The sequence below is a fragment of the Microcoleus sp. N9_A1 genome, assembly GCF_036701795.1.
Lineage (GTDB): Bacteria > Cyanobacteriota > Cyanobacteriia > Cyanobacteriales > Microcoleaceae > Microcoleus.
Genome location: NZ_JAUBRI010000044.1, coordinates 1 through 57,671, shown reverse-complemented (window position 1 = coordinate 57,671; position 57,671 = coordinate 1). Strand labels below are relative to the sequence as shown.

Genomic DNA, 57,671 nt, shown 5'->3' with positions numbered 1-57,671 from the left:
TAAAGACAGTGGCAGTTTCTCTCTTGCCAATCTGCGCCACTCTAAGCTCAAAACCCGATCGAACTGGCGGCGATTGGCAATGCCAGTCAGTCCGTCAGTAGTTGCCAGTTGCTGCAATTTTTGATTCGCTATTGCTAGCTTGCGGTAAAGTTGAGATTGTTCGATCGCGATCGCCACTTGATTTGCCAAGTGCTGTAAAAAATCTATTTCCCACTGCTGCCATTCTCTGACACCGCTGCAATTGTATGCTGTCAGCATTCCCCACAAACTATTGCCATTTTCTGCGATCGAATTCGGCAAACTTTTCCCCTGCGCCTGCGGTTTGCCACTCGCCTGCTGCCAGATATAATTTTCGTCTGCATCTTGATTTTTTTCGGCTTCCCAAACAAAAGCTTCTTGTGTTTCTTTTGCCGTTTCCCAGTCGCCAGATTGCCAAATTGGCACGCTGATAACTGCTGCAATTTCACAATCTGCTAACAATTCTTTACAACTGCCCGCCAATGGGGCAGTGCTGACATCTGCTATTGCTTGAACCGACTGGGATTCGACTAAAACAAAGCATGACACCGCCAAAGCAGCACTAATATTTTGGTTTTCAATATAACCCAATGGCAAACCATCACCTGCGACGATCGCACCTTTTTGCTCTTCCCCGTCCAATTGAGACACCCAATCCTGACACCGATAAATTAAAACCCGGTCTGTTTGGAGAAATTGGCGCACTTCTGCAACGGTACTTTGGAGAATGCTTGCCGGATCTATTGACGATCGAATATGTTCGATCATTTTGCCCAACAGTCGCTGTCGGAGAGCCTGCTGCCGCAATTGTTCTTCGATTTGCTGGCGTTCGATCGCGTAATGGATTGCCCGCACCAGCAGAGTTCTGTGAAATCTTCCCTTTACCAAACAATCTTGAGCGCCGCAGCGCAATACAGACCGCGCCATGTTTTCATCGTTGATATCTGTCAGCACCACAATTGGCAATGTGGGCCATCGCCCTTTCAAAACTGCGATCGCCTCGCTTCCCCTCAAGCTGTCTGACAGTGACAAATCTAATAGTACGGCGTCAAACTTTTCTAATTCCAGACACCCGGCTCCTATCTCCAGAGACTTAACAGTTTGGAGAAGAAATAGAGACTCGCTGAATGACCCTAGAAGGTCTTCGATCATTGTCGGATCTCCGAGGTCATCCTCAACCAACAAAATTTTCAGACATTGGTTACGTGTTAACACAACTATAGCGTTCGGAGCGGGTCTAAGGCAACTTTTTTGTTTTGAGAGCGATACTTGCGATCGGCCAATATTGCTGCTTATCAAATTCACTATACACTCAAACTATCAATTTAGCCCTCCATTAAAGTTTACATATCCGGCGGGAGTGAAACGATTTCAAACCAATACTCACATAAAGTCTTCATTACTTCAAGCAATCCTTCAAAAGTCACTGGTTTGGATATGAAAGAATTGGCTCCCAAGCGGTAGCAAAGCAAGATATCTCCTCTGCGGTGGGAAGTTGTGAGCATTACAACCGGAATTTGTTGCAAATGAGGGTCTGATCTGATCAAAGTTAGTGTTTCTCGCCCGTCCAGCCTCGGCATATTCAGATCCAAAAGTATCAAGTCTGGCTGGTGCCAATTGCTGCTACCAAGATATTGACCACGACGGTACAAGTAGTCTAGCACTTGTTCTCCATTTTCCACAAATTCGCTCGTAATTGCTAATCGAACTTCTCGCAGTGCTTCCCCCATCAAAAAGCGCGTATCCTCGTCATCGTTTGCTATTAAAAGAGTAAATTTTTTCTTTTGATAATTCACCGCTTTGCCTCAGTGCGAGCGTCTTTTGTGAGGTTGCGGGACTTTAAACCGTGTCTGAGTACCTGCACAGCATCTCTTGCCATCATCCGGTAAATCTGGCTGAGAACACTGAAAGTGTGTTGCAGCAATTTACCGTTTTTCTCGATTTGCAAAGGTTTGCGAATCATGCTTGTTTCACTTGGCCGTCTGTCCCAGAACCGACAAACTGCAAACACATCACAAATTCTTCTCCGCGAACTACTAGGGAAACTATTGCATCCCAAAGCAAGATGCTCTGGATACAGTTGAAAAAAATTAACAAGTCTTGCACGCACCGCTGATTTATAAGTTGTATAAGGATAGAGCTAATAGATTTATATTGATAGATTTTTACCTCAATGTCATCAGTGAATATGCTACACTTTATAAGCATTTTTGTAAAGAACAGATAAAGATGTTTAAAGCTTAAGTAAATGACGGGTGACTGCTTCAAGCCCACTTATGACTTCACTTTGGTAGAGGAATAGAAAAATAAAAAGTCGAGCCTCGATTGGGTTCTGATTCTACCCACAGGCTGCCGCCGTGCCGATCGACAATTCTTTGACAAATCGCTAAACCGATACCAGTTCCCGAATACTGTTTTTGGGTGTGCAAGCGCTGAAAAATCTGAAAAATTCGCGGATGGTACTGTGAGGCAATCCCAATACCGTTATCCTGCACTGAAAACACCCAGCTATCCCCCTGACGCGAAGCGTCCACCTGCACCACCGGCGCCTCACTGCTGCGGTACTTAATCGCGTTACCAATTAAATTTTGAAACAGTTGCAGCAGTTGAAAACAGTCACCTTTTACCCTTGGCAAATTCCCCCTAGTAACTGAAGCTTGATTCTCGCGGATTGCCAAATGCAAATTAGCACAAGCATCCTCAAAAACCCGATCGCAATCTATCACGTCAAAAGGTTTCTGACTGCGACCAACCCGCGAATACTCCAGCAAGTCATCAATCAGCGCCTGCATCCGCTCGCAAGAATTAACAATATTGCGGATAAATTTATTCCCTTGGGCATCAAGTTGGTTGGGAAAGCGTTTTTCTAATAGTTGAGCGTAGCCAGCAATCGTGCTCAAAGGCGCTTGCAAATCGTGAGAAGCCACGTAAGCAAACTGTTCTAGTTCGGCATTAGAACGAGTTAATTCTTGAGCGTAGCGGGTTTGAGTGTCTAAACTCTCTTGCAGCAATTCTTGTACCAGCTTGCGTTCGGAAATATCTTCGATCGCACAAATCAAATACTGCGCCGTCCCCTCGGCGTCGCGCATTGCCGAAACAGTAACATTCCCCCAGCGCACTGCCTGATCTTTGCAGATCAAACGCTTTTCCAGAGAAAAAGTTTGCATCTCCCCGGACAACAGCGAGCGCACATATTCTCTGTCCGCTTGTCTGTCATCCGGGTGAGTAATTTCCTGCCAATTTTGCTGTAACAATTCCGATTCTGCATAGCGGACAATTTGACAAAAGCCGGGATTCACCCGTATAAATTGACCGCAGAGCGCGGTTTTCGCTATGCCGACTGCCGCTTGCTCGAAGATCGCGCGGAAGCGTTCTTCGCTGTCTCGCAGGGCAATTTCTGCTCGTTTGCGATCGGTAATGTTGCGAAAGGTTACTGCCAGACCATCGTTTAATTTGACCGCCACAATGTGCAGCCAAACAATTGTATCTTGCTCCTGTTCGTAATAAAATTCTTGGTCTACAGTTTCTCCTGTTTCTACTACAGAAACATACAAATCAAATAACCCATTATTGCTAACTTGGGAAATTTTGGCTAACAAATTCTTGCCAACAATCTCATTTAATAGCAGACCATAAAATTTTTCGGCAGCAGGGTTGATTAAGAGCCACTGGAAATCTACAATATTTCCCTCACTGTTGCGGACGGCAGAATAAGCCACCACACAGTCTAAGGAACTATTTAATATGCTAGCAAGCAGCGACTGTGACTGTTGCAGTTGATAATTTTGTTCTTTTAATTGCTGTTGCAGTTTTTGCAAGTGGACTTGCTTGTCGATGCGTGCTAAAACTTCTTCTACTTGAAATGGTTTAGTAATATAGTCAGCGCCTCCTACTCGAAAAGCTTGTAATTTATCGTTCATTTCATCTAATACACTTAAAAATATCACCGGAATTTGTTCGGTTTCCGGTGTCGCTTTCAGTTTCCGACAAACTTCATAACCGTTCATTTCCGGCATTCTAATGTCGAGTAAAATTAAATCCGGGCCATGGGTGATCGCAACATTTAATGCCAGTTGACCGCAAATAGCTCGGTAAACTTGATACCCTTGGGATGTTAGCAGTTTGGATAAGAACCGCAGATTGCTCGGTTGGTCATCAACCACCAATACTTTAATTTCGCTATTATCCATTTATTTTAAACTCGATTGAGTTAAATCCATTATCCTGTCGAGTCGGTAATCGACCAGCAAATCTTTTAAAGCATCAGCTAAGGTTGGATTACTTTCAGAAATGCGATCGACAAGTTGAATCGCCAGCTCTTCATTAACATCATTAGCTGCGTCGTAGAGTTCATGCACCCAGCTTTGAGGCATCTGAGCCAGCAGCCCTCCGAAAAATGAATCGGGTTTTTCGTTCACACAATAACGTCGTAAAGCCCCGACTGGGGGGCGGGGCAACTCTTGATAAAGATAGCGCACTCCCAAGTAGCAAGCCATCTTGTCAAAGAGGATTTGTTCTTGAAAAGGTTTTCGCACAAAATCGTCGCAACCTGCGGCGATAATTTCGCCTTTTTTTTCCTCAAAAGTGCTAGCAGTCAGAGCAATAATTACAGTTCGCCACTGAGTTTGTTTCTCTTTCGCTCTAATTTGTCGGACAGCTTCAAAACCGTCCATTACTGGCATTCGCGTATCCAGCCAAATTAAATGAGGCTGCCAACTTTCCCAAAGTTGAACCGCTTGGTAGCCATTTTCCGCTTCTCGGACTTCAAAACCAATTGGTTGCAACATTTTAACCAGCAGCAGCCGATTTTCTTGATTGTCGTCAACTGCTAAAATCCGATAAACCGGTTGATCTGCTTCTAGTCCGATCGCCCGCTGCAATGTCGCCACTGTTATTTCAGACGAAATAGCGGCAAATACTTGGATATTAAATTTAAAACTTGTTCCCTCACCTAAAACACTTTTTACCCAAATATCCCCACCCATAATCTGCACGTATTTTTTAGTAATTGTCAAACCCAATCCCGTACCGTCAGCCGCTTTTCTGCCTGCTTCTGTTTGCATAAAAGCATCAAATAAAGTGTCTATTTCTGCGGCTGCTATGCCAATTCCCGTGTCTTCAACTTCAAACAAAATTAAAAATGGCTCGACGACCGAGGTAGAGTTAGGATAAATTTCCGATTCTGCGAGCTGCTGCTTGCTTTCTGCGCTCACGCGCAGCCAAATACTGCCGCCCTCGCGAGTAAATTTCATGGCATTTCCCAGCAGGTTAATTAAGCAGACGCGCAGCTTTTTTTCGTCAGTTTTTATATATTGGGGAACATTCGCCTGCACGGAAAATCTCAGTTGCAAATTTTTGGTTTCAGCTTTGATTTGAAACATCTCTTCGAGAGTGTCGAGGAGTTGATAAAGGTCAAAGCTGCGTTCATCTAAGCCAATTATCCCTGCTTCTATTTTCGACAAGTCTAAAACATCGTTAATTAGTTCCAGCAAATGTTGACCGCTGCGGTTAATAATTCGGAGATTTTCGATATTTTCGTGGCTGAGTAAAGAGTCGCGACTCATGACTTGGGTGAAACCCAGGATGGCGTTCAGAGGAGTCCGCAATTCGTGGCTCATGTTGGCAACGAATTGACTTTTTGCTAGGGATGCAGCGGCAGCGGCTTCTTCGGCTTTTTTGCGTTCTATTATTTCTTGTTGCAGTTCGGTATTGCGATCGATTAATTGTTTTTTCAGTCTTTGGATAGTCAGTTGGTGTTCAATTCGCGCTAAAACTTCTGCGACATGAAACGGTTTTGTGATATAATCTACCCCTCCAACTTGAAATGCGCTTACTTTGTCCAATACTTCATCTAAAGCGCTGATAAAAATAACGGGAATTTCTGCTGTCTTCGGATCGGCTTTGAGCTGGGTGCAGACTTCGTAGCCGTCCACTTCCGGCATTTTGATGTCGAGCAAAATCAAATCGGGAGAACCAGAGCGCGCAGCTCTGATTGCCATTTTGCCGTTAATTACGCCGCGGACTTTGTAGCCCCGATCGGACAGCGTTGCTGATAAAACTTGCAAATTTTCTGGAGTATCGTCAACAATTAATATGTTGCCTTTATTTTCTTCTATTTGATTTTTGGTCATCGATCGCTATTTTTTGTTAATTTAAGAATTGTTGAAATTATGAAAACTGCTTAAATACTCATTATAGCACTCCCTCTTCACTCAACTGCTTTGATATTTACAGAACTTATCGTAGTGAAGATTTGAGATTTGAGATTAAAAAATTGGGAATGACTGATGATTACTAGGGTGTGGAGCTTGGCTACAAGTAAATTAGCCGATCGCCCGCAGGCGAGTTTACAAATAGGCGATCGACCTACATCATCCATAATCCTGAACCTGCCCCTATCCCTTCTTCTTTCATCCTTCAACAATTTCTAAACTCCTCAATCAAATCGATAATCCGATCACATCGGAAGTTATTCGCCAAATCGGCGATCGCCCTGCGGAAACTAGCATTAATAGGAGGAATCGACAACAACAGCCGAAAAATCTCCTCGTTATCAACCGCATCCGCCGCAGAATACAATTCATCAATCCATTCAGCAGGCATAGCTTGCAAAAATGAAGTATTGAGCGTAAAAGCCAAATCAGCCGTTTCAGTTGCCGTGGAAACCTCGGCGGACACCGCAGCATCAGAACTTAGCGAAGCTTCTCGATCATAAACATAGCGGACTCCCAGATACTTAGCCATCTTTTCCAGAATCACTTGCTCCCGAAAAGGCTTCGCTACAAAATCATCGCAACCAGCAGACAAAATCAGCGATCGCTCCTCATCAAAAGCACTTGCAGTCAGAGCAATAATCACCGTTGCTTGACCTTTCAAATGCGCTTTAATCTGTTTAGTAGCTTCGTAACCGTCCATCACCGGCATCCGCATATCCATCCAAATCAAATGAGGTTCCCAACTCGACCACATTTCCACAGCTTCAACGCCATTCTCAGCTTCCTGCACAGCAAAGCCAAGGGATGTCAGCATTCTGACCAACAGCAAGCGGCTTTCCAGGCGATCGTCAACAGCTAAAATCCGATATTCGGGCTGTCCGGGTTCAATACCCACCACTCGGCGAGCTGTTTGAGCCACCTGAATTTCCACTGCATTAGGGAGCGAAACTTTAACATCAAATCTAAAAATGCTGCCGCGACCGAAGGTGCTTGTTACCGTCATCTTCCCTCCCATTAACTGAACGAACTGCTTGCTGATTGGCAAGCCCAAACCGGTTCCTTCTTGAGCTTTTTTCCCGCTTTCTGTTTGCGCGAAAGGTTTAAACAAATTGTCCATTTCTTCCGCAGAAATTCCTGAACCAGTGTCTTCCACTTCAAATAGCAAAGAGCAAGTCTCACTTGGCGAAATTTCTGGGTTATTTTTATTTTTTAGCAGCTCATGTTTAATTCTCAAATTAACACCACCTTCCGCAGTAAATTTAATAGCATTTCCGACGACATTTATCAATACTTGTCGCAACTTACTTTCATCAGTTTCTATATAGTGAGGCAGATCGGGTGGGCAATCAAAAATTAACTGCAACCCTTTTTTTTTGGCTTGCAGCTTCAGCATATTTTCAGTATTTTTTAGCATTTTGTGCAAGTTGAAGGTGCTGTTATTAAGTGTCACCAGCCCGACTTCAATTTTTGACATTTGCAGAATATTGTTGATTAGAACCAGCAAATGTTCCCCGCTCTGGGTAATAATTCCTAAGTATTGCTGTTGGTCGGCACCGAGGTCTGGGTCGCGGGCTAGCAGTTGGCTGAAACCGAGAATTGCGTTGAGGGGAGTTCGCAATTCGTGGCTCATATTCGAGAGGAATTCGCTTTTTGCCCTGTTGGCTCTGTCGGCTTCTTCTTTGGCTTTTTGCAGGGCTATTTCAGCTTGTTTGCGTTCGGTAATATCGCTAGCAGTGCCTGTTGTGCCGATGATGTTTCCTCCAGGGTCCATGCGCGCGATCGCCTTGGTATTTATATCAATCTTTCTGCCGTCTTTTCCTAATACTATATTTTCGTACTGAAACACAGTTTTTCCAGTCAGCAAGCGCTGCTGAAGTTCCCATTTCCAGTCTATTTCTCCTGGGGCTAAGAAATCGCTAAAAGTACAGCCTAGCATTTCTTCAGGCTCATAACCATAGATTTGTTTAACTGCTTGGTTCACAAAACTAATATGCCCTTCAGCATTGCAAGACCAGATAATATCTTGGGAAGTTTCAACTAAATGACGGTATTTTTCTTCGCTCTCTGCAAGGGCTATTTCTGCTAGCTTGCGTGGGGTAATGTCCATCAAAGTTGTGAATAGTTTTGTCACTTGCCCTTGTTGGTTGACAACTACTTCTCCTCTGGCTTCGATGTAGCGGATGAAGCCGGCTTCACTTATTTGTGACGGGCAATTATCCGCAGCAATTTTCGGTTCCGGCCGCAGAATTCGATATTCCAAAGTGTAAGATTGCCCGCTAGCAATAGCAGTGTCGATCGTTGTTTGCCACTTTTGTTGATCGTCCGGATGCACGTATTGCGAAAACTCAGTTAGTGTTGGCGCAGGTTGGGTTGGATCGAGACCAAAAATCCGAGATAACTCTTCTGACCAAGTAGTTGTGTTGGCAGAAAAATCGCATTCCCAATTACCGACACGGGCGATTCTTTGCGCTGCTGCTAAAGAAGCCGCTACAGCTCGGAGTTTTTCTTCGGCTAATTTGCGATCGCTAATATCTTGAATCACAGAAATCATGCAGGTTTCGCCATGAATGTCAATGATTTCTGCTGACAGCAGCCCGGTTCTGAGCTCCCCGGTTTTAGTGCGAAAATCAAATTCGTAGTTAAGAATAATTTGTTTTTCATCTAACATTTTAAACAACTCGGCGCGGGCTTGTATATTTTCCCAAAGATTCAAATCAATCGCCGTGCGACCGAGAATTTCTGCCGCCGAGTAACCGATTATCTGGCAAAAAGCCTCATTAATTTCTAAATAACGACCGTCATTAAATCTGGTAATAGTAATCGGGTTGGGAGAAGAACGAAAAGCTTTAGCAAACTTTTCCTCAGACAACCGCAGTTGTGCAGTTCTATCCTCGACTAAAGTTTCCAATTCTTGATTCAGCTTTTGGAGTTGAGCATTTTGTTCCGCTAATTGCTTCTCCCTAAAATAGCTGTTAATCGCTTCTTTTACCGTCAACTTCAAATCTTCTGACTGCCAAGGTTTCGATATGTATCGGTACAATTTAGCATATTTAATAGTATTCGCCACTGCTTCTAGGTCTGCTTGCCCCGTCAGCATAATTTTGATAGTTTTTGGCGAAATTCTGTGAATCTGCTTCAGCAATTCGTCCCCTTTGATATTCGGCATCAGATAGTCGGAAATCACTGCTACGATTTCGCAGTCCTCTGCCAGTAATTCCTCGATTAACTCTAAAGCATCTTCGCCGCCTTCAGCGGTTTCTAATAAGTGTTCTTCCCCCAGGGTTTTTTTTAACTCAATTTTCAAACTTTCAAGAATTATCGGTTCGTCATCCACACAAATAATCACAGGTTTATTATTCATATTTTTGTCAAACCAGATTTTATAGTTTCTACTAATTCTTTGCGATCCCACGGCTTGTACAAACAACGGTGCAAGTTTGCTTGCTCTTTAACCCGTGTTATTGCTACTTCGTCGGCTTGCCCGGTGAGCATGACTTTCACAATTTTAGGATATTTTTGGTGAACCATAATCAAAAAATCATCTCCTTTAATCCCTGGCATTAACCAGTCAGATACTATGACCAAAATATCACTTTCATCTTCTTTTTGAATTTCCTCCATAATTTCCAGAGCTTCATCTGCATTTTCTGCTACTTCATAGAGGTAAGCATCCCCAAATTCTTTTTTAAGTTGAATTTTTAAACTATTTAAGACCACAACTTCATCGTCAACGCACAAAATTACTGGTTTAGGCATAAAACTTTACTTGTATTGAATTTTAAAACTTGGGCTTTCCCCTCTTTTTTAAATTGCTCTCAAGGGATTCCGACGGGCAAGGATATAGTAAATTTTGTTTGACCAGGCACGCTTTCTACTTGCAGTTCACCTTGGTGTTTTTCCAGAATTTTTTGAACTATATCTAATCCCAAACCACTGCCTTCCCCTGGAGGTTTAGTTGTGAAAAACGGCTCAAAAATTCTCGGCATAATCTCTGGGGGAATCCCTGAACCACTGTCGGTAATACTGACTGATATTGCGTTCGGTTGGTGTTTGACATCAATTTTTAACACTCCTTTGTTGCCCATCGCTTGTAAAGCATTGTGAACCAAATTTGTCCAAACTTGATTGAGTTCATCAGGATAGCATAGCACAGAGGGCAAATTAGTACCATAGTTTCTGACCACTTCCACACCGTGTTTGATTTGGTAGTGGTAAAGCGTTAAAACAGTATCGATACCGTCGGTAATATTAGCGATTACTTTGGAACCCGACTGGTCGTAACGAGAGTAGCTTTTCAAAGCAAAAACTATTTTAGCTGCCCTATCTGTGGCAGTAGCAATATTTTTAGTGCTTTTTTGTACCGTAGCAAATTGGTAGGCAGTTTGTACAATATTTCGACTTTGGCTGTCTTTCAACAAAGGTAAAAAAGGTTCTACATTATTGCCGATGCCGATATCTAATAAGGTACAGGCAAGACTGTCGGCGTCGTCAATATTTTCTGATTCTAATTGCCCCTGCAAAAGTTTTTTCAACTGTCGTTTTTCTTTACTAGATAATGTGTCTATTTCTTGGCTGGAATTGTCCAGCAAAGCAAAGAAATCCTGTCGCTGTTCCGGGGATAGCTGTTGAAAAAATATCGGCAACTGCTGCAATTGTTCCGTCCAGAAGTCGGCGATGTTCTGCACAGAAGAGCGAATCGCCCCTAAAGGAGAATTGATTTCATGAGCAACTCCGGCAATTAACTGTCCGAGGGCTGCCATTTTTTCTGATTGAATGAGTTCTTTTTGAGTCCGCTTCAGTTCTTCTAAGGTATGAGATAATTCTGCATTTTTTTGGGACAGCGCTGACTCGGCTATTTTGTGGGCGTTGATGTTGCGGGCAACCCAAATGACTGCATCTTTTGAGAACAGAGAAATACAGGCAGAAAACCAAATTTCGCGACCAGAAACTGTTAAGCTGTAGTCAAAATTGATAGTTTGTTGTGTTTCTAACACTTGCTGAATTAACACCCACCAATCATCCGGGTTGTCGTCGTCAAAAAAATGTTCTATGGTCAAGCTGACTATATCACAATCAGGCTCAGAAGCCGCTGCCAAATTCGTTGGCAAAACTTCTATGTTCCTCTGACTGTCTAGCACGAGAACGATGTCGGTCATCGCTTCAAAAACGGCGCGGACTTTCCTTTCAGAAAAGTGCAATTTTTCTTCGAGCAATTTTGTGTCACTAATTTGTTGCTGCAATTCTTCGTTACTGGCTGCTAGTTGAACCGTGCGGTCTAGAACTCGCTGTTCGAGTTCGGTGTTGAGGCGGCGAACTTCAGCTTCAGCGGTAGTGCGGTCTTGTATTTCCTTTTTTAACTGACTGTTGGCATTAATTAATTCTAAAGTTCGCTGTTTGATTTTTTCTTCCAAATTATCATTTAAAATTCGCAACTTTTCCTCTACTTCTGTTCTCCGCAACGCTTCTTTTTGCAATTCTTCGTTCATTTTGTTCAACTCCTGAATTTTGTCGGCAACTGTTTCCTGCAAAAGCTCGACATTTGCGTGCATTTCTACCGGATCTAAGGCCTGCAGCAGGCTAATTTTAGTCACAATTCCGGCTAAATATCCTTCCTCGTCCACCACCACCAAGCGCCGGATGCCGTGCTGCTGCATTAATTGGTGAGCCTGCCACAAGATGGCTTTTACCTGCAACGGTATCAGCGGAAAACTCATGGCGGCGGTGACGGGAGTACGTGCGAAATCTAGTCCAGAAGCTTGGAATTTAACAATGTCGGGTTCTGTAATTATGCCCACAGGTTTCTGATTTTTGTTGTCGCTGTCAGTGCAAATGACTATGGAGCTTTTCCGCTGGGTTCTCATCTGTTTTGCGACTTCTAAAACTGAGGCGCTGCTTGAGGTAACTATTAATTGTGTAGTCATAATTTCTTCGGCGCGCCACATTTTCAGCAAGTCTGCCGATTGGAAGATTTGACGGATGCTTTCGCAGGTGATAGCGCCTAGCAAGTTGCCACTTTCGTCTAGGAGGGGTAAATGACGGATTCTTTTCGTTAGCGCAGCCCTCGAAGAGGATCGCAATATGCTCAATACCTTGAAGATATTTCCCGCTTGATAGAGGGAAATGGCGATCGGATTTTCAGTCATTACCTCAGAAATTGCCACCCCTGCTAGCGGTATTTCGCTAGCAGTTATTTTCACAACATCGCGTTCTGTAAAAATTCCGAGCAATTGCTGCTCAAACGCGATTAAAATGCAACTGGCACTCGCCTGAGTCATGGCAGCAATTGCTACTTTCAAGGGTGTGTCTGGAGGCAGCACCGGCGGTTTGGGGTCGGGAGCCTGTTCTAGCAAGCTTTGGGTATCAGAAACTGTTGTTGACATTGGCAAATCAAGGGGGATAGATGCAGGCGGAACCGGCACTTAATACCATTTTAGATTTCCGATTTTACAGTTGCGGTACGCTAACCGCAATCCAGGTTTGACATCGGTCTAGAGTTGCATTTTTAGTCGCGCATTGGTATGATTTTTAGTGCGATCGCGCTAAACGGCGATCGGAATTAACACCATACACGTCCTTTGACCGATAACTGATGTTACTTCTATTTTACCCGAATGTTTTTCCACACTTTTTTTAACAATCTCCGTCCCCACACGCTGCCTTCGTCGGCGGGTTTGGTGGTAAAGAACGGATCAAATATTCGTGGCAAAATTCCCGGGTAATTCAGTTGCCACTGACGAGCAGGCTCTGATTTTATGCTCTCACCTCTACTTTTAAAACTCGGCAATTCTCTATCGCTTGTAAACCATTGTGCATCATATTTATGGAAACTTGTTTGAGATCGTCTGGATTACACAACAATTTAGGCAGTGGAGCTTGACAATTCCTGACAACTTCTACTCTGTGTTTTAGTTTTTTTAATCAAAAGTCAATAGAGTTTTAATGGGTCAGTAATATTGGAAATTACTTTTATACCATACAGTTAGATCGAGAATATTTTTTAAATTAAAATTTTTATTTGTGGCTCTCTCTCGCCAATTTTCTTCTTGGGAATATGTGAATAAATGGCAGAAAATATCTGACTGAATCCGCCATTTAAGCAGCCTTTGATGAAATCTTTGATTGCCGTGCAAGTTTATGGATTCCTTCAGTTGAGCAAGCTGGTTGCTAGATTCATAAATTTCGCGTTTTATTTCTGTAAGTTCTTGCCCTACAAAATAGGAATATGGAGATTCTGGGCACAATAACCGACAACTTCAAACTCAGCGTTTTTGAGAGCACTTTAATAGCTTTCTCGGAATATTAACCTGGTTTCCCTGAGATGAAACTTGCTGTGAGCGATACAAGCTGCTACTAAATATAATATCCTGCCTCAGAGGCTGTTGGCATTGAACATCTATAACTGTAGCTATGTGTTGCATTAACTAGCAGCCCAGAAAATCACGGTGCCCGCAATTGTAAATAATAACCCTGCCTTTGCGCGCAAGCATTCCAGGCAGGGTTATTATTGAGTATTCCCAATTCTCAACGGTGAAGCGAGGGCGCTGCTGCCGACTTCGGCTGCCCAGCAGTGCACTACTCGCCCAATCGAGTGATTTTAGCGCTGCGTTCGGCCAACATCAGCAGTACATAAATAGTCATTACATAGCCGGCGGCGAGAATGGGAATAATTAGAGGAATATCGCGATAAATCATAATTAGAACCAAAAGTCAAGGACGAGGAGGAGCAGGACAAGTTCAAGACCTACTACATTAAGTCAGCACGCAAGACCATGCCTTGGTGTTCTGAAGGCTGTTTTTCCATATCAAGCCTGCGGGAACATTTAGGCGTTCCCGGTCATCAATAATGATTTACTGCTTTACAGATGCTTAAACAGCCTAAAACCATCCACTTTAGCTGCTTTGAGCTACCGTGCACATAAGATGCGCTACTCTTAACTTCTGAAAACTTTTAGCCGCGAGGAACTAAAAATCTGTCCCAGAAATTTTGGCTGCGATCGACTAACAAGGCTGGCTCTACGAAACTTTTACAGGCACCTAAGAGCTACCTGCCAGTCTGACTGTACTTAATGTATAGAATTGTTTAAATCCTTAATACCCATAATAACACAGGGTTTCTGGGATTTAGAGATTTTTGGGCAGTGTCCTTAACAATTCGATACAATAGGGGCAACCCCTCTGGCAGCCGGCTACTCACCTCTGGCAGGCGGGTGACTCCCATCGGGTGGCAGATGACAAATAACTGCCGATCGCCTAGATTTTTCTTTTCTATTGCAGAGAATTACCTTAAAATAAAGATATGATATGTAAAATTTTGTTACTTTACGGCTTGAGTCGGCGTATCCATGATCTCTAGCACTCTCCTATTTTCCTCGGTTGAAGAAGACCTGCGACTGTTGACAGAAAACTTAAAACAGTTAGTGGGTGCCCGTCATCCCATCTTGTACGCGGCTGCAGAATACTTATTCGGCACAAAGGGAAAACGAGTGAGACCCGCAATCGTTCTGTTGATGGCCAAGGCGACTATGCCCGATCGGGAAATCACGGAAAAACACCGCCGCCTCGCTGAAATCACGGAAATGATCCACACAGCTAGTCTCGTGCACGACGACGTGGTGGACGAGTCGGATCTGCGGCGGGGAGTGCCGACGGTTCACAGTCGGTTTAACAACCGAGTGGCAGTATTGGCGGGAGACTTTCTGTTTGCTCAATCTTCCTGGCATTTGGCAAATCTCGACAACCTGCCAGTAGTCAAACTGCTTTCAGAAGTGATTATGGATTTAGCTGAGGGGGAAATTCAACAGGGACTAAATGGATTTGACACCAGCTTGTCGATCGAAGCGTACCTCGAAAAAAGTTATTACAAAACAGCGTCTTTAATTGCCAACAGTTCCAAAGCAGCGGGCTGTTTGAGCGAGGTTTCAGCGGAAATAGCAGACGATTTGTACAACTACGGTCGGAACATTGGTTTGGCATTCCAAATAGTAGATGATATATTAGATTTCACCGCTTCAACGGAAACTTTGGGGAAACCTGCAGGCTCGGATCTCAGAAGCGGTAATCTGACAGCACCCGCACTATTCGCCCTAGAAGAAAAACCTTACTTGGAAGTTCTCATAGAACGCGAATTTGCCCAAGAAGGAGATCTAGAGCAGGCCCTGGCACTGGTAGAAGATTCTAGAGGCATAGAAAGATCGCGAGAACTAGCCACAAATCACGCACAAAAAGCCGTCGAATACTTAGCGGCGCTGCCCCATTCAGAGTCTCGTCAAGCTTTGATTGATTTGGCTGAATACGTTTTGAGTAGACTTTATTAGAGGTGAAAAATTAGAGGTTAAAAAGTTACACTTAATTGTTAACGGGGAATTGGTAATGGGTAATTCCCAATACCTAATTCCCTGTTACCAATTAATAGAAAATTGACTTGTTTAGGCTAGGCAATATCCGGCGGTGGAACAGATCGATACTGTTGCAAGTAAACGTTAATTAAACTCTGTACTTGTTCGCGAGGGATTTCCGTCCCGACTTCCTGATTGCCGGGACTTTCAAAAAAAACAATGCTGTCAAGACCTTCAAGAGCTATCATCTGAAATAAAATGTGAGTGACAGGCAAAAGGACCGGTCTGAGGCGATCGCCCCCAGCAGCCGACGCCTGCGACGCATCTTTAAGACTGCTCCAAGCATAAATCACTTTCTTCTCCCGTCCCGGTTGCTTGAGATTGCTCAAAACCACGAGCGCCCAACTTTGGTCTACCGCTTGCAGGATCGAGTATTCGAGGTGCTGTAGCTGTTGGGCAATTAACACCAGTGCCGGGGCGATCGCCTTTAAGATTTGTGGCGTCGAACCGTCGGGCGGAGCTTTTTCGATCAATGCTTGAATCTGTTGGTCTAAATCCATCAGTCAGTTCTTTGATATCTAAAATTAAAAATTTCAGGTTAGCAGGTCCGCATCCAAGTATATATTACCCAGCACTGCCCTATTAAAGATAAGCTGACACCGATTTAAATTTAATATTTTGCAGCCTAGAGTCCTTGTCGCGAGCATTTGGGCAAAAAAATTAAGTGCGTAACAGCTTACACAATGTCATCCCAAAAGTCTCACCGTAGGGTGCTGAGCGCTAGCGCTGTCAAGGTGTGTTAAATCTGAGCCAGATGAAAAGCCGAAAACGGTTATTTCACGTTCGGATTTTTCAAACTTAAAGCTATAAAAACTGTTTGGGGGAGTTTGGTTTCAAAATAAAAACGCCCAAAGTTAGGGACTTCCAAAAAATAAATCGTCCCGGACTGAATGAACTAAACTGAAGCCATGTTGAAACTTACAGACTCACTCAAAGTGTTATTTAAAGAGACAGCCGAGCACCTGCAAGGTGCTGCCCGTCGCCGGTTTATGGCCCAAACCGTAGCGGAGCTAGGGCGGGGCGGACAGCGCCTTGCCGAGCGCGAATTAGGTTGGCACCGTGACCTGATTCGCAAAGGGCAATGCGAAGTCGCACACAACCTGATTTGTGTCGATGCGTTTAAATTGCGGGGTAGAAAGCGCACCGAAAGCCGTTTACCGAACTTGCTGAGCGACATTCAAGCCATTGTAGACAGTCAAAGCCAGACCGACCCGAAGTTCACCACGAATCGTTTGTATACCCGCCTCAGTGCCGCCGAAGTCCGTCGTCAACTGATTGGGCAAAACGGTTACAGTAGTGAAGCCTTGCCGAGTACCGAAACGATTCGGACGCGGCTCAATCAATTGGGCTACTATCCCAGCAAAGTCGGGAAAACGAAACCTCAAAAAAAATTGCCTTGACCGATGCCATTTTTGACCAACTGGCTATCGTTAACGTCGCTGCCGCTGCCGACCCCACTGTATTACGGCTCTCGTTGGATGCCAAAGCCGGAGTGAAAGTCGGACGGTTCTCGCGCAAGGGCAAAAATCGGGTCGAGACCGAAGCTTGTGACCATGACTTTGGCCCTAAACATACGGTCATCCCTTACGGGATTTTTCTCCCCGAGTGGGACGAGTTATTTCTCTACTGCACCACTTCAAAAGTCACCAGTGACTTCATGGTCGATGTTTTGGAGGCTTGGTGGTTGGCGCATCGCGGACGGTTCCCAGCAGTCGAGACTTTATTGCTCAACCAGGATAATGGATCAGAAAATCATTCCCGGCGCACCCAGTTTATGAAACGGCTGGTGGACTTTGCTTTCTCGGCATCAGGTGAATCTCCGATTGGCTTATTATCCGCCTTATCACAGTAAATACAATCCCATTGAGCGGACTTGGGGCGTTCTGGAAAATCATTGGAATGGCAGCATTCTTGATGAGATTGACACGGTTTTGCAATTCGCCCACTCCATGACTTGGAACGGTCACCATCCCGTGGTGAAACTCGTCACCCAAACCTACCAAACTGGGGTCAAACTCACCAAACTCGCGATGGCTGAGGTTGAAACGCAGATTCAGCGTCTGGGCGAATTCGAGGTCAACGACAAACCCTTGAATCTCGGTAAATGGTTTATCGATATTTTTTATCGCCCTGAGCCAGTATTGGCATGATTATTTATTTGGAAGTCCCTTAGTAACCTCGTTGCTTACTGACTCATGAGCGGGCTGGGTGCTGATGGCGCACCTTACCCCAGATGGCCACTCAAAGGATTTGTTGGCCTTAGTCCTATATATCTATTGTTCATATTTATAGTTGGTCGATCGTCCTTGACGCTACCCCTACCTGCCGCTGCACCTCGGCCTCATCAGCTACACCCCCAACTTTTTCGTTGTTAACAGCCCCAGAGCTACCTCAAATGTAACAAAATATTACAAGATGACGCTAAAGCAGCATAGAGGCTTGACAGCAAAGAAGTAAGCGGCTAATCTGATATACATACCCGGGTAAGTCAATTCACTGTCATATGCAAGAAAAGCAAAAAGTTACATTGTATCTTCCACCAGAACTGCATCGCCAGCTCAAAATCCGAGCCGCAGTCGAAACTGAACCGATGTCATCAATTGCAGAAAGGGCAATTGTCTTCTACCTAGGAAATCCCGAACTGGTTGACGAAGTAGAAGCCTCTTACGGACAAACCCATCGGGTATACAACTGTCCAGAATGCACGGGTTCAGTAGTAATGCGAGATGGAGAACTGGCATCCGTAACAAGTCAGCCGAGCGTATTGGCTGAACAGGATCTTCCAGTAAAGCAGGTGTCGGGCGTCGGCGCGATCACGGCCAAACCGGGAGAGGAAGAATTGGTTCCCTGCTAAGAATGCCTTGCTTCCCCAAACAGCTAAAACTGAAATTTTCAGTAAGAGGGCGAAGGGCAGCATTGAGATTCAGCAAAGATAGCACCGTCTCTAGTGGGTCGAGGACTATGCAAGAAGAGATCAGTATTCTAATCCAAGCTCAATATCCTCTGATCTACCTCGTGACATCCGAGGAAGAGCGGTGTGAGCAAGCAATTTCGACAATAGCTCAAGCCAAACCACAGCGACGAGTATTCGTCTGGACTGTAACCCAAGGCATGATTGAGCGCACGGATAACGGTCAACCTCGTACCACTCAGCAAAGCACCCTCTCGCCACAGGCAGCCCTTGAATGGGCGATCAGGCAGCGGGAACCAAGCAACAACCCCAGTGGAATCTATATATTCAAAGACCTTCATCCTTTTAAAGATGATGCAACTGTAACAAGGTTATTGCGGGATGCGATCGCCAACTTCAAAGGAACGCAAAAGACAATTATACTGATGTCTCCTTTGCAGCAAATTCCGATCGAGCTAGAAAAGGAAGTAGTGGTATTAGACTTCGCGCTCCCAGACATGAAGGAACTAAACCAAGTATTGTCTAGCCAGTTGGAGCAAACAAAATCGAAACGCATTACCACAGAAGCGCGAGAAAAACTTTTAAAAGCAGCCTTGGGATTGACTAAGGACGAAGCTGAAAAAGTTTATCGCAAAGCCCACGTTTCCACAGGGCGGTTAACTGAAGAAGAAGTAGACATAGTTCTGTCGGAGAAAAAGCAATTAATTCGGCGCAACGGCATTCTAGAGTTCATCGAAGAAGACGAAACCCTGGATGCAGTAGGCGGTTTAGAAGAGCTGAAACGGTGGCTCAAGCAGCGTTCCAACGCCTTTACAGAAAGGGCGAGAGAATACGGCCTGCCCCAACCAAAAGGGATGTTAATTCTCGGCGTACCCGGATGCGGAAAATCGCTGATTGCTAAGACTACCTCCCGCCTCTGGGGACTGCCCCTGCTGAGGCTAGATATGGGTAGAGTCTACGACGGCTCGATGGTAGGTCGATCGGAAGCCAACCTCCGCAACGCCCTAAAAACAGCAGAATCCATCTCACCAGCCATCCTCTTCATCGACGAACTAGACAAAGCCTTTGCAGGAGGCACAGGTTCTGCCGACTCAGACGGAGGCACATCCAGCCGGATTTTCGGTTCCTTCCTCACTTGGATGCAAGAAAAGACTTCCCCAGTCTTCGTAATGGCAACAGCCAACCGCATCGAGCGGTTGCCGGGGGAATTCTTGAGGAAAGGTCGGTTCGACGAACTCTTCTTTGTTGACCTGCCGACAAAAGAAGAACGCCAAGATATATTCAAGATTCACCTGTCAAAGCGCCGTCAGGACATCTCTCGCTTCGATTTAGAGCAACTGTCCAACGTTTCCGAGGGCTTTTCAGGAGCAGAAATTGAGCAAGGGTTAGTAGCAGCAATGTACGAAGCCTTCGCTCAAGATAGAGAGTTTACGCAGCTAGACATCATCGCGGCCATTAAATCTACAATGCCACTGTCTAAAACCATGACCGAACAGGTCAGCGCCCTCCGAGATTGGGCTAGACAGCGCGCACGGCCCGCTGCGTCTTCCGTCGCTGAATATCAGCGAATGGAATTCTAAAAGCTTTCTCCTGGTCCAAACAGGAGCAAAGGCTAGCAACAGCTAGCAGTTCGATTGAAAAGCCGCCTAGCGGCACCGTTAAATCCAGACCGTTGTTGTTTCTCTCTCAGTTTTATTAGGAGGAAATCCAATGTCTCACTTTAGCACTCTGCGTACCAAAATCACCGATGCCGAAATCCTGAAAGCTTCCCTGCGCGACTTGGGCATTTCAGTCAAGTCAGAAGCTGATGTTCGCGGTTATAACGGTCAGCGCGTTCGCTCCGACATCGTAGCGACTCTGGAAGGCGAATATGACCTGGGTTGGTCTCGCAATAGCGATGGTTCCTTTGACCTGATTGCCGACCTCTGGGGCGTGGCCAAAAAGCACAATCAAACTGAGTTAATTAACTCCATCAACCAGAAGTACGCAGTCAACAAGACCTTGGCAGCAGTCAAGCAGCGTGGTTTGCAAAATGCCAACGTTAAGCTGGTAGTGCAAAACTAATTGATCTGCAGGTTTCCAAGCTCGCGGGTTAACCAAATACGGGTTAACCCGTTTTTTGCTGGGATGTAGAGTGGGGTTGTCAGCCCGTCAGCAAAGTTACAGTTATAGGACTTACGCACGCACTTGGTAGGGCGACGCACACCGCACCTTACTGCTTCCTAGAGGCAGCGTCTAAACAGCTAATTTGCGTAAGTAAGTCCTGGGTTACATGAGCCAAGCGACTTTAGATTAAATGTTTTCGCTCGCTTTTAAGTCAGGCGGATTAGTTTTTGCAAGTTTTTCCAAGCACTGAGCTAAAGTTTCTGCACTGCGACTATGGCTAAATTTGGCGATGATTTTTTTCCGGGATTCCTGACTGATGCTCAAAGCAAGTTCTGGATTTTGGAGGAGATTGGCGATCGCCTCTGCCATTTCTTCGGGTTTTTCTGATTGGACCAATACAGCATCCGCGCCGTCATCTACTAGCTCAGAAGTTCCACCTACATTAGTAACTACCGCCGGCACCTCCATCGCCATTGCTTCCATCACAGCAACCGGAACTCCTTCATTCAAACTTGCCAAAGCGAAAACATGAGCTGCTTCTAGACCTTGGCGAATTGCCTGTTCCGAAACAGCCCCAAGTAGCTCCACGCATTCGGACATCGATTTATATTCAATCATTTTTTGTAGCTCTTGGTGATATCCGCTGCCCCCTTGTTCATCCTCGCCTGCAATTTGCAGCCTCACGTCAAATCCCCGATTTCGCAGCAATTCTACAGTCTCAATCAAGTATTTATGACCTTTCACCGGGTTGAGGCGGCCGCAAGCAAAAATCTTGCACGGACTTCCTTCTTGCCAAGGCGTGTAAGGGCTGCTGCGTTTAATTTCTGCAAAATTAACTCCCATTGGAGCCACAGCTAATTGTTTGGGAAGAAAGTTCGCTAATTTATGTTTGACATCATTGAGAAGCAGTTGAGATATGACGATCGCAAAAGCAGCATTTTTCCACTTTTGTTCCTGATTTGACCCGTACACTTCTAGAGTAGGCCCGTGAAGAGTCATACTATAAGTACAGCCTGTAAGAATTGAGTTAAATAAGGCTATATTGGCGGCATTGGCACAGGAATGAACGTGGATGTGAGACCAACCTTTTGTTTTTGTTAACCCTGCTAGTTTGCCAGCCACAAAAATCCATGCTAAAAGTCGCACCTTTTCAGATAACGATGTGTCACTCGCTTTGGCAATAACTGCGAGGCACTGCCACCATGCAGCGGGGCCAGCTTTGAGAACCTCTAGGAATGAGTTAATAAAATCTTTCGCAGCAAAGGGAAATAGATAAACAGTATTTTTTTGAGCTTCTTCTGCCCATACGTGAGAAGCGATCGCTCTGGGGGGCGGTTGAGTTGATACTAAATCTGTTTCAATTCCAAGCTCTGCAAGAAATTGTCGCTCCCGCCACAAAAAAATGTGTGTTTGTCCTGGAAATTGTGGAATAAAGTATCCAATTTTTGCCTTCATTTCGTACCTGCTTTCTAATTTTTAACTAAACAATATCGCTCTACTATGTCGATGCACTAACACTTTTCTCACCGAGCATTTTTTCGTAAATCTCGACGATTTTTATGGCTTTGTTTTCCCACGCAAATTCTCTTGCTTTTTCGATCGCCTTAGCTGACATACTTTCCCGCAACTTATCATCTTCCACCAACATCTTAATTTTACTTGTCAACTCCTGGGTGAGATACTCTCTAGAAATAGGCTCGATCTTAAAACCAGTTTCTTCATTCACGTATTCACCAATACCGCCGTTATTAGCAACTATACAGGGGAGTCCGCAAGCCATAGCTTCCATTACCACTGCGCCGCCAAACTCTCGGATTGAAGGGAAACAAAAAATATCTGCTTTTCTGTAATAATCTAGAGTTTCTTGTTGATTGACCCATCCGGCAAAGCTGACTATTTCGCCTAAATTAAGCTCCTTGACTCGGTTTTCCAAGTTGTTTCTTTCTGAGCCGTCTCCTACTATGCTTAAGCGGATTTTACTTTGAATTTCCTGGTCTAATTTGCCAATAGACTCAATGACAATATCGGCGCATTTGTACGGAACTAACCTACCCACAAAAAGCAGATTAATCTTGCTAACATCTTTATTAAGGATATTTGTCTGATTTAAAAATTCCTCGGAAATCCCATTTTCGTAGAATAAATCAATTCTTTGGTCAGGGATTGCAAACAAATCTTTTAACATATTTAAAGTATATTTTGAACCTGCTAAGATTTTGTCGGCTTTTTGGTAAGTTTCTACATAACCGGGAATTAATGCTCTACCAACTGCTCTCAAAAAGTTAAATTGAGCAAATTCTTGTCTTGCAGTTTTTTGAAAACCTGGTGGAAAAGGAATGCCCCCATTCACCGGCCCTAAAATAAAAGGAGTCTGCTGGCATACACTGACTACCTTAAACGGATAGCGCGGCATCATGGGAGTGATTGCATGAACTATGTCATAATCTCCGTTGAGGATTTTTCCTTTGAATTTTTGATATACTTGTTGATTGAATTGCTCATAAATGGGGTAATTCAAGGCATGATAAATTGGCCAATTTACTCGCCCGGTGGCGGTAAGCTTTTCTACTATTTTATAATATTGATGGGCTAACTTTCCTTCCTCAAGGTAGATAGTTTTTTCGTATTCTGGGTGTTTTTCAAGGGCTGGTTTATTTCTAATATGGGTAACGAGTGTTGCATCAACTAAATTGTTTATTTTTTGAAAAAAATTGTATCCAACTAAAGGTACTGATGCCCAGTCAGGATTGCACTGTTCTACAATTAGTAAAACTTTTAATTTTTTATTACTCATTTGTTTGCTACTCAGGGGTGAACTTTCTGGGACGTTAGCTGTAATTCTAGCTGGCTGAATTAATAGACTTGGTGGTTTTGTATTCGATTAGCTTGCTCTGCTGCCCCAGCAATCGGCGCTGGTGAAACTGGATTTGACCTTGTAGCTGGGGAAATTTGGCTAATACACATGACAAAGCGTAGATGGCTGCGTCTTTAGTTGTGAGATCCTGATGCTTTATATAATAGTTATAGGTGCGATAGGTTGCTAAGGGGTAGCCACTCAATAGTAACAGGCTCCAGCCTTTTGTCGGCCATGTCATTGCCAAGGCTAGGGCTGGCAAGACTAAGCCCCAAAACCAGGTGCTGCGCGTTTCTTTGACCCAATGGCGCTCTGGTTCGCTTCCGTGCATCCAGGAACCTTCGGCATAGGCGTGACCCGCTCTTTGAGCCCGCTTCCACCACTGAGCGAAACTGGTCATTTGCGCGTCGTGCAGGGTCATTTCTGCGTCTAAGCGAAGAATTTTCCAACCTTTTTGGCGAAGCCGCAAGCACAGTTCGGGTTCTTCGCCGGCTATTAGTGCGGGATTGAAACCTTCGACTTGCTGAAATGCTGCTACGCGCATCATGGAGTCGCCACCGCAGGCTTTGGTTTCGCCGATGGGGGTATCCCACTCGATGTCGCACAATTGGTTGTAGATGCTTGCTTCGGGGTATCGTTCGCGCCTGCGCCCGCAGACTGCTGCTACGTCTGGTTTGGCTACGAGTTCGCTGTAGGCTCGATCGATCCATCCGTCAATCAATTCGCAGTCACCGTCCACAAATTGGACAAATTCAATGTCTGGTGCTAGTTCCAGCAAGCGGGCAAAGCCTTCGTTTCTGGCGCGTGCTGCGGTAAACGGTATAGATAAGTCTAGTTCTACTGTATCGGCTCCGATCGATCGGGCCAACTCTAGGCTACCGTCTGTTGAGCCGGAATCGACGTAGACGACGCGGGCAACTTTGTCTGTGGCTGACACTAGGCACTGGCGGAGGCGCTGCCCTTCATTTCGTCCGATCGCTACTAATCCAATTTGTTTCAAGTTTTACCCCTTGAATGCGACTACTGAGTAGTTCCTTTTATATTTTAATAAAAGTCCAGCTAATTTCCTAATTTTTCTGTGACTTCTAGAAATTATTTTTCAGACTTCCTGGGTTTTTTTTTCGATGATTTTTGCGGGAATTCCCACTGCGGTTGCACCTGGTGGCACGTCACAAATCACCACAGCATTAGCACCAATCAAAGCATGATCGCCGATCGTTACGGAACGAATAATTTTTGCTCCTGCACCGATATCGACGTGACCGCCGATTTTGACATCAGCAACAATTGTCACCTGTTGAAGAATCAGACAGTTAGGGCCAATGGAAGCACTGGGATGAATGACAATGCCATTAGGATGAGTCAGCAGCAGTCCTCCTTGTATTTGGCAGTTTAAAGGGATGTCTGTTGCAGTTACAACGCTCCAAAATCGATGCTGGATAACGTTCCAACGACATAAAATATATCCTGCAATTCCACCCTGCTTCTGCCACTTTTGATAGTGGCGGATAGATTTAAGCAGTTGGCGACTGGGTTCCCACCACTTGCTAAATTTTTCGCGGCTCCAGTCTGCTTCTGTAGCAGAAATGATTGACTTAGTGATTGACTCAACCATTGTTTGTGCAGTGTTTTAATGATGTAGACAATTGTGCCTATTTGTACGGTTTATCTTAAGAGTAATCTCTAACTTGACTGGGGAGATTGCTGGAATTGCGCCGCAGTTATAGCATAAGTCAGAAGTCAGAAAATGATTTAAGCATTGTTTTCAGAAGGGCGGGATTTGATAATTTTAGCAGGAATACCAACAGCAGTTTGACCGGCTGGAATGTCTGATAAAACTACAGCATTGGCACCGATATTTACGTCGTCTCCCAAGTTTACTTTTCCGAGGATTTTTGCACCAGCGCCGACGTTAACCCGATCGCCCAATTGAGGGGATTCTAGCGGTTTGTCCAAATAGCGGTTTCCCAACGTTACACCTTGGCGGATAATGCAGTCGTCGCCGATCGTACAATATCCATGAATAATAATAGCGTTTTGATGTTCAATCACCACGCGACGACCCAGCTTCACAGTGTAAGGCAAGTCTATCCCGTAACTATTGCGGACTTTTCGGTAGAGCGATCGATAAATAATGCTCAAAGGAGCTCGCAGTAATTTCGGTTCTACCTGCATTCTCCAGACGCCGAACCTTTGAACTGCTACGGCCCGAAATCCCGGTTTTGTCCAATCTCGACCATGAGCAATCCAGTCTTCTTTAATTTGCTGCCACAGTCCCAATTCTGAGGGTTTTATTTGATTGGCACTTTCTGTTACTTGTGGCTGCGCTACCATAATTTATTCCCCTATTTTTTTACTTATTTAATTTTCTATTCACCCAAATATTCTAGCGCCCTTCGCAGAGAATTTATATCGATTTTGGTGCGAGTCAGAGCAAAATATCTTGCTTGTTGCTTGAAATCAAGTTTGGCAATTACATCTTGTGTAATTTGACCGCTAACACCGCACCAAGTTCCGCCCACAGCGTTTGCGATGTGGCGGTACATATCAACTACGTAACCGGGGTGAAATAATTCTATCAGCTTAACTTTGTTGCTGTTGAATACAAGGCTAGCCAGCGCTGCACCGTGCATTGCCACTATAACTTTAGCATTTCTGGCTACCGACCACTGTTCGCTAATCGGTATGTCTTCAAAGTAATATTTCTTAAATCCGTATGCTTGCAAAGTCTGTTCTACTTCACTTTCGTTGATTAAACTTCTGGTGCCTTTTCGAGAGATAAACACTTTTTCAGGAGTCTGCGGATTAAATCCCTCAAAAGCTAACTCCCCGAATAAAGCATTGTAACACCCTTCGTAAGCGCCCGGATAGCGCTCATCTGCAAGTACCAGCTTGCCGTTAATGTCTTTGTCCGTGCAAAGTATGGACGCTCCCAGCAGTTTGTAGACGTTTTTCGCCATGTTGTTGGCGTTCGATCGCAAAACCACCGTTACTTGATCGCAAATTTTTTGCGCTCCTAACAGTCTGAGGACTGGGCCAGTCATGATGTGGGCTATATTGCCGTCTGTTTCATACCGGGAATCTAAAATGTATTCTCCGTCAATTTGCATCGGAGCTGCCAATTTTCTGTAGATTTTCCGATAAATATTGCTGCTGTTGGGAACCGTCCGCGTAGATTCTTGCCGGATGCTGATTTCTAGGTCTGGTCTTTTTAATTGATATTCCGGCAAGTTAATTTCCATGATGTCGGGTTTCCACGCGCTGGCCAACCGCGTTGGGTAGGTAAACATTTTTGATGCTGCTACGATTGTGCGTTTGTTGTGCAATACAGTGCTTTTTTCTGGTTGGCTGTTCATCTGCTGTTAATTGTTAATCTGAATTAGGTGATCGGTCTCTGTGTATATTTCACTCAACTCGGGAACTGTCTCCGATAATCATAGTTCCTGTTTTTCAGTTTCTGTTTTTTGTGTTAGTTCATCTCTCTTCAACCTCCTTGTTTATTTTATTAAAAATATCCATTGTTTTGCTACCTCAGCTAATGCTTTACTGGTTATAATTAACACGACGATAGAGCGAGCTTAGACTTGTTTACAAAAATCCCTTAATAATTTTTGGATTTTTCAATCTCACCTCCTTTTAAAAATACACTATTGAGCAGGAAATCCTTGAGGTAGTTTGGCGGGTCCCCATCTGGCTTGCCTTGCACTGCGCGGCGCACCCTCCACGCAGCAAAACCCGAAGCCCAGCATACATCAGTTAATGCTGTGTAAACCAAGCCGTAGTTTTTGATAAAGTACCTACGGCGGGAATCAAACCAATAGATAGGCAGCCGCTTGGCGGGCTTTTTGGTGTCAGTGACGCCTGAGCTTTGGCCGACTAAGTGGACAACGCGACTTTCGGGTACGTACCAGCAACTCCAGCCAGCTTTGTTCGCTTGCAGACAAAAGTCCATTTCTTCGCAGTACATGAAATAAGCTTCATCCATCAAGCCAATCTTTTCAAATACTTCGCGACGGACGATCATGCTGGCTCCAGCTACCCAATCAGTTTGACAGGTTTCTTGGGAAATGGGAGGCGCTGCGGCCCAGTTGGCTAATAACTTGGATATAAAGCCCGTCCGCCAACCAAAATCGAGTTCGGTCAAGATGTTGTGAAACCGAAAAGCTGACTCCTGGGGAGTACCGTCGGGGTCTTCCAAGCGGCTGCCGGCGATGCCGGCTTCGGGGTGGGAGTCCATGAAGTCAACCAGTGCTTTGAGAGCTCCGGGGCGAACTACGGTGTCTGGGTTGAGCAGCAGGATGTAAGGGGGGGGATTGATGGATTCTAGGGCGGGACGGATCAGGGCGTTGTTGCCGTAGGCAAATCCGCCGTTGCGCTCTAGGGGAACGAAGGAGGCCCATTCGCTCCAGCCGAATGCGGCTATAGCGGCTGGTATTTCTTCGGTAGAATTGTCGCCTGAAGCATTGTCGCCAACTACAACCCGCGTACCGGGCAGCGATTGAACTTCGCTAACTAGAGAGCGCAAGCAGTCAATTGTCAAACTAGAGGTTCGGTAGTTAACAATGACAACCAGCAGTGGATAGGGGTGATTGGACTCGCTGGCCTTCGACATAAGTACCGTTGTTTGTTTAACAACTTTTTAGCTCAAGTTGTACCCATCTGGCAAGCTGGAGCGATCGCTAATAGTATTTTTATTTGTTTGGGTGAGGGAGACTGTTTTTTCGGCCATATTTCGGAAGTATCGTCGCTCTGGATCAAAGTCGATACTGCCTGTAGGCTTGACTGGCGGCTCGGTGCAGCAGTGAATGTCGATAAACTAAGCCCTGAGCGTCATCGCAATAGCCCCCGCCAATCACGCAGGCAACGGGATAGCCGCCAGCCAAACACGCCATCAAAACTTGCATTTCCCGGCGAAATAAGCCCGTATCAGTTAAAGCTAATTTTCCCAGTTTGTCACCGTGATGAGGGTCTACTCCAGCATCGTACAAAACTAAATCAGGCTTGACATTTGACAGCAAATCTGGTAAGAATTTATCCAATGTTTGTAAATATTCGTCGTCCTCCATACCCACCGGCAAAGGTACATCTAAATCGCCCTTTTGTTTAGTGCCGGGAAAATTGACTTCGCAGTGCATTGAAAAAGTAAAAACGCTACTGTCATCTTGGAATATTACGGCGGTTCCGTCTCCTTGGTGGACATCTAAATCGACAATTAAAACTTTGCGAACTAAACCATTTTTTTGTAAGACGCGAGAGGCGATCGCCAAATCATTAAAAATACAAAAACCCGACCCAAAAGCAGGAAAGGCGTGATGAGTTCCGCCTGCTGTATTGCAAGCCAAACCATAGTCTAAAGCGAGCTTGGCAGTTAGTACAGTGCCTGCAACCGCAGTGCAAGTGCGATTAGCAAGGGCGCGACTCCAAGGCAGACCAATTCGCCGAGTCGCTTTGTTATCGAGCGTCCCGTTGCAGTAAGCTTGAACATAGGAGTGGTCGTGGACTAATTCAATCCATTCTTGAGGGGGAAGTTCAGGAGCGTGAAATTGCGATTCATCTGCTACCCCGTCCGCGAGCAGCATCTGGTAAAGCATCCGAAACTTTGCCATCGGGAAGCGATGATCCGGTGGCAGAGGTGCAACGTAATCTTCGTGGTAAATAATTGGTAAGTCCATTAAAATTATTGTATAACGAATGAATCTCCAATTGAAAGCCTGCAATCTCAAATTTAAATTCGCTGGAGAACCTGTATATGCAACAACTAAAAACAGTCTGGCAGTCCGGCAGCAGCCACCCCGAAAATGCTGACAATCTCCATAATATCAGTGAGTGGTGGGGAAACCTCAACGGTAAAGAAATTAGCTGGGTAGAGCGACTGATTCCGCAAATCGGCGGTCTGAGCGAAATTCACTGGCACCCCCAGCGTTTTGACGAAACATTTGTGATAGTCAATCCCGAAATTCGGGAGGAAACTCTGTATTGGTATATACCCGATTCTCCAGTCCAACGTAACAACACTGTTGACAAATTAGAACTTGATAACTTGCAACAGCAATTGTACATCTATCCTCAGTTGGAATCGGAACTGGTAATTCGCGTAGGAATTCCAGAAGTTAAATATCAAACACTGGAATTAAACAATCCCGAAATCGCCTTGGGCGAAGATAATATGCTGCTGTTGTGGGAGGCTGACCAAGAACTAGAAATTAAAATTTACTTCAGCCATGAAAATATTGCTAAACTTAAGGAATTGCTGGCATAGAAAAGACAGAGAAAATAGTTTATATCGTAGGCTTTGGGGGCGGGTGGATGGATCTATAGCAATCCTTGCAGAAGTCATAAATTTTTTACCCTACCCCAACCCTCCCCGAACCCGCTCTGAGGGAGTAAGAAATTCACAAATGATTTAGGATTTCTATATACTCTTAGTTACCTATAACTATCTTAAGACTGATGGGCGGGTGCATCAAAACCGAGGTTTTTCACAGCCAGACTTTGTTGCAGCCACAAGAGTAAAAAAAAACGGTTTCTTCGCCTCGCGGTATGTCCAGGTGTGTATCTCTGCTAAAACCCTTTGAATGTGGCAGCACAATATCCACAAACTTGCGTTATCCTCCTGGGAATTTTAATGCTAAAGTCAAGCAAAAAACTATTTTGGGCGCATCAACCGGGTTGTACGAAAATACTTTGTCGCAGCCCTTGAACAAAGTCAAAAAACCCGGTTGCTTTGGTCTGGAGTGCCTAAGCGAGGATTGTTTTTATGCAAACTTAATTTGGACATCAAATAAGGGGATTTGTTTCGGCAATAAGATATGGTTAAATACGGTTAATTTGAGGGTAAACCTTAAGTCAAGCAACCAATAAGTTTAAAAAATAGAAGGTGCGTTAGTTGATGGGCTAATATCTAAAATTAATCCTCTATTTGCTGAGTTTGAAAAGGTTTAATAAATAATTATGATCGGAAGTAATCGCTAAATTTATTCAATCATCAATCTGCTGCTAGCACTAAAAAAATCACAATGACCCGACAAAAAATGATATTTGAAAAAGAAAGTATTCACATTTTAATTATTGATGATCAGCCCCACAACCTGCGGTTTATATCAAACATATTGACGAAAGAAGGGTATAAAGTTCAGCGGGCGATTTCGGGAGAAATGGCGGTCAATGCTAATTTAACCGTTCTCCCCGACTTAATTTTGCTAGATATTGCCATGCCCAAAATGAACGGATATGAAGTATGTGCTAGACTGAAATCCAACGAGAAAACGAGGGAAATCCCGGTTATTTTCTTGAGTGTTTTTGATGAGACTTTTCACAAAGTCAAAGCTTTTGAAGTCGGCGGTGTTGACTACATTACTAAGCCTTTTCAAGTGGAAGAAGTTTTAGTGCGTATCGAAAGTCAATTGACTATACAACAGCTATCAAAACAATTAAAACAACAGAATGCCCAACTGCAACAAGAGGTAGAATTTCGCAAGCTAACAGAAGAATCACTCCGGGAAAGCAAAGCGCGGTTGCAGAAATTGGCGGTCAATATACCGGGAGTTATTTATCAATTTATCAACAAGCCCGATGGAAGTTTCAAATTTGAATATATTAGTTATGCTTGTAGGGAAATTTACGAATTAGAGAGTGAAAAAATATTAAAAGATCCAGATTTGTGCTTCGCTCAAAATCATCCAGATGACCAGGAATATCTGGTAAAACAAATTGCTACTAGCGCCCAAACTTTAGAACCTTTTGCCTTTGAATGGCGGATTGTTACACCGTCTGGTAAACTCAAATGGCTGCAATCTAATTCTCGGCCAGAAATGCGCGATAATGGCGATATTGTTTGGTATGGCGTACTTTTTGATATCAGCGAGCGCAAGCACGCAGAAATAGAAATGGCTGGAGCTAAAGCTGCTTTAGAACGGCAAGTTCAGCGAGAATTGCTGATCGCAAAAATAACTCAGGAAATTCGCTCAAGCTTGCAGCCAGAACAAATATTTCAAATAGCTGCAACTCAAATCGGTCTGGCATTCTGCGCCAATCGCTGTTTGATTCATACTTACGTTACTACCCCCCAAGTCGATATTCCTCTGGCGGCCGAGTATGTCGAACCGGAGTGTGAATCTATTCGGAACGTACCTGTTCCAATTTGGGGCAATCCTCACGTCATACAAATGATGATACAAGATCAGGCGATCGCCTCGAACAATGTTTATGCAGACCCTCTGTTGCAAGCTGTTCAACCGATTTGCCAGAAGGTTGGGTTAAAATCGATGCTGGCAATTCGCACTTCCTACCAAGGCAGGGCAAACGGTGCTATCTGTTTGCACCAGTGCGATCGTTACCGGGAATGGACTTCCGAGGAAATCGACTTATTAGAATCTGTAGCGGCTCAAGTAGGGCTCGCTATCGCTCAAGCTAAATTGATCGATCGAGAAAAAAACCGAATTCAGCAGCTCGATCGGCAAAATAAAGTGCTGCAAGCAGAAATTCGCACCCGTGTCCGCGCCGAGCAAGCTCTACAAGAATCTGAAACAGAATTGCGGGCGATTTTTGCCGCCATGACTGACACAGTTTTAGTGAGAAATGCAGAAGGGCGCTGTATCAAAATCGCCCCGACAGCATCAACAAATTTGGTGAAACATCCCAGCGAAATGATTAATAAAACCGCCCATGAAGTCTTACCGAAACCTGTAGCAGATTTAGTATTAAATGCCATCCAACAAGCTCTAAAAACGAAGCAAAGTATCAATGTTGAATATAGCTTTAAAGTCGGCAAGCGCGAAGTTTGCCTCGATGCTAAAGTTTCTCCGCTTACTCCAGATTCAGTGATTATCGTAGCCAGAGATATTAGCGTTCGCAAACAAACAGAATCCGCACTCAGAGAAAGCCAGCACTTCATTCAAGCGATCGCCGATTCCAATCCCAACCTATTGTACGTTTACGATGTAATTGAACAGCGGAATGTCTACAGCAACCGACAAATTTCGACGATGCTCGGATACACCGCCCGAGAAATACAAGATATGGGTACAGCAATGATGTCAACGCTGCTCAACCCAGAGGATTTGTCAAACCTTTTAGAAAGCGTCCAAAAAGTGGAGCGAGCGAAAGATGGTGATGTCATTGAATGTCAATACCGGATGAGGCACAAAAACGGTGAATGGCGGTGGATGCACAGTTGGGATACAGTATTTCTCAGAACAACTGATGGTAAACCCAAACAAATTCTCGGCACGGCTAATGACATAACAGACCGCAAAGCGGGCGAAGAAAAACTGCTAGCCTCGCAGCGAAGAATCTCATTTTTATTGCAGCAAACGCCGATCGCAGTTATCGAGTTAAACCTGAATTTAGAAATTATCACTTGGAATCCCGCAGCCGTTGCTATTTTTGGCTACAGTGAGCAAGAAGCGAAAGGGAGACTCGCCTCCGATTTGATCGTACCTGAAAGCTATCACCAGCAAGTATCTGAGATTTTCAATCACGACTTGAATGCCAAATCCAGCGGCACTTCCGAAAATCTTACCAAAGACGGCAGAATTATCATCTGCGAGTGGTACAATACTCCGCTAATTGACGATAACGGTACAGCGATCGGCATTGCTTTAATGGCTGTAGATATTACCGAACGCAAGCAGGCAGAAACCGAACTGCAAGAAAGTGCTTTACGACAAAGAGCGATCGCCCGCATCATTGAAAGAATGCGGCAAACTTTAGATATCCGAGAAATTTTTCACGCCACAACCCGAGAATTGCGCCAAACCATGAAGTGCGATCGAGTCGCCATTTACCGTTTCAATCCCGACTGGAGCGGCGAATTTGTAGCCGAATCCCTTGACCGCAAGTGGGTTTCTTTCATCCAAGCACAGGAACTCGATTCTAACCTTACTGAAGGGGCTTTAGACAGCGAACTTTGCCTTGTCCAAAAATTAGATAGTATCTCACCAGAAGTCCACGATACCTATTTGCAACAAACCAAAGGCGGAGCCTACAGCCGAGGTAAAACTTACCTTTGTGTCCCAGATATTTACAAGCAAGGTTTCGATAATTGTTACATCCACTTGCTAGAAAAATTTCAAGCTAAATCCTACATTATTGTACCAATATTTTCGGGCAAAAAGCTCTGGGGATTACTAGCATCCTATCAAAATTCAGCTCCCCGCCAGTGGAGTGAAGCTGAAATCAACGTTGCAGTTGATGTAGGTACTCAGCTAGGAGTAGCATTACAGCAAGCAGAATTGCTCGCCCGCACTCAAAGGCAGTCAATGGAACTGATTAAATCGAAAGAAAACGCCGAAGTTGCCAACCGCGCCAAAAGCCAATTTCTAGCTTCCATGAGCCACGAACTCCGCACACCTCTCAACGCCATTCTCGGTTTTTCCCAAGTCATGGCCCGCAACAGTTCTATCACGGAAGAACAAAAAGAATACATAGAAATTATTAACCGCAGCGGCGAACATTTGCTAGAACTCATTAATGATGTTTTGTCAATGTCCAAAATAGAAGCAGGTCAAATTACTATCAATCCCAGCCGCTTCAATCTCTACAACCTTCTCAACAGTCTCAAAGAAATGCTGCAACTAAAAGCCAACTCAAAAGGTTTGCACCTAATCTTTGAAAATGCCGAGGATTTGCCGCAGTACATTCAAACAGACGAAGCTAAATTGCGGCAAGTTTTAATTAACCTGCTCGGCAATGCGATTAAATTTACTCAGCAGGGAACCGTTACTTTGCGTGTCAGCAGCCAAGCTGAAAAAGACGCCACCGCAGAAAAAATATCCCAATTGTGCTTTGAAATTGCCGACACGGGGCCCGGCATTTCTCCCTCAGAAATTTCCACATTATTTAAGCCATTTGTACAAACCGAAACAGGTCGAAAATCCATGCAGGGAACCGGGCTGGGATTGCCGATCAGCCAACAGTTCGTCCGAATTATGGGAGGTGATATTGCTGTTGAAAGTCAACTCGATCGAGGTACAACTTTCAGCTTTAATATCCAGGTTAACTTAGTAACAGAAAGTGACGAGCAAGAAAAACCTGCGGTTAAACAAGTTATTGCTTTAGAAGCCGGACAAGACACTTATCGGATATTAATAGTTGAAGATGTAACGGAAAATCGCCAACTGCTGCTTAAGCTGCTGGTACCCCTGGGATTTGAAGTCCGGGAAGCAGTTAACGGTCAAGAAGCAATTGCTTTGCATTCAACTTGGAAGCCGCACTTGATATTAATGGATATGCTGATGCCCGTGATGGATGGGTATGACGCGACAAGACAGATTAAGAAAACTCTAGAAGGTAAAGAAACAATAATTATTGCCTTGACTGCCAGTGCTTTTGACGAGCAGCGACAAATAATTTTGTCTGCAGGTTGTAACGATTTGATATGTAAACCGTTTCGGGAAGAGGTACTCTTTGAAAAGATAGCGCATCACCTCAACCTGCGTTATATTTATGAAAAAGAAAACTTATCTACTTCTTTTTCAACACCGACGCTGCTTAAAAGTTTGACCACCGAGGATTTGAGTGTAATGCCCACAGACTGGGTGGTCGAGTTGCACCGAGCAGCACTTTGTGTTGATGACAACCGCATCCTCGAACTCATCGAGCAAATTCCCGAAACTGAGGCAAATCTCGCTAACGCTTTAACAGATTTAGTGGATAATTTTCGGATAGATATCATTATCGATTTAACTCAATTATATTATGATGAACGACCATCCATTACCAGCGACTCCTAAAGACATTCTGATCGTTGACGATATGCCGGATAATTTGCGACTTTTATCCACTATGCTGACATCTTACGGGTATCATGTCAGAAAGGCTATTAACGGACACTTGGCTCTGCAAGGGGCACAAATATCTCCTCCCGATCTAATTTTACTAGATATTAATATGCCGCAAATGAACGGGTATGAAGTTTGTGAGCAGTTAAAGTTAAGCGGAAAAACTAAAGATATTCCGGTAATTTTTATTAGTGCCCTAGATGACGTGCTGGAAAAAGTTAAAGCTTTTCAAGTAGGAGGAGTGGATTATATTACTAAACCGTTTCAAGTAGAAGAAGTCTTAGCCCGCGTCCAAAACCAACTTTCCCTTCGTTCGCTGCAATCCAAACTGCAACTGCAAGCTAGGGAACTGCACGATCGCAATTCTAGATTGCAGGAAGAAATCGCAGAACGGCAGCGGGCTGAAGAATCAATCCGATTTTTGCTGGAAACTACGCGGGCGATCGGCGAAGCTATAGACTTTCACTCAGCTTTAGAAGTAGTTCTGCACCAAGTTGGCGAAACAATCGGATGGGATGTCGGAGAAGCTTGGATTCCCGATTCAGAAGGAACTGTCCTGCAATCTGCCCGTGGCTGGTATGCGAGCAACGCGAGCCTGGAATCGTTTCGCAGCCAAAGCGAACAACTGACATTTCCCATGAATATAGGGCTGCCGGGACGAGTTTGGGCATCCAAGCAACCGGAATGGCTAGAAGATATTTCCAGGGGCTACCCGCATTTTTTGCGAAGTCAAATAGCACTAGAACTGGGATTCAAAGCGGGTTTTGGCGTGCCGATTTTGGTAGGCGATGAAGTATTGGCAGTCCTAGTGTTCTTTAAAATTTCGTCTGGTCGGAAAGATGCACGATTTATAGACGTTTTTAATGCGGTAGGCACTCAATTAGGTTCTTTGATTCAGCGCAAACAAGCAGAAGAATTGCTGCGTATCGCTCAAGAAAAATATCACAGCATTGTAGAAAATGCGATGGAAGGCATTTTTCAAAGCACGCCTTCCGGAGGCTATCTCAGCGCTAATCCAGCTTTGGCAAAATTGTACGGTTACGACTCGCAAGAAGAACTGATGTCCGAGATTAAAAATATTGCTCAGCAACTGTACGTTGACCCGGAACGCCGCCTCGAATTTGTAGCTGCTATGGATGCTGAAAATGCCGTTTCGGGATTTGAATCTATGGTATGTCGCAAAGACGGGCGCCGGATTTGGGTGTCAGAAAATGTTCGGGCTGTTCGAGATTCAAAAGGTGAGCTGCTCTACTATGAGGGTACTGTTTCTGACATTACCGAGCGCAAATTAGCACAAGAAGCACTAAAAGTTCAACAAGAACAAAGCGAGAAGTTGCTGTTAAATATTTTACCCAAACCAATCGCAGAACGCTTGAAAGCAGAGCAAAGCACGATCGCCGACAGTTTTGCCCAAGTAAGTGTTTTATTTGCTGATATTGTTGGCTTTACTGAGTTGTCTGCTAGAATGTCTCCCACCGAGTTGGTCAAGCGCTTGAACGTAATTTTTTCGCACTTCGACCAGTTAGCTGAAAAGTACGGTGTGGAGAAAATTAAGACTATTGGCGATGCTTACATGGTAGTTGGGGGATTGCCTACGCCGAGACAGGATCACGCCGAGGCGATCGCCCAAATGGCCCTGGGAATGCAGGCAAAAATAGCCAAGTTGTCGGCCGAGACCGGAGAAAAACTGGCAATTCGCATCGGCATCAATTCCGGGCCGGTGGTGGCGGGAGTGATTGGTGTTAGCAAGTTTACCTATGATTTGTGGGGAGATACGGTGAATGTGGCGTCGAGGATGGAGGGTACGGGTTTTGCAGGCAGAATTCAAGTTACTGATGTTACTTATGAGCTTTTAAAAGATAAGTATTTGTTGGAGATGCGAGGCGTAATTCCGGTGAAAGGTAAGGGGAACATGAGGACTTATTGGTTGCTAGGAAAAAGGTAAAAATGGGAATTTGAAATTGGAAATTGGGAAGGAAGAAGGGGGAATAAAGAAGAAAGTAGGTTTATTTAACCTGATATCTTGCACCATGATCAAGAACGGGCTAGAAGCCCGTTCCACAATAAAATTGAATTTTGTGGAACGGGCTAGAAGCCCGTTCCTAAATAGGTAATTGAGAATCGTGCAACATCTCAGTTTAATCTGATATCTTGCATTATTATCAAGAACGGGCTTCTAGCCTGTTCCACTATTTGTTCAAGGTTCTTGTGTGGCGTTGCTCCTAGCCCGGCCATAAACGGATTGTGCTGCTATGATGAAAGTAGTTAACGAAACTTTACATAATAGCCGTGACTGCACAACAATTAGTATCTGCAACGAGTTTTGAAAAGCTAATTTGGACTTGGAAAGGTCACAAAATCCAATATACCGTCCAAGGAACCGGCCGCCCTCTGATCTTGATTCACGGATTTGGGGCTTCGATCGGACATTGGCGGCAAAATATCCCCCCACTAGCGGCCGGTGGCTATCGCGTATTTGCTCTGGACTTGCTGGGATTCGGTGCTTCCGCCAAACCGGCGCTTGATTACACTCTGGAATTGTGGGAAGAATTGCTGACTGATTTCTGGACAGAATTGGTACAGGAACCGGCGGTATTTGTCGGAAATTCGATCGGCGCTTTGCTGAGTTTGATGGTAGTCGCCAACCATCCAGAAATATCAGCCGGCGGTGTCTTAATCAACTGTGCCGGCGGACTCAACCACCGGCCGGACGAACTAAATTTCCCGCTGCGAGTAGTGATGGGGACTTTTACTAAATTAGTGCGATCGCCCCTGATCGGCCCGTTTGTCTTCAACAACATCCGCCAAAAACACCGCATCCGCAACACCCTGCGCCAAGTCTACGGGAACCGCGAAGCCATCACCGACGAACTCGTAGAACTCCTCCACGCCCCCTCCTGCGAGCCCGGAGCTCAACAAGTGTTTGCCTCGATTCTCACGGCCCCAGCGGGCCCTCAACCGTCAGAATTGCTGCCCAAAGTCGATCGTCCGTTATTGGTACTTTGGGGCGCAGACGACCCCTGGACGCCGATCGCCGGCAGCCAGATTTATCAAGAATTGGCAGCCAACGATAAACCAGTGAAATTTGTGTCAATTCCCAACACAGGCCACTGTCCCCACGACGAGCGGCCGAGTGAAGTCAACGCTCTGATTTTGGACTGGATGCTGGAATTGAAGTAAAATTTTTTCTGCTCAAGGCAACCCTTGGGCGATCGAGTCAAACCCATGGAGTGCAAAAGTTTTGCCTCGCTCCACCGCACCGACACCCCGGCAACAGCCGACTCAAAAAACAATTTTTGTAAAAAGTATTGACACAATTTACTGAGTCAGCTATATTGATGGACGTGTGAGGAGCGAACCAGAAGAAGCACCGAGACGAAACACGGCCAGTCGTCGGTGCTTTTTCTGTTGAAACCCATTTTTAAGAGTTTGAAATTATCTATAAATTCACATCCAGAAGATCTGTAAGCCCGCCCCGCTTTCTTCAATTCTTCCTACCCTACCCTTCGGGAACCCCTGCGGGGAACGGGAACGGCTTCGCCGAACGCGTTCTTAGCGTCTTCGCGGTTCGTTAAATAAATATTCTGATGTTGCAAAAAAAGTAATTGACTGCACTTGATCTCGAAAAATCCGAAAGTGTGGATTTTTTTTAATCATCAAAATTTGATTGCAGAAAACTCAAAACTAGAGAGTTATATAATAAATTGTCGCTGGGTCGGGGCGGGTTGATATACATTTTTTCCAAATGTCCCTAAACCCGCCCCTGCGGTATTGGTGCTACAAATATCAACGATCGCCCAAAACAAATTGTTCGATCGCAGCCGCCACCCCATCTTCCTCAACATCCGGCGCCACCCAATCAGCAGCAGCCTTCACGCCATCAGGAGCATTGCCCATTGCCACGCCCACACCCGCGTAGGCAATCATTTCTACATCATTAAAATTGTCGCCGATCGCCATCACGTTCGCCGCCTGCAAACCCAAAAGTTCCTCCGCTAAATACTGCACCGCATCTCCCTTATTCGCCAAAGGATGCGTAGCTTCAAAAAAAGTAGCAACGGATCGAGTCAAATAAAGCTCCGCAGGCGTGTAGCGCTGCCGCATACTGCTGAGCAAGCCGTCGAGTACCCCCGGATTCTCGCACAAAGCCAAAACTTTCGTCGGTTCCCCCGGAAGATCTCGCCGCAAATCTTTAATCACAATTGGTTCAATGCCTGATCGTTCGGCATAAATTCGGGTAGCTGCGGTAATTTCCGGCACGTAAAGTTGGTCGTCAATGTAGAAATTGATCGAAAGCAGCGATCGCAAATGCGGTTCTTCAAAATGGTCTAACAGTTGCAGAGCAGTTTGTTTCGACAGCGGCAAGTGCCGCAGCCGTTTTTGAGTAGCGTGATCTTGAATCCATGCCCCCTGGTAGCAAATCAGTGGCAATGTTGAGCCGATGTCACGATGAAAACGCAAAGCTGAGCGGTACATCCTGCCCGTAGCGACGGCCACTTTCACTCCCCGCGACTCGGCAGCCAAAATTGCCTGCTTGACTGGTTCTCGGATGGTATTTGACAAACCTGCGATCGTGCCGTCTATATCCACTACCAGCAATTGAATGTCTGCGGTGTCAAAAGGGCGATCGGTCGCATTAGCTGGATTTGAGGCAGTTATATTCTGCATGATTTTTTTAGATTTTAGCTGTTGATTTGCACGCACCCGTTTATTTTGGCACTGGCGGGATAACAAAGTGCCACTTCTGATTTTTTGAAGACTAAAATATAGATAACTAAATAAGCGACAAAAAAAGTATCCAGGAGGACTCTTTAGGGATGGATTTAGCTAAGCTATATAATAATAGCCAGTTTACTGCCGTAAAAACCGCACTCGACAGGTGATGTGTATTTCCACTTACTTAATAATACTTGTGGCAAAAAAGAATGTAACTGTAGGTCAGAGCCAAAGCCTTATGTCATCAATCCTTCCCAATCTAACCTTTAAAATTGTCTAACTGGCTCTTTCAAATTACCCCCAACTATCATGATTTCTATTCCGGGATACCGCATTGACGGAGAACTTTATACAAACTCTCACACAGTTATTTATCGAGGCCAGCAGCTTGAGGAACAAAAACCCGTTATTCTCAAAACTCTCACGCCACCATACCCTACCCCAGCGCAAATATCCCAACTGCTGCACGAATCCGAAATTCTTAAAAATTTAAATTTCCCCGGAATAGTCAAGCTTTACAAAATAGAAACATACAATCACTTTCCGGTTTTAGTTTTAGAAGATTTTGGTGGTATTTCCCTAAAAGACTTTCTCAGCAACAACCAGCTAGAGTTACCACAATTTCTGCATATTGGCATCAAACTAGCAGAAACTCTTGGGCAACTCCACGAACACCACATCATCCATAAGGATATTAAACCCAGCAATATTATTGTCAATATCGAGACAGGAGATGTCAAGATTGCTGATTTTGCGATCGCCTCCCTGCTACCGGGCGAAAACCCCGCCCCCAGCCATCCCCATTTACTCGAAGGCACCCTCGCCTATATGTCGCCAGAACAAACTGGCCGCATGAATCGGGCGATCGACTACCGCACCGATTTTTATTCTTTAGGCGTCACCTTTTATGAGATGCTTTGTGGCGAATTGCCTTTTCAGGCGATCGATCCCATGGAATTAGTACACTGCCATATTGCTAAAACGCCAGTTTCTCCTTGTGAATACAGAAAGCAAAAAGTAGAAAGCAGAAGCATCGATGGCAGAATCAATCAAGTAGGAACCAAAGAGATTCCTCAAGTCGTTTCCGATATCGTCATAAAACTCTTAGCAAAAACAGCCGAAGACAGGTATCAAAGTGCTTTCGGACTTTTGTACGACTTGGAAAATTGTCTCGATCAACTGCAAACTACAGGCGAAATTTCCCACATAACCCTCGGCGAGCAAGATCAGTCAAGTCACCTGCAAATTTCCCAAAAATTTTACGGGCGAGAAGCAGAAGTTAATATGCTTCTCAGTATCTTCCAGCGGATGAGGCGAGGCAATACAGAAATCGTGCTGATTTCTGGTGGTGCAGGTGTGGGCAAATCGTCGTTAGTATATGAAGTTTATAAGCCGATTCGGCGGGAAAACGGGTATTTTATTGACAGCAAATTTGAGCATTTTAACCGCGATATTCCCTACGCTTTTTTGCTCCAAGCTTTTCAAGATTTGTTACGGCAAATTTTCACAGAGAATGCCGCACAAATTCATGTTTGGAAACAAAAAATTTTAAAAGCACTCGGCGGCAACTGCCAAGTAATTATTGAAGCTATTCCTGAAGTAGAACTGATTGTCGGGCCGCAGCCCCCCGTGCCCGATTTAGGAGCAAATGAATCTCAAAATCGCTTTAATTTAATATTTCAAAACTTCATCCGCGTCTTTGCTCAAAAAGAACACCCCCTAGTAATTTTCCTCGACGACTTGCAGTGGGTCGATTCAGCCTCTCTCAAGTTAATAGAACTGGTAGCAACTGACCTGGAAACTCAATATTTATTAATAATTGGAGCTTATAGAGAGCAGGAAGTAGATGCAAATCATCCCCTAATGCTGACCGCCGAAGCAATTAAAAAAGCAGGCGGAACTGTGAGGGCGATCGCCCTTTCGCCTTTAGATATAAGCAGCGTCAACCAATTTGTTGCCGATACTTTGAACTGCGCCCTCGAAAAATCCCTAAGTTTAGCAGAATTGCTGTTGCGAAAAACCGCTGGAAATCCATTCTTTTTAACTCAATTAATAAAATTTATTTACTCGAAAACTTTGATTCAATTTAAACTTTCACCCTCTAATAATGTGATCGAGCTAGCTGAACCTAACCTGTCGGGCTTAGCGCAACCAATCTCCGAACAAATGGTGAAAAAATCCCCTATCACAGGCGAGTGGCAGTGGGATATCGAACAAATACAAGAAATGGGAATAACTGACAATGTTGTAGAATTAATGATAGATAACATTCAGAAACTTTCAGAGAATACCCAGGAACTGCTTAAATTAGCTGCTTGTATCGGGAACAAATTTGATTTAAAAACTCTCTCGACAATCGCCGAAAAACCTCTGGCCTCCGCAGCAACAGACCTCGGTGAGGCACTTCAGTCCGGTCTGATTTTGCTCGTGAATAACGCCTACAAAATTCCGATCGCACTAGCAGCAAGCACAGAAGTAACAGACACAATATCTAGAGACTTTACCGATAAATTTTCCCTACCAGTGGCTGAGGTTCCTAGCGCTACTTACCAATTTTTGCACGAGCGAGTGCAGCAAGCAGCTTATGCTTTAATCTCCGATTATCAAAAACAAGAAATTCATCTCAAAATAGGCAAGTTTTTACTACGGAATGCACCGCCAGAGCAATTAGAAGAGCATATTTTTGATACTGTAAACCAACTAAATTCAGCCAAAGAAATCATCAGCAGCCAATTAGAACAATTTCAATTATGCCAATTAAATTTAATGGCAGGCCGCAAAGCAAAAGCAAGTGCAGCTTACGAAGTTGCCCTCAAATATTTAACTGCAGGTATTGAACTGCTTCTCCCCGAAAGTTGGCAAACTGACTACGAGTTGACTCTTGCACTCTACGAGTCAGCAGCAGAAGCTGCTTACCTCAATACTGACTTTGAACCAATGGAAAAATGGGCGAGAATTGTCCTGCAACACGCAAAAAATGAACTAGACAAAATTAAAGTGTTTGAAATCAGAATCATAGCTTGTGCGATGCAAGCCAAACTCCAAGAATCGGTAAAAATTGGTCGCGAAGCACTAAAAATGTTAGGAATCAACTTTCCAGAATCGCCGATTCCCCTCCACATTCAGCAAGCACTGGCTAAAACAGCAGCTTATTTAACAGACAAACAAATAGAAGATTTAATTAACTTGCCGATTATGACAAACCCGCACAAGCTAGCAACTATGCGCGTGCTTTCCAGTATGTTTTCAGCTACATTTATAGTTGAACCTGTGCTGCTGCCGCTGATTGTGTGCGAGCAAGTGAATTTATCTATTAATTACGGAAACTCTACTTTTTCTGCCTTCGGCTATGCTAATTACGGAGCAGTTTTAAAAGGAATAGTTAGAGATATTGAATCGGGCGATCGCTTTGGTCAATTAGCTTTAAATTTGAGCGAGAGATTAAATGCGTTAGAATTCAAAAGCAAAACGCTTAATTTAGTAGCATTCATTTTGATGAACGGCAAGCATCACGTTAAAGACTCTTTGCCGCTATTAGAGGACGCCTATCAAAGCGCGCTAGAAAATGGGGATTTAGAATGTGTTGGATATGCAGCGGTAAATATTTGTCAGTCTTTGTATTTCATCGGTCAAGAATTGCCACAACTGGAACGGAGAATGGTAAGTTACAACCATTTGCTGTTTCAACTCAAGCAAGAAACTGTCTTGAATTGGAATCAAATATATCGGCACACTATTTTACAATTGATGGGAAAATTGGCAAGTCCACACCTTGTGTTAGGTGAAGCATACAGCGAAGAAAAATTGTTGTCGCTGCTGTTGAAAGCTAACGATCTGGTGGGACTACAGCACTTTTATTTGCAAAAATTAATAGTAGCGTATTTATTTGGAGATACCGCTACAGCGCTAGAAAATGCGGCGCAAGCCGAAGAATATTTAGACGGAGTTGCAGGCTTTATTAATGTTTCTGAATACCAGTTTTACGATTCTCTAGCCCGCCTAGCAGCCTATCCATCTGCCACAAATGAGGCACAAGAAGAGCATATTTTTTCCGCTGTCAGTAACCGGAAAAAACTGCAACAAAAAGCGCTTTTTGCGCCCATGAATCTTCAGCATAAATGCGACTTACTTACAGCAGAAAAAGCGCGTGTTTTGGGCAATGTTGTGAGAGCAATGGAATATTACGATCGCGCAATTGAAGGGGCCCAAGAAAACGGATACATACAAGTACAAGCACTAGCAGCAGAATTGGCGGGAGCATTTTATCTATCCATAGGACGAGAAAAAAATTCTAAAACTTACTTGACAGAAGCGCGTTATTGCTATCAGCGCTGGGGAGCAACAGCCAAAGCAGCGCATTTAGAATCAAAATACTCGCACTTGCTAACTTCAGGCTCAATTTCAACTAATATTGAAACTCACAAATCTACCAGCAGCGCTTCCACCACCAACGACAGTGCAGGCGTGCTAGACTTGACCACAGCAGTTAAAGCATCGCAAACCTTAGCCGGCGAAATAGTTCTAGACAAACTGCTGGCAAAAATGATGAAAATTGTTATTGAAAATGCGGGGGCGCAAACAGGCTTTTTAATACTAGAAAAAGAGGGTCAATGGGTGATTGAAGCATCAGGCTCTGTAGATGTCGATCGCGTTGCTGTCATGCAATCAATTCCGATAGATTTTGTAGCCGACGATCGAGAAGTAACTTTGCTGGCAGTTGCAGTTGTGAATTACGTCGCCCGCACCCAGGAAAGTATAGTTTTAAACGATGCCAGCCGCGAAGGGCAATTTACTCGCACACCCTATATAACGACCGTTCAACCTAAATCAATTCTTTGCACTCCGTTAATTAATCAAGGCCAACTCACTGGCATTCTATATTTAGAAAACAATCTGACTACAGGCGCTTTTACACAAGACAGGTTAGAAATATTAAAACTGCTGTCTTCTCAAATTTCTATCTCCATCGAAAATGCCCAACTTTACGCAAACTTGCACCAATTCAATCAGAATCTCGAAAATTTAGTACAGCAGCGTACCTCCGAACTCTCCCAAACTTTAGAAGACTTAAAATCAGCTCAAAATAAACTGGTAGAATCGGAAAAAATGGCTGCCCTCGGAGGGTTGGTTGCAGGTGTTGCCCACGAAATCAATACTCCCATCGGCATCGGCATCACCGCCGCCTCTCTGCTTGCTGAAAAAGCCACAAAGTTTTTTGAGGTTTACAGTAACGGCCAAATAAAACGTTCCGAGTTAGAAAAGTTTCTGGATACCGCCATGCAAAGCAGTAATATGATCTTATCTAACCTCACGCGGGCAGCCGACTTAATTCACAGTTTTAAAGAAGTAGCTGTGGATCAGTCGAGCGAGTTAAAACGCACGTTTAATGTTAAAAACTATCTAGAGGAAATTTTGACATCCTTAACAGCCAAACTAAAAAGAACTAAGCACAAAATAGAGATTAAGTGTGATGAAAATATTGTAGTGGACAGTTACCCCGGCGTAGTGTGTCAAATTGTGACAAATCTGGTGTTGAATTCCCTAATTCACGCCTACGATGGAGAGGACGAAGGAGTTCTGGCTTTTTATTTCAAACTAGAGGGCGATCGGCTAATATTTGAATATGCCGATAATGGTAAAGGAATTGACCCAGAAAATCTCAGTAAAATTTTTGAACCGTTTTTTACCACCAAAAGAGGTCAGGGAGGCACGGGATTGGGACTGCACATTATTTATAACCTTGTTACTCAAAAACTAAAAGGCACAATTAGCTGCACAAGTCAAGTAAATAAAGGCACAAGATTTATGATTGAATTTTCCGCTAAAATGAGCAATTAGTTATTAGACCGCCAACATGGATATAAGTTTTATATAGGAGAACGATATATGTCAGAAGCTAGTAAAAACCTGTTGGCTGCGGGCGATGACGAATTAATCGCGACGGGCGACGATGAATTAATATTTGCCGAGGAAGACGAGGCGGAACAAAAACCACTAGAAGAAAGTTGGAAAATATTAATTGTAGATGATGAAATAGAAATTCACAATATTACTAAACTAGCGTTGAATGATTTTAAGTTTGAAGGGAAAAGCATAACATTTATTAGCGCTTATTCAGGAAAAGAAGCTAAAGAAATAATCCAAGATAATTACGACATAGCATTAATTTTGCTTGATGTAGTTATGGAAACAGAAGAAGCCGGCTTGGAAGTAGTTAAATACATCCGCGATATTTTAAATAATCAAATTGTGCGAATTATTTTACGCACTGGACAGCCCGGACAAGTACCAGAAGATGTAGTAATAGTCAGCTACGATATCAATGATTACAAAACCAAAACAGAACTTACTAATAAAAAATTATTTACTACAGTAGTCACCGCACTGAGAGCATTTAGATCACTCAATCAAATCGAGTCCAGCAAAAGCGAGCTCGAAAAAATAGCCGCCGCATCAGCCCGTTTTGTACCCCGTGAATTTTTGAAATTTCTCAAAAGAGAAAGCATCGTTGATGCCAGACTAGGAGACTCTGTACAAGCAGAAATGACGATTATGTTTGCCGATATTCGCTCATTTACAAGTCTGTCAGAAAGTATGTCTCCCCGAGAAAACTTTGAATTTCTTAACTCTTACTTAAGCCGAGTTGGCCCAGTTATCCGCGAGTACAACGGTTTTATAGATAAATATATTGGTGACGGGATTATGGCTTTGTTTCCTAACAGGGCTGAAGATGCTGTGCAAGCAGCAATTGAGATGCAGCAGCAAGTAAAAATTTATAACAGACACAGGCAAAACAGTGGCTATCAACCTATTTCGATAGGGATTGGCTTGCATACGGGAACTTTAATGTTAGGTACGATTGGCGAAGCGGAACGAATGGAAAGTACGGTGATTTCTGATGCAGTTAATTTAGCTTCCCGCGTGGAAGGATTGACAAAGCTTTATGGAGTTTCTATTGTAGCTAGCGTCCAAACCCTTTGCCGGATAGACGATCCTCAACATTACAAGTGCCGGTTTCTCGATCGCGTTCAAGTAAAAGGAAAACAAACACCTGTTGCTGTATTTGAAATTTATGATGGCGACTCGCCGACAATGATCGAACTAAAAGCACAAACTCAAACTTATTTTGAACAGGGAATTTTTTTTCACTACCAGCAACAATTCGCGCAAGCAAGGCAAATGTTTTTGCGCGTTTTGCAAGTCAATAAGTATGATAAGGCAGCATCTTTTTATGCAGAACGCTGCGATATGTTGATGAAAAATGCAGTCATTATGACTCTGGAAGGAATAGAGATATAGGTAATGGGGCATTGGGCATTGGGCATTGGGTATTGGGCATTGGGCATTGGGCATTGGGCATTGGGCATTGGGCATTGGGAGTTGGGTCGAAAAGAATTAGGAAATGGGCATCAGCTAAGATAGTGAACAGTGAACAGTGAACAGTGAACAGTGAACAGTGAACAGTGAACAGTGAACAGTGAACAGTGAACAGTGAACAAATAACTTAATTTATGCGCTTCAAATCCCTTGATGTTTTTCGCGGAATTGCGATCGCCTCGATGATTCTAGTCAACAACCCCGGCAGTTGGAAACAGGTGTATCCGCCGCTAGATCACGCAGAATGGCACGGCTGTACGCCCACAGACTTGGTATTTCCGTTTTTCCTGTTCATCGTTGGCTGCGCGATGTCTTTCTCGCTGTCAAAATATACTCAAACTACTACAAAAATAGAAACAAATATTTACTGGCGAATTGCGCGCCGCGCCACGATTTTATTTATATTAGGATTGCTGCTAAATACATCTTCGATCGCCCTAGACGTACTTCTCAACAGCGCCCCGATTGAAAACTTCGGTAAAATCCGCATCATGGGAGTATTGCAGCGCATCGGCTTAGCCTATTTCATCAGTGCGATCGCGATTCTCAACCTTTCCCCCCGCAATCAAAAACTGCTCGCGATTGCCGTGCTTTTGGGCTATTGGGGCGCATTACTCGTATTTGCTGTAGGGGGGTACAGCGCCTACGAACTCACGCCGGAAGGATATTTAGGTGGATATGTCGATCGGCTAATTCTCGGCAGCCAACACCTGTACAAAGGAGGCCCCTTCGATCCTGAAGGATTGTTGAGCACATTACCCGCAGTTGTAACCGTCCTGATCGGCTACTTTACAGGGGAATGGTTGCGCGTGCAGCCAATTAAAACCCGCACCAGTATCAACTTAGCAATCTGCGGCCTCAGTTGCGTGATAATCGGCCATTTGTGGGGATTTTTATTTCCGATCAACAAACAACTGTGGACGAGTTCCTATGTAGTTTTTACCGCAGGTTGGGCGTTGCTATTGCTAGCAGCTTGCTACGAAACAATAGAAGTGCGGAATTGGAAATGGGGGCGGCCTTTTGAAATCATGGGAGTGAATGCTATTTTCCTATTTGTCGCCTCTGGAATTGTCGCCAGAATATTGTTGAAAACTCATATTGGTAGCGGCGAAAATGCTCCAACTACCTACACTTGGATTTACGAAAACTGGTTTGTGCCGTGGGCTGGGCTGCTGAACGGTTCTTTAGCATTTGCCGTGACAGCGGTATTGTGTTGGTGGTTGATTTTGTATGGAATGTACCGCCGAGGTTGGGCGATCAAAATCTGAGTAGTCAAAAATAAGTAATATCAATTCCGGTTGCACTCATACATGAGTGTTGAGTGTTGAGTGTTGAGTGTTGAGTGTTGAGTGTTGAGTGTTGACTCGATTTTATTATTCCGATGCAACCGGAAACGATATAAGCCTACCTAAAAAAACAGAATAACCAGATACCCCAGATACCCGACTTCCCCAAGAAGTCGGGTATCTATAGCATTTCTCACTCTCGATTAGGTATAGATCGATAGATCCCGCAATCCTTCAATCCCCACTCTAAAATCTAAAATATAAAATCTAAACCTGTACCTCACCTTTTTGAGAAAGGCTATAATAGCTAGTCGGTCTTGACATCAACAGACTTTGGCGGTTAACGTTGGAAAAAAATGTTTCAATGTTGTAAGGGAGAGAGCAATGAACGACTTTTTAGATAGCTCGATCAGTCGGCAGACATTTGATACGCAGGCTTTGATGAATTCTCACCCACCTAAATTTTACAACCCTAACAAGCAGATCGTTTATGATATTTGTTGTCCACCTGGATGCACTCATCGGGGTCAATTAGCATTTTCCCGATGGTACGCAATGCCTTTTCCAGAATATCTTTCTCCTCTGGAACATCAGACCGATCTTTCTGAGCGAAAGGCATACTTTGGGTACGAGCCATCCCAAAATAGCACTGAGATGGAGTGGTATCTCAATTTCGCTCATTGCGAGCTTTTTTGTGCTTATGGTGGTTCGCTATTTGCCCAAGACGAAATGCAGGTAGCTGAACATCCAGCACTCAGTTCACTGCGAGAAGCTTTACTAGATTCCAACATTAAGCCATTAACAGTGGAGAGTCAACAACCCACCCCGATCCTGATTCGTGGGGTGGAACGGAGGTGTGCGATCGCTACCGATCGCAATTCAGAACAGGGGCGACCTTTTGGTCTTTACGGCAATAACTTTGGACGAGCTACATCAGATGCGATCGCACAAGCGACAAAACCTCTAAACCCGCCTACAATCACAAACATCATTGCGATAGAAGCTCCTTCCTATGGCGAGGGTTCTTATAGCATTGCACAAATTGAATACATTCTTAAAACAGCGTTCACTGGATTTTGTGCAGCACGAATTGAGTCACAGTTAGAGTCGGCTCAAACACCAACTTTGATTATTCATACAGGCTTCTGGGGATGCGGAGCTTACGGTGGTAATCGTGTCTTGATGGCTCTTTTGCAACTGTTGTCCGCTCGTCTCAGTCCAGTGAATTGTCTAGTCTTTCATACCAGCGATGCTACGGGAAGTCAGGATTTGGCAACTGCTCAACAAATACTCGATCGGGATTTAGTACCTGATGATTCACCGGTTAAAGTTTCAGATTTGGTAGAAAAGATTCAGGGGATGGAATTCCAGTGGGGATTTAGCGATGGAAACTAAGAGGATATTCGAGCCAAGGATCGCAAATTAAATAATTTACACAAGTTTGTGGGATGGGCGTCCCGCCCGTCCTTTCTGGATGGGCGGGACGCCCATCCCACAAGAAATATCAAATTGTAAGTTATTTAATTCTCATTCCCAAGTTATACCTGGAGTGAGGAAGATTGTCTCGATGTAACAACTTTTTCTTTGCAATACACAGCTACACTTTTCCCTGAGAGTGAGGAAATCCCACCCGTTCAAGTTTCGACTACGGACTCGATCGGGCCTCAACCCCGCCCAGCTCAAAGATTTTGCCGATTTCTCGATCGCACGCCACCGATCGCTAACTATAAATGAGCCCTAATCGCTAAAATTAAAAAAAGATACGTAATAGGCAGGCCCGGTCAATGATCCCAACAGTTATAGAACAATCCGGTCGCGGCGAACGCGCCTTTGACATTTACTCGCGACTCCTGCGCGATCGCATCGTCTTCTTGGGCCAACAGGTTGACTCTGACTTAGCCAACCTGATCGTTGCCCAATTGCTATTTTTAGACGCAGAAGACCCCGAAAAAGACATTTACCTCTATATCAACTCCCCTGGAGGTTCGGTATCAGCAGGTATGGGCATTTTTGACACCATGAACCACATCCGCCCCGACATTTGCACTATTTGTCTCGGTTTGGCCGCCAGCATGGGCGCTTTTCTGTTGAGTGCTGGCGCTAAAGGCAAGCGGATGAGTTTGCCTCACTCCCGGATTATGATCCACCAACCTCTCGGCGGAGCTCAAGGACAAGCAACCGATATTGAAATTCAGGCCAAAGAGATTTTGTACCACAAACGCCGCCTGAACGAACATCTTGCCAACCATACCGGTCAGCCGCTTTCCCGCATTGAAGAAGATACCGAACGGGATTTCTTCATGTCCGCTGAAGAAGCCAAGGACTACGGATTAGTCGATCAAGTGATCGATCGCCGTCCTTCCGCCAGCCGCCCGATCGCCGCTGTCGCCTAAATAAAAAATTAAAAATCAAAAATGAGGAAATATTCTTCATTTTTGATTTTTAACTTTTAACAGTCATATAGCAGTTTTCAGAGTGAATTACAGATGCTGGGGCGCATGATACGGCGTCAGAGTTAAGTCCTTACTGTATTTCATACAATTGAAAACTGCTATATGTAGCTTTTTCCAAAAAAACCTCACACCTAGAAACCTACAGAATTACTAAGGCAAAGATTCGAGATATTGCAGGAAGTCGAGCAATTCTACTTGATTTAAGAAATGGCGCGCTTCTTTGCCGTAACCTTGTTTGAGATAATCTTTTCCTTGATTGGCAGTCCAGTTCAACCGCTTGATTTCCTCAGTAGTTCTGCTGTAGATTTCCAGATATTCTAAGAAGTCCACCAACTGTTCGCTAGAAAGCTCTCTCTGGGACGACTTGCCGTAATTGTGTTCGAGACAGTCGCTTTCCTGTTTTTTCTTCCATTGCAGGCGTTTGAGGATTGCGTCTATTTGAGCGATCGTATCAGAATTATCCTCGATCGAATCGCTCGGAATTCCCACCGCGATCGGTTGCAATTCCCTCATTTCTGCAGCACCCTGCGGCAGTTCACTTTGGCTAGTAGTCGGCACATCCAGTTCCTGAAGTGGTTCGCCGTAGCTAGAAGAAAGCCAAGCGTCCGAGTCTAACTGCTTTGGTACGAACCCAGTCGCCTCGGCCGGATCGACCGTTGGCGGCAACGGTTCCGGTACAGGTGCGATCGGCTCTTCATTTAATTTCGCTTCAGTCTTGACAAAATTGCTTTGATCTGTTTCCGGCAATTTGTCAGCAACAGGCATTTCTAGAACCGGAAGAGGAACACTTGTCGGCCCAACAGGAACCGGAACAGCAGGAGGAGGGGGAGGGGGAACAGCAGCAACCGGGGAAACGGCAGGAGGAGGGGGAACAGCAGCAACCGAAGCAACCGGAGCAACCGGAGCAACCGGAGCCGGATCAACACTCGCGATCGCACGATCGGGCGCAGCAGATCCAAGAACAGCGATCGCTCGCAACCGGGCGCGGTCTTCAGCATCCTCAACAGACTCAGCAGCAGACATAGCCGTAGCAAGAGTTTTGCCGTCAACCTGAACCAGACAGCGAACAACAAACTTACCGTGATGAACAGTCAGCAACTCACAGATTAACTGTCCAGCGGGATAAAGGGCGCGAAATTCAGCAAACATAATTTTTTGACCCCGAAACCAGAAGGGGCTTATGACTTAAGTGTAGTACAGCCCTGAGAAAACAATTTTCTGAAAGCACATATTCAACATACAATAAATTAAAGGTGAGTCATCCGCGCAACCTTTCACGCCACTAAACCCCATCCCACATCCGGCGGTTTAAGCTAACAAGCACCGGGCGTCATTTCTACCTATAGGAGATGACACAGCAACTAAGCAAAAGTAGTAAAAGTCTCCGGTTTTGTGTAACTTGCACTTTCTACAGCACAGATTGCTCCCGACCCGCTCGTCGTTGCACCTCCGTCCGCAAGGGCAGATTGTGTGCAGAAAACAGGGGCATCGCAGCAGCGAGCTACTAGCAATTTTGCCTTGAGCCGGTAAATTCTTTGCTAAAGCAATAGGCAAGAGGCACTTCAAAAGGAAGAAGGAACAAGGCAGAAGGAACAAGGCAGAAGGAAGAAATGCAAACTTTCTCCCTCTCCATCCCTCCATCGGCTTATCCTCGACTCAAGCCGTTGCTTTCAGTATCGAGCCATCTTTTAAGAACCGACAGGGGCTTTCTAATTTGCGAAGTGTTCGGCGCTGCTGACCTAAAAGCAAACAAACCAACGCTAAAAAATTGTATTGGGGAATAGCGTGGGGGAGAGTTTTATGCACCGTCAGCAGTCAGTTCAAGACAGACAGCAGACAATTAGCACGAAGCTTGTGTCGGGAGAGAATATCAAAAAATCCTCGCGATCGAAAAAGGCGGCTGTACTCGCGTCTTATTAACCCGCGCATTTGTTGGGAAGCAGGCACAGCGAGGGCCCGAGGGGGTGCGGCTGATTTCGCCAAAATTTAGACTAATTGCTGGAAACAAGAGGATCGGATCGCTACATGGAATTTTCTATCGCTGCACTGCTGGCAAATTTTACAGAAGACAAATTAGTGGCTCCCAAAGCATTGGAGAAAAAACTCGATTGCAACGACGCCACCAGTCAACTCAAACTTCAAATCGCATTAGAAGCTCTAGAGAAAATTGGCATATTAGTCAAAGACAAAGGCCGCTATCGCCGAGTAGCTGAAGACGACGTAGTAGAAGCAAAACTGCGCTGTTCGAGCAAAGGATTTTGCTTTGCAATTCAAGACGCTGAAGGCTCAGAAGACGTTTACGTGCGGGAAAGTCACCTCTCGACAGCTTGGAATGGCGATCGAGTCTTAGTCAAAATCATCAAAGAAGGTAGCCGCCGCCGATCGCCCGAAGGCGAAGTCATGCTCATCCTCGAACGCGCCAACCCCTCGGTACTCGCGCGAGTCAAGCAAACCGCCACCCCCACCGGCCGCGTCAGCTACAGAGCAATCCCCCTCGACGATCGCCTGTTGTTTGAACTAGACTTGCTCGCAAACGGCACAAATCTCCAAGAGGCGATCGACCACCTAGTACACGTCGAAGTCAAACGCTACCCCCTCGGCACCCATCGCCCAGTCGGCAAAGTAGTACAGGTACTCGGTTCCGACGCCGAAGCCGCTGACGACCTCGACATCGTATGCTGCAAACACGACTTGCCGCGATCGTTCCCCGCCGCCGTCATCAAAGCAGCCGAAAATTTGCCCAGCAAAGTCAAAAAAACCGACATCAAAAAACGCCTAGATTTGCGTAACATTCTGACTGTTAGCTTCAGCAAAAACGAACCGGGAACAACCAACAGCGAAAACGATGCCCCTCAAGTTGAGGAGGAACATCTCTCCGAAGGAGGAGGCGAAAACGAGTTTGATCCGACATCCTTCCTCTCCGATCCGCCAGTGGAACGCGCTTTGTCGATCGAAACCCTGAAGCCCGGCCGCTGGCAAATAGGAATCCACATCAGCGACGCCGCCGAGTACGTGCAGCCAGAAACCCCGATCGACCGCGAAGCCCGCAAGCGAGGCACCGCCGCCCATCTGGGAGAAAAAATCATCGCCGTACTGCCAGAAACCCTCAACGAGCGCTGCTCCCTGCTGCCAGACAGCGAACGGCTGGCCTTCAGCATACTGCTCACCCTCGACCAATCAGGAGAACTCCTAGAATACGAAATTCAAACCAGCGTCATTCAAATTGACTACCACCTTACCTACGAGCAAGCTCAAGCCATTCTCGAACCAGGCGATGCCGAAGAGCACCCTTTATCCTCCGCCCTCCGTCCTTTCCTAGATCAACTCGGGGCCGCCTCACAGGCTGCCAGACAGACAAGGCTCAAGCGAGGAGCTTTTGAACTAAATTTGCCCGATGCTAACTCTCACTTCGACGACGAAGGCGAATTAGGAGCTTTTGCAACAGCTCCCCCCGCTCAGTCGGCTGTCTCCGAGTTGGTGGTACTCGCCAACCAAGCTGTCGCCGCCCACCTGCAAGCCTTGGGAGTCCCAGCAATTTACCGCGTCCAGCCGATGCCAGACCCGGCAGACATTCAAGAGTTCATCAAACTCTCCAACAACCTCGGAGGCGAACTGTATCTCGAAACCGAAGAAGAAGTTTTGCCCTTGGACTTTCAGCGATTTACCCAGCAGTTTGCCGGCCTGAAGTCCGAAAGAGTTCTCACCTACCTGCTGGAAGACACCATGAAGCCCGCTGTTTACAGCACAACTCCCAAGCCGCACTTCGGTTTGTCGCTGTCAGAGGGTTACACGCGCTGCACTTCGCCGCTTTCCCGCTATGCCGATTTGCTGGTGCTGCGGGTGTTGCAAGCGGTGTTCGAGCAAGGCCGCAGCAGCCGCACAACACGGGCTAAGGAAAAAGTTGACTTGCACCATTCCTCCTGTCACGGTCAAATTACTTGGAATGTTCTCCCCCCAGATTTGCACCACGAATTTGAGACAGAGTTTGCATCGGTAGTAGTACACCTAACCGAACGCGAAAGAGTTGCTGAGGATGCCGAAAGCGATTTGCAGGGATTGAAGAAAACTGGATTGATGAAAGAACGCACCGGCCAAACTTTCCAGGGTTTGATTACAGGCGTGCAGTCTTACGGTTTCTTTGTGGAAATTGAGGTGCGGCCGCCGGAGAGCGACATCTTGCGTGTTGAGGGATTGGTGCACGTTTCTTCGCTGAAGGATGACTGGTACGAATATCGATCGCGCCAGCAAACTCTAGTGGGTCGCAAAAACCGCAATCAGTACCGTTTGGGCGATCGGGTAGAAGTTCAAGTCAAGAGTGTTGACTACTACCGCCAGCAAATTGATTTAGTTGCAGTTGGTGGCGGCAGTCAAGCTTTTGATGATGATGAATAATCTGTTGACTGTTGACTGTTGACAGTTGACGGTTGACAGTTTTTATTTTGTAGGTTGGGTTGAGCGATAGCGAAACCCAACTATACTTAGACAATCTGCGTAAGATCGATCGGCCCTAAAATTAGGATATATAGATTGTTGTATTGACAGAGTGTGGTATCCTCAAACGTTAGTTATAAAAACTTCATCAACAGCAAAACGTGCCCCCAATATACATACTTGGGGCTGGGCCTGCGGGTCTAGCTGCCGCTTATACCCTCACACAGCAAGGTCAAACAGTTGTCGTCGTTGAGCGAGAATCGCAAGTTGGCGGACTCGCTAAAAGCATCGAGTATCAAGGGTTTATTCTCGACCTCGGCCCCCACCGTTTTTACACTAAAATTCCCCCCGTCCTCAAACTCTGGAACGAAGTTTTGGGCACTGAACAAGTCACAGTCAGCCGCCTCACCCGCATTTACTATACCGAGGGCAAATACTTTAGCTATCCCCTCAAAGCCTTAGAAGTCTTATTTGCCCTCGGTATAGTTGAAAATATACGCATCTTTTTTTCTTATTTAGCAGCAAAGCTGTTACCCAACCGCCACCCGGAAAACTTTTCAGAATGGGTGACAGCTAAATTTGGCAAGCGTTTATTTGAGATATTTTTTGAAGCTTATACAGAAAAACTTTGGGGGATTTCCTGCACTGAAATTAGTGCTGAATGGGCCGCTCAGCGGATTAAAGGACTGTCGCTGCTCAAAGCGCTTCGCACCGCTTTTTTGGGTAGCGATGGCAAAGTTAAAAGCCTGATCGATCAATTTCAATTTCCCCGCTTAGGCTGAGGGCAATTATACGACAAAATCAGCGACTATCTACTGGACAAAAATCAAGAAATTCTCCTGAATACAGAAGTAGTGCGGGTGCACGAACACAACAGCCGCGTCACTCAACTCACTCTGAGAAATCGCCACACCGGAGTAGAGTCAACGGTTGGCTGTAGTGCAGTGATTTGCTCAGTGCCACTGAATACATTAGTAGAACAAATGATTACACCCCCCCCCGTAAGCAAATCTTATCATTGGCGCGATCGCTCAAGTTTCGCAACACAATTCTCGTTTATCTAATAGTTGAAGGCAGTCAGTTATTCCCTGACAACTGGCTTTATATCAATGAGCCGAGTGTCAGCGTCGGGAGGGTGACTAATTTTGCCAATTGGTCGCCCCAGATGCTGCCGAATCACCACCAAACGCCTTTATGCTGCGAATATTGGTGCAACTTTGGCGAACCGATGTGGCAGCAGCCGGAAGCTGAACTTTTGAGTTTGGCAGAACAAGAATTGAGAAAAATTGGGCTGCTTCGCGATGAGAAGGTTGCGGGAGGTTTTGTAGTTCGCTTGCCACGTACTTACCCAATTTATGCAGGGGATTACAAGTACATCTTATCAGCAATTCAAACTTATATCAAGCAATTTGAGAATTTGCAAGTTGTGGGTCGTTACGGTGCTTTTAAGTATAACAACCAAGACCACAGTTTGCTGATGGGGATTTTGGCTGCCCAGAATGTGTTGAACCCAGGGAAACATGACCTTTGGGAGGTGAATTCTGACAGTGAATATGTGGAAGAAGCGAGTGTTGATGCTGCGACTACTCCTGCTAGGCGAGCTGGTGTTGGCAGGCGACAAAAACTCATACATTTTTTGCAGCAACGGATATCAAAGAAGAGATTATAGCTGTGATTTTTACATTAATTAGGCAGGATTAACAGAGTATTTTTTGCTTAGAATGAGGATTAAATAGATGATAAATACAAAAAAATCTGGCCTGAGTTTTACAATCTGGGGAGTGCTAACAATAGCTTTTTTGCTGAGGTGTTTATTAACAATTGTGGTTCTTGCTATTAACCACACCTCAGCAGCTTACACTCCCGACACCGAATCATACCTGATAACAGCCAGAAAGTTAATAGAGTCAGGTCAATTTGCAAATGGCCTACAGCCTGAAATCTTCCGCACTCCTGGCTATCCACTATTATTGATACCAGGAATTTTGTTAGGTCAGCAAGAACTTGTGGCAATCTTCATTCAAATAATGCTGAGCTGCTTCACAATATTTCTGTATCGGCTCAATAAGTAGGGGTAGCACAGAAAAAAAAGTAAGCAGAGTGCACAAAGTGTCATAAAATAGGACACA

General features: G+C 44.9%; 36 protein-coding genes and 1 pseudogene (1 of these 37 running past the window's edge). 17 read left to right on the top strand and 20 right to left on the bottom strand.

Translation table 11 applies throughout. From position 1 onward, the window contains the following. The 9 genes from QUA58_RS19910 to QUA58_RS19870 form a co-directional block, all read right to left on the bottom strand. On the bottom strand, positions 1-1,233 hold the 5' portion of the coding sequence (locus tag QUA58_RS19910; RefSeq protein ID WP_333248166.1) for a diguanylate cyclase domain-containing protein. It extends 429 nt beyond the left edge of the window; 1,233 of the gene's 1,662 nt are visible here — the first part of the coding sequence; its start codon is at positions 1,231-1,233; its stop codon lies beyond the left edge, outside the window. Positions 1,234-1,361: 128 nt separating this feature from the next. Beyond that, positions 1,362-1,814: a response regulator gene (locus QUA58_RS19905; RefSeq protein WP_333248168.1), complete on the bottom strand. Its 453-nt coding sequence runs from the start codon at positions 1,812-1,814 to the stop codon at positions 1,362-1,364. Beyond that, positions 1,811-1,981, bottom strand: coding sequence for a hypothetical protein (locus QUA58_RS19900; protein WP_333248170.1), 171 nt, complete (start codon positions 1,979-1,981; stop codon positions 1,811-1,813). Before QUA58_RS19900 ends, QUA58_RS19905 begins: the two co-directional genes overlap by 4 nt. A 319-nt stretch (positions 1,982-2,300) precedes the next feature. After that, complete coding sequence (locus QUA58_RS19895) at positions 2,301-4,208, bottom strand: PAS domain S-box protein (protein ID WP_333395467.1); 1,908 nt, start codon at positions 4,206-4,208, stop codon at positions 2,301-2,303. Further along, positions 4,209-6,149, bottom strand: a complete 1,941-nt coding sequence (locus tag QUA58_RS19890; protein ID WP_333248174.1) for a response regulator — start codon at positions 6,147-6,149, stop codon at positions 4,209-4,211. Positions 6,150-6,226: 77 nt separating this feature from the next. Continuing rightward, positions 6,227-6,397: a hypothetical protein gene (locus tag QUA58_RS19885; RefSeq protein ID WP_333395465.1), complete on the bottom strand. Its 171-nt coding sequence runs from the start codon at positions 6,395-6,397 to the stop codon at positions 6,227-6,229. A gap of 38 nt (positions 6,398-6,435) precedes the next feature. Continuing rightward, the gene (locus tag QUA58_RS19880; protein ID WP_333395463.1) at positions 6,436-9,594 is read right to left on the bottom strand and encodes a PAS domain S-box protein; all 3,159 of its coding nucleotides are present in this window, start codon (positions 9,592-9,594) and stop codon (positions 6,436-6,438) included. After that, the gene (locus QUA58_RS19875) at positions 9,591-9,989 is read right to left on the bottom strand and encodes a response regulator (RefSeq protein ID WP_333248177.1); all 399 of its coding nucleotides are present in this window, start codon (positions 9,987-9,989) and stop codon (positions 9,591-9,593) included. The genes QUA58_RS19880 and QUA58_RS19875 overlap by 4 nt, the downstream gene beginning before the upstream one ends. 59 nt (positions 9,990-10,048) lie before the next feature. After that, entirely contained in the window at positions 10,049-12,613 is a 2,565-nt protein-coding gene (locus QUA58_RS19870; protein ID WP_333395462.1) for a CBS domain-containing protein, read from the bottom strand. Positions 12,614-14,575: 1,962 nt separating this feature from the next. Between QUA58_RS19870 and sds the strand changes: the two genes are divergently transcribed. Next, positions 14,576-15,547: a solanesyl diphosphate synthase gene (gene sds, locus QUA58_RS19865; RefSeq protein WP_333056988.1), complete on the top strand. Its 972-nt coding sequence runs from the start codon at positions 14,576-14,578 to the stop codon at positions 15,545-15,547. A gap of 116 nt (positions 15,548-15,663) precedes the next feature. On the opposite strand, the gene QUA58_RS19860 is transcribed toward sds, so the two are convergent. Further along, positions 15,664-16,128 (bottom strand): hypothetical protein, encoded by a 465-nt coding sequence (locus QUA58_RS19860; RefSeq protein ID WP_333248183.1) that lies wholly within the window; start codon positions 16,126-16,128, stop codon positions 15,664-15,666. Between the two features lie 411 nt (positions 16,129-16,539). Between QUA58_RS19860 and QUA58_RS19855 the strand changes: the two are divergent. The 4 genes and pseudogenes from QUA58_RS19855 (at position 16,540) to QUA58_RS19840 (ending at position 20,603) form a co-directional block, all read left to right on the top strand. Then, positions 16,540-17,778 (top strand): annotated as a pseudogene (locus tag QUA58_RS19855) (ISAzo13 family transposase). Positions 17,779-18,131: 353 nt separating this feature from the next. Further along, positions 18,132-18,482, top strand: a complete 351-nt coding sequence (locus QUA58_RS19850; RefSeq protein ID WP_333248184.1) for a hypothetical protein — start codon at positions 18,132-18,134, stop codon at positions 18,480-18,482. 107 nt (positions 18,483-18,589) lie between these two features. After that, entirely contained in the window at positions 18,590-20,119 is a 1,530-nt protein-coding gene (gene ycf46, locus QUA58_RS19845) for a stress-responsive protein Ycf46 (RefSeq protein ID WP_333248186.1), read from the top strand. Positions 20,120-20,249: 130 nt separating this feature from the next. Beyond that, complete coding sequence (locus QUA58_RS19840; protein WP_096832348.1) at positions 20,250-20,603, top strand: DUF1257 domain-containing protein; 354 nt, start codon at positions 20,250-20,252, stop codon at positions 20,601-20,603. 228 nt (positions 20,604-20,831) lie between these two features. On the opposite strand, the gene epsE is transcribed toward QUA58_RS19840, so the two are convergent. From epsE to QUA58_RS19800, 8 genes are all read right to left on the bottom strand, one after another. Beyond that, entirely contained in the window at positions 20,832-22,100 is a 1,269-nt protein-coding gene (epsE, locus tag QUA58_RS19835; RefSeq protein ID WP_333248189.1) for an exopolysaccharide biosynthesis GT4 family glycosyltransferase EpsE, read from the bottom strand. A 43-nt stretch (positions 22,101-22,143) separates the two neighbouring features. Beyond that, the gene (locus tag QUA58_RS19830; RefSeq protein WP_333248190.1) at positions 22,144-23,439 is read right to left on the bottom strand and encodes a glycosyltransferase family 4 protein; all 1,296 of its coding nucleotides are present in this window, start codon (positions 23,437-23,439) and stop codon (positions 22,144-22,146) included. A 46-nt stretch (positions 23,440-23,485) separates the two neighbouring features. Then, positions 23,486-24,499, bottom strand: coding sequence for a glycosyltransferase (locus tag QUA58_RS19825; RefSeq protein ID WP_333395461.1), 1,014 nt, complete (start codon positions 24,497-24,499; stop codon positions 23,486-23,488). Positions 24,500-24,598: 99 nt separating this feature from the next. Next, positions 24,599-25,114, bottom strand: a complete 516-nt coding sequence (locus QUA58_RS19820; protein WP_333395459.1) for a serine acetyltransferase — start codon at positions 25,112-25,114, stop codon at positions 24,599-24,601. 137 nt (positions 25,115-25,251) lie between these two features. Continuing rightward, positions 25,252-25,833, bottom strand: coding sequence for a serine acetyltransferase (locus tag QUA58_RS19815; RefSeq protein ID WP_333395458.1), 582 nt, complete (start codon positions 25,831-25,833; stop codon positions 25,252-25,254). 35 nt (positions 25,834-25,868) lie between these two features. Beyond that, complete coding sequence (locus tag QUA58_RS19810; RefSeq protein WP_333395456.1) at positions 25,869-26,855, bottom strand: glycosyltransferase family 61 protein; 987 nt, start codon at positions 26,853-26,855, stop codon at positions 25,869-25,871. A 245-nt stretch (positions 26,856-27,100) separates the two neighbouring features. Beyond that, positions 27,101-28,111, bottom strand: a complete 1,011-nt coding sequence (locus tag QUA58_RS19805) for a glycosyltransferase family 2 protein (protein ID WP_333395454.1) — start codon at positions 28,109-28,111, stop codon at positions 27,101-27,103. A gap of 142 nt (positions 28,112-28,253) precedes the next feature. After that, positions 28,254-29,171, bottom strand: coding sequence for a histone deacetylase (locus QUA58_RS19800; protein WP_333248203.1), 918 nt, complete (start codon positions 29,169-29,171; stop codon positions 28,254-28,256). Positions 29,172-29,248: 77 nt separating this feature from the next. Here QUA58_RS19800 and QUA58_RS19795 point away from each other — a divergent pair, with 77 nt between their 5' ends. From QUA58_RS19795 to QUA58_RS19780, 4 genes are all read left to right on the top strand, one after another. After that, positions 29,249-29,758, top strand: a complete 510-nt coding sequence (locus QUA58_RS19795) for a hypothetical protein (protein ID WP_333248205.1) — start codon at positions 29,249-29,251, stop codon at positions 29,756-29,758. Positions 29,759-30,515: 757 nt separating this feature from the next. Continuing rightward, complete coding sequence (locus QUA58_RS19790; RefSeq protein WP_333395452.1) at positions 30,516-35,231, top strand: PAS domain S-box protein; 4,716 nt, start codon at positions 30,516-30,518, stop codon at positions 35,229-35,231. Beyond that, the gene (locus tag QUA58_RS19785) at positions 35,197-37,224 is read left to right on the top strand and encodes an adenylate/guanylate cyclase domain-containing protein (RefSeq protein WP_333395450.1); all 2,028 of its coding nucleotides are present in this window, start codon (positions 35,197-35,199) and stop codon (positions 37,222-37,224) included. Before QUA58_RS19790 ends, QUA58_RS19785 begins: the two co-directional genes overlap by 35 nt. Positions 37,225-37,568: 344 nt before the next feature. After that, positions 37,569-38,459: an alpha/beta fold hydrolase gene (locus QUA58_RS19780; RefSeq protein WP_333395449.1), complete on the top strand. Its 891-nt coding sequence runs from the start codon at positions 37,569-37,571 to the stop codon at positions 38,457-38,459. 606 nt (positions 38,460-39,065) lie between these two features. Here QUA58_RS19780 and QUA58_RS19775 read toward each other — a convergent pair. Continuing rightward, positions 39,066-39,947: a Cof-type HAD-IIB family hydrolase gene (locus QUA58_RS19775; protein ID WP_333395447.1), complete on the bottom strand. Its 882-nt coding sequence runs from the start codon at positions 39,945-39,947 to the stop codon at positions 39,066-39,068. Between the two features lie 357 nt (positions 39,948-40,304). Here QUA58_RS19775 and QUA58_RS19770 point away from each other — a divergent pair, with 357 nt between their 5' ends. From QUA58_RS19770 to clpP, 5 genes are all read left to right on the top strand, one after another. Further along, positions 40,305-45,833: an ATP-binding sensor histidine kinase gene (locus tag QUA58_RS19770; RefSeq protein WP_333395445.1), complete on the top strand. Its 5,529-nt coding sequence runs from the start codon at positions 40,305-40,307 to the stop codon at positions 45,831-45,833. Positions 45,834-45,881: 48 nt separating this feature from the next. Then, entirely contained in the window at positions 45,882-47,294 is a 1,413-nt protein-coding gene (locus tag QUA58_RS19765; RefSeq protein WP_333248216.1) for an adenylate/guanylate cyclase domain-containing protein, read from the top strand. A gap of 212 nt (positions 47,295-47,506) precedes the next feature. Beyond that, positions 47,507-48,640: a heparan-alpha-glucosaminide N-acetyltransferase domain-containing protein gene (locus tag QUA58_RS19760; RefSeq protein ID WP_333395443.1), complete on the top strand. Its 1,134-nt coding sequence runs from the start codon at positions 47,507-47,509 to the stop codon at positions 48,638-48,640. A 402-nt stretch (positions 48,641-49,042) separates the two neighbouring features. Continuing rightward, on the top strand, positions 49,043-50,053 hold the full coding sequence (locus QUA58_RS19755; protein ID WP_333395442.1) for a hypothetical protein: 1,011 nt from the start codon (positions 49,043-49,045) through the stop codon (positions 50,051-50,053). A gap of 365 nt (positions 50,054-50,418) precedes the next feature. Continuing rightward, positions 50,419-51,051: an ATP-dependent Clp endopeptidase proteolytic subunit ClpP gene (gene clpP / locus QUA58_RS19750; RefSeq protein WP_333255332.1), complete on the top strand. Its 633-nt coding sequence runs from the start codon at positions 50,419-50,421 to the stop codon at positions 51,049-51,051. A gap of 210 nt (positions 51,052-51,261) precedes the next feature. Here clpP and QUA58_RS19745 read toward each other — a convergent pair whose 3' ends face one another. Further along, the gene (locus tag QUA58_RS19745; RefSeq protein WP_333255326.1) at positions 51,262-52,260 is read right to left on the bottom strand and encodes a hypothetical protein; all 999 of its coding nucleotides are present in this window, start codon (positions 52,258-52,260) and stop codon (positions 51,262-51,264) included. A gap of 876 nt (positions 52,261-53,136) precedes the next feature. On the opposite strand from QUA58_RS19745, the gene QUA58_RS19740 reads away from it, so the two are divergent. The 3 genes from QUA58_RS19740 to QUA58_RS19730 all read left to right on the top strand — a co-directional run bounded on the left by QUA58_RS19740 (position 53,137) and on the right by QUA58_RS19730 (position 57,211). Then, entirely contained in the window at positions 53,137-55,503 is a 2,367-nt protein-coding gene (locus tag QUA58_RS19740) for a ribonuclease R family protein (RefSeq protein ID WP_333255324.1), read from the top strand. Between the two features lie 200 nt (positions 55,504-55,703). After that, entirely contained in the window at positions 55,704-56,324 is a 621-nt protein-coding gene (locus tag QUA58_RS19735; RefSeq protein WP_333395440.1) for an NAD(P)-binding protein, read from the top strand. A gap of 236 nt (positions 56,325-56,560) precedes the next feature. After that, the gene (locus QUA58_RS19730; protein ID WP_333395438.1) at positions 56,561-57,211 is read left to right on the top strand and encodes a hypothetical protein; all 651 of its coding nucleotides are present in this window, start codon (positions 56,561-56,563) and stop codon (positions 57,209-57,211) included. The last annotated feature ends 460 nt before the right edge of the window (positions 57,212-57,671 follow it).

Bases quoted from the DNA above. Each gene is read 5' to 3' on its own strand.
- QUA58_RS19760 (WP_333395443.1), top strand. From the start codon at position 47,507: ATGCGCTTCAAATCCCTTGATGTTTTTCGCGGAATTGCGATCGCCTCG.
- QUA58_RS19810 (WP_333395456.1), bottom strand. From the start codon at position 26,855: ATGAACAGCCAACCAGAAAAAAGCACTGTATTGCACAACAAACGCACA.
- QUA58_RS19885 (WP_333395465.1), bottom strand. From the start codon at position 6,397: ATGGATGATGTAGGTCGATCGCCTATTTGTAAACTCGCCTGCGGGCGA.
- QUA58_RS19745 (WP_333255326.1), bottom strand. From the start codon at position 52,260: ATGTTTGCTGAATTTCGCGCCCTTTATCCCGCTGGACAGTTAATCTGT.
- QUA58_RS19890 (WP_333248174.1), bottom strand. From the start codon at position 6,149: ATGACCAAAAATCAAATAGAAGAAAATAAAGGCAACATATTAATTGTT.
- QUA58_RS19820 (WP_333395459.1), bottom strand. From the start codon at position 25,114: ATGGTTGAGTCAATCACTAAGTCAATCATTTCTGCTACAGAAGCAGAC.
- ycf46 (WP_333248186.1), top strand. From the start codon at position 18,590: ATGCAAGAAGAGATCAGTATTCTAATCCAAGCTCAATATCCTCTGATC.
- QUA58_RS19815 (WP_333395458.1), bottom strand. From the start codon at position 25,833: ATGGTAGCGCAGCCACAAGTAACAGAAAGTGCCAATCAAATAAAACCC.
- QUA58_RS19895 (WP_333395467.1), bottom strand. From the start codon at position 4,208: ATGGATAATAGCGAAATTAAAGTATTGGTGGTTGATGACCAACCGAGC.
- QUA58_RS19900 (WP_333248170.1), bottom strand. From the start codon at position 1,981: ATGATTCGCAAACCTTTGCAAATCGAGAAAAACGGTAAATTGCTGCAA.
- QUA58_RS19880 (WP_333395463.1), bottom strand. From the start codon at position 9,594: ATGAATAATAAACCTGTGATTATTTGTGTGGATGACGAACCGATAATT.
- QUA58_RS19790 (WP_333395452.1), top strand. From the start codon at position 30,516: ATGACCCGACAAAAAATGATATTTGAAAAAGAAAGTATTCACATTTTA.
- QUA58_RS19870 (WP_333395462.1), bottom strand. From the start codon at position 12,613: ATGTCAACAACAGTTTCTGATACCCAAAGCTTGCTAGAACAGGCTCCC.
- QUA58_RS19830 (WP_333248190.1), bottom strand. From the start codon at position 23,439: ATGAGTAATAAAAAATTAAAAGTTTTACTAATTGTAGAACAGTGCAAT.
- QUA58_RS19805 (WP_333395454.1), bottom strand. From the start codon at position 28,111: ATGTCGAAGGCCAGCGAGTCCAATCACCCCTATCCACTGCTGGTTGTC.
- sds (WP_333056988.1), top strand. From the start codon at position 14,576: ATGATCTCTAGCACTCTCCTATTTTCCTCGGTTGAAGAAGACCTGCGA.
- QUA58_RS19875 (WP_333248177.1), bottom strand. From the start codon at position 9,989: ATGCCTAAACCAGTAATTTTGTGCGTTGACGATGAAGTTGTGGTCTTA.
- QUA58_RS19740 (WP_333255324.1), top strand. From the start codon at position 53,137: ATGGAATTTTCTATCGCTGCACTGCTGGCAAATTTTACAGAAGACAAA.
- QUA58_RS19785 (WP_333395450.1), top strand. From the start codon at position 35,197: ATGATGAACGACCATCCATTACCAGCGACTCCTAAAGACATTCTGATC.
- QUA58_RS19795 (WP_333248205.1), top strand. From the start codon at position 29,249: ATGCAACAACTAAAAACAGTCTGGCAGTCCGGCAGCAGCCACCCCGAA.
- QUA58_RS19850 (WP_333248184.1), top strand. From the start codon at position 18,132: ATGCAAGAAAAGCAAAAAGTTACATTGTATCTTCCACCAGAACTGCAT.
- QUA58_RS19755 (WP_333395442.1), top strand. From the start codon at position 49,043: ATGAACGACTTTTTAGATAGCTCGATCAGTCGGCAGACATTTGATACG.
- QUA58_RS19860 (WP_333248183.1), bottom strand. From the start codon at position 16,128: ATGGATTTAGACCAACAGATTCAAGCATTGATCGAAAAAGCTCCGCCC.
- QUA58_RS19775 (WP_333395447.1), bottom strand. From the start codon at position 39,947: ATGCAGAATATAACTGCCTCAAATCCAGCTAATGCGACCGATCGCCCT.
- QUA58_RS19800 (WP_333248203.1), bottom strand. From the start codon at position 29,171: ATGGACTTACCAATTATTTACCACGAAGATTACGTTGCACCTCTGCCA.
- QUA58_RS19765 (WP_333248216.1), top strand. From the start codon at position 45,882: ATGTCAGAAGCTAGTAAAAACCTGTTGGCTGCGGGCGATGACGAATTA.
- QUA58_RS19840 (WP_096832348.1), top strand. From the start codon at position 20,250: ATGTCTCACTTTAGCACTCTGCGTACCAAAATCACCGATGCCGAAATC.
- QUA58_RS19770 (WP_333395445.1), top strand. From the start codon at position 40,305: ATGATTTCTATTCCGGGATACCGCATTGACGGAGAACTTTATACAAAC.
- epsE (WP_333248189.1), bottom strand. From the start codon at position 22,100: ATGAAGGCAAAAATTGGATACTTTATTCCACAATTTCCAGGACAAACA.